Consider the following 56510-nt stretch of genomic DNA (forward strand, 5'->3'; position numbering starts at 1 on the left):
GGATCCCCGGAGACATGACTCCCGGGCTACGGACCTCGGGTTCGACACCCAGCCGGCCACGAGCCCCCAGCCCGGATCCTCCTTCGGTGAAGGCCTGCTTGCCGCGTGCTCCGCCACCGGGAGGCGCCGTCTCACGGACAGCACCACCAGGCCTGGCCAAGGATCCACCGACCTGCTTGGCGTCGGGCGCCCTACGGCCCCCTGCCCCGATGCCCGGATAGACCTCACCGCCACCACCGACGCTAGCGGCTCTACCTCCACCACCCGAACCCTCCAGTGGCGTCGAGCTACCGGGGAACTCCTTACCGCCGAATCCGGTCTTGCCTTGCCCAAAGCCGGGCCCGACCGGGGCACTCTGCGCGGTCGGCCCCACAGGGCTCACGGTCGGCTGTCCACCGCCACCGGCGATCGGTCCGCTCGCTGGCCCCGTGGGCGACGTCGTGCTCAGGCCTGACGTCTGGGTCCCTGAGGTGACAGGGCTCGGGACGCTTCCGCTCGGACGTGAGACCGGCGTACCCGAGATACCCGCATCGGGGCTGCTGCTCGCTGCGGTCGACGGCTTTGACGGTGCCTGCGCCCTACCTCCCTTAATCCCCGGGTCGGTCGGAGTGGACGCGCTCCTTGGCGGAGGGCCGGACACCACCGATGGCGCAGAAGACCGAGACCGCTGCGGCGTGCTGACAGTCGCCGACCTCGCCGAAGTGCCCCCAGCTCCGAAAGAGGTCCCCGACACCACCGCCGCGACCGCTGCGGCCGCCCCACTCGGGTCGTCCTGTGACGTCTTGTCAGGATCGCTCCGTTTCGCCGGTTTGAGGTCCAAAGCCGGAGCCTTCAGGGCCGGCGTAGCGATGCGGTAGTGCATCGCCAGCGTCTGCATGACCGCCGCCGCTTCGGCCTTCTTCTGGTCGGCGACCGGGATGTGCTCGTCGTCCGTACTGAAGACGTCGCCGACGGTGTCCTTGAGCTTGTCCCAGTTGCCGGGTTCCTCAGGCATGTCGCGCTTGGCCTTGGCCATCGCCTCGGACATGTTGTGGAGGGTGTTGGCCGCGTCGTTGGCGTAGGCGGCGGCCTCGTTGACGTTGGCGGCGAGGGTGAGCATGGAGGTGTGGAAGGAGTCGCTGGTCGTTCCTTCCCAGGTGGTGGCCGCCTCGGTGCTGGCCTTCGTCAGGGTCTTGCGGATCTCCTTGAGGGTGGTCGCCGCCTTGCGCCAGGGGTCGCCGGCGGCCATCACCGCGCCGGGGTCGAGGGCCTGTGCCATCTTGCGGAGATCGGCATGACTGTACTTGGTGAAGTCGGTGTAGACCACGGGTGGTTCACCTCCGGTCGGATGGTGGGCTAGATGGTGGCGTTGCCGCGCTGGGACGGGACCTGGTTCGCCTGGTACGCGACCTCGCTGTCCGCCGAAGGCTGGGCCACGGACCAGCCGTCGTCGGAGAGCTTGAGCTTCGTGGCCACGTGCTGGTCGTGTTCCTCGTAGTTGGTCGCGGTCAGCTCGGCGTGGTGCTGGGCGTCATTGATGGCGCTCTGGAGCTGGTTGAGCACGTCGCGCAGCGCGTCCCGCATCGTGCCGTAGCGGTCGTGGATCTCGGTGGCCTCGGCGAAGGTGCCGAAGGCGTCCTTGCCGATTCCGCTGAGCCCGTGGGTGCTGTCGCCGTTGGCGTCCTTCTCGAACGCCTTGAGCAGCAGCCGCACTTGGCCCGCGAAGGTGCGGAGCTGCTCGATCTCGACGCGGTAGCCCTGTCCGTTCCCGCCGGTCGAGCCGGTCCCTGATCCCACTTCGGCGCCTCCCCCGTTGCGTCCGTCCCCTGCGGTCGGGGCAGGGCCCCGGAGTGTCATGTCTAACACACCGGGTCCGAATTCCGCCCGGGGCGGGGTCAGTTCGAGGGCGTCCGGGCGCGCTGGGCCTCGGCCAGGGCGCGGCGGCAGAGGGAGTCGGCGTGCCGGGTGGTCTCGGGCAGCCGGTAGCGGCGGGCGAGATCGAGGGTGGTGGTGACGGCCGTGTCGAGGCCGATGCGGTGGCCGACCGAGACGTAGACGGGTTTCACGCCGGGGCGGGTGCGGACCGCGCGGCCGACCTCCTCGCCGGTGGCGGGGTCGGTGAGCGGGGTCCAGGAGCCGCGTTCGGCGTCGGGTTCGCTGTGGTCGAAGGTGAAGGGGGTCTTGGCGACGCCGAGGGTGCGCAGCCCGGTGATGACACCGAGGTGGCTGGCGAGGCCGAGGCGTCGGGGGTGGGCGAGGCCGTAGCCGTCGCAGACGACGGTGTCGGGGGTGCGGGTGAGGGCGGCCAAGGCGTCGAGGACGGCGGGGAGTTCGCGGAAGGCGAGCAGTCCGGGGATGTAGGGGAAGGCGATCCGTCCGACGGCGGTGGCCTCCTCGACGACGTCCAGGGTGTCCCGGTCGAGCAGGACGGCCGCGGCGACGACGAGGTCGTGGTCGTCGTCGTACGCGACGTCGACCCCGGCGATGAGCCGGTCCTCGGATCCGTCGTCGTCGACGGCCCGGACGAGCGGCCGGAGCCGTTCCTGTTCGGCGAGCGCCTGGGCCTCGGTGGTCGGCCAGTCGGCGGGGATGGGCACGGTCGGTTCCCCCGGTCTGCGCGGTGTGGACGGGTTCCACCGTACCGAGGGGCTCGGACGACCCCGGGGTGAGCCCGTGCGCCCCCTGTGCCCCCGACCCCGCGGGTTAGCCTGGACTTACCGAACTCCCCTGCCGGGCAAGCTCCTTGGACCGGCACCATTCCCGCCCGTTTCCCCCGACGTGCGAAGGACCCCCGCCATGCCGCGTCCGTCCGCTGCCCAGTTCTGCCTCGGCTCGTTCACCGTCGTCGCCACCACGGTGGCACTGCTGGCCGTCTCGGGCGCCTCGGGCGTCCTGGAGGTTGCGGTGCTGGTGGCCTTCGCGCTGGCGCTCGGCACCGTGGTGACGGTGCTCTCGCTGTCCGTCTCCGCCCGCTCGGCCGCCCTCGCCGAGGAGGCCGGGGCCTCCCCCGCCGCGGCCGGACGCGAGTACGCCCGGCAGCGCTGATCCGCCGCCGGGCGCCGTCCGCCGCCGCGCTCAGACCTGGGTGGTGACCACCACGGTCTTCGCGGCCTTGTCGTGGATGCACTGCCGGAAGGGCTTGTCGAAGACGCCGAACATCCCGTCGATGAGCCACCACAGGCCGGCGCAGCAGATCACGGCCGGGAGGATGTAGACGGCGGCCCGGGTCCAGGCTGCGGACTGGGTGGGCGGGTTCCCGTCGACCAGCATGGCGACGCGGACCTTCATCGCCTTCTTGCCGAGGGTCTGACCGTCCCGGCTGAGCATCAGGCCCTCGTAGATGAGGTAGATGGCGCAGCCGAGCCAGAACGCGCTGGTGGAGCCTTCGCGCGTGCCGAGGTCGACGAAGGGCCCCACGATGACCACGCCGACGGCCTGCATGATGACGTAGTCGATGAGCCGGGCGATGATCCGCTTGGGCCAGGTGCCGATCGGCGGCATCCCGGGGACGGGGCCGGGGGTGCCGTACATGCCGGGGCCGGCACCGTAGCCGGGCGGGGGCTGGTCGTACGGGTTCTGACCGTACGCGCCCTGGCCGTGGCCCGATCCGCCGTAGGTGCCCTGGTAGGCGCCGGGGCCCTCGGGCGGGGTGCCGGGCGGGGTGTCGGACGGGCCCTCGGGCGGGGTCGGGCGCGGCGGTTCGCCTTCCGGCGTGCCGCCGCCGGGGTGCGGGGGCTGCTTGTCGAAGGAGGGCTTACCGCCCCCCTCCGGCTGGGGGCCTGAGGGGTCGTGGGTACTCATTCCCCGAGTAGAACATCGCATATTCTCGACATTTGGGACATTTTGTCCGTTTTGCCGTTCAGGGCGGAAGGCCCGGCCCGATGACTCACGGCACGGGACCCCGTGGCCTCAGCCGCGAACCACCCGGGTCCGGGCCGCCCGGTCCTGCCAGCCGCGCCGCGCCGGACGGTCGAACACCGGCCACACCAGGCCGAGCAGCAGCACCAGCCCGAGCTGCCTGACGACCCATCGCAGCAGCGAGCGGCCGAGGCTCAGGCGGGTCCTGCCGGGCTCAGCGGCGTCCACCACCCGGATCCGGGCCAGCCGCTTGCCGAAGGTCTGGCCGGTCCGGGCGGTCGGCAGCACCTCGTAGAGCAGGCTGACGAACACCAGGATGCCGAGCAGCACGGCCAGCTTGCCCACCACCACGTCGTCCACCAGCCAGACCTGGACCTGGCGGCGGGTGAGGAAGCTGGCCATCTTGGCCTGGTCGAGCTTCTGCTGGAGGTGGTCGGCCACTGAGCGCCCGAGCGGGATCCCGGCGGCGACGGCGACCACCAGCAGCACCCCGGTGTCCACCGCCCTCGCCGCCAGCCGCCGCCCCAGCCCGGCGGGCGCGGCGGGGGCGCGCCGACGACGGACGGCGGCCTCCCGGGCCGGCCGTACGGCGGGCGGCGCAGCGGCGGAAGCGGGCGCCGAGGCGGTTCCGGACCGTACGGGCGCGGACGCGGCCTTCATCCCAGCCGCCTGCGCCTCAGCCCCCGACACCTCGGCCGCCGCTCCAGCCGAGGCCTCGACCGCCGACTCGACCTCCGCCCTCGCCTCCGCCGCCGTCTCCGGCTCCGCCTCGACCACCGGCACCGCCACGGCGGCCGCGACCGGCGTCGGCGCCTCGCGCACCGCCACCGCCATGGCGGGCGCGGCCGCGGCGGCAACCTCCACGGCAACCGGAGCGAGCTCAGCCTCCGCGCGCCCCTCCTCCGTCTCGGGCGCCCCCGGGAGCACCCCCCAGGAGACCCAGCGCGGCGCTCCGCCCGTCTCCATCAGGCCCCGCTGCGCCTGCGGATCAGCCTGCCAGCCGGATGCCCCGGGGGCCTCCTCCGCGGCGGGCTCGACGGTCCGGAACACCGGCCCGCCGATCACCTCCGCCACCCGCGGCCCGACCACGAAGGACGCCCCGCCGGTGGTCTGGTCGAGGTAGACCGGCCCGGTGTCACCGGAGGCGGGCGACGGTGGGGGTGAGGGCGACGGTGAGGACGGAGGCGCGGGCAGGTCCGAGGGCTGCGGCGAGGGCGAGTGCGACCGCGCCTGCGGCACCACCGGGGGCGGCACCGCCCGCGCCGCGGCCAGGTCGGGGGCGGGCCGCCGGGCGGCGAACCGGGGCGGCTCCAGCACCTCGCCCTCGGCGGGCGCGGGGCGGGTGGTACCCGGCACCCAGGCCGAGCCGCCCCAGTACCGGACGAAGCCGGGGATGGAGGGGTCGGGGTAGTAGCCCGGCCCGGGTGCGACGGCCGGGTCGCCGTCGGCGGCGAAGGGACGGTCCGCCATGGGGGTCTTCTCTCCTGCCAGGTCCTGACGAGGGCCGATGGGGGTCGGAACGGTCGGAACGGTCGGAACAGGTCTCAACACGGGTCTCAGCGCATGCCACTGCGGCGCGCCCGCGCACGCCCCGGGGCGCTCGGCGCGCACGTGGGGGGGCGCCCACCGATGGGCGGAAAGTCGCCGAGTAGTCACAAAGGGTAGTACCTCGCCGGGGCGCCGACGGGAAGTTGGCGAATACCCGGACAGCGGAGGGCTGCCCAGGGTAAGGAAACCGGCGCGCGACAGGTGCCTGCGCGCCGCGACCCGGGCCGTTCACCACCCCTCGCGAAACTTCCCGGAGAAAACCCGGAAACGTGTGTAAGAGCCGGTGTGGACCGCCCTCTCAAAGGTCACAGGGCCCGGAACCGGGCACGAACCGAAGACAGAGAGGAAGACGATCATGGACCGCCCCGTCAGCGTCGTGGAGCACGAGCTGGAACTCAACCTGGTGCTCTCCCCCGAGCACAGCGTCCCCGTCCCGGCCCGGCTGACCTACGGCAGCCACGACCCGTACGCGGTGTACATCACCTTCCACCTGGACACCGGTTCCCCGGTCACCTGGGTGTTCGCCCGCGAGCTGCTGGTGGAGGGCACCTTCCGCCCGTGCGGCCAGGGCGACGTGCGGATCTGGCCGACCCGCTCGGGCCGGCGCAGCGTGCTCTGCCTGGCGCTCAGCTCGCCCGCCGGGGACGCGCTGCTGGAGGCGCCGCTGCCCGCCGTCGCGGCCTGGCTGGAGCGGGCGCACCGGCTGGTCCCGCCGGGCAGCGAGCTGGCCGCGCTGGACATGGACGGCTCGCTCGCCGAGCTGCTCGCGTAGGCGTGCGCCGCAGCGTGCACCGGCACGTCCACGACGCACACCGACACGTACGGGTGCGGCGGGATCAGGAGAAGGGGATCGGCGCCCCCGCCGGCTCAGCGGGCCGCGGGGGCCTGCTGACGACCGCGGGTGGCGTCCGGGCCGCCGTCGCCGCTGCGCTGTCCGGGCAGCCGGACGAGCGGCGCGCCGGCGGACCGCCGCCGAGCCCTTATCCGGATCGCGGCGGCGAGCAGGAAGCAGAGCCCGACCCACGGATAGATCGAGGTGGGCACCTGGCGCAGCGGTGACATGTGGAGGACGGCCGGGCCGAGCGGCTTGGCGGCCCACATCGCGAAGGACACGAAGGCGAGCGCGGCGGCCCAGAACGCGGCCCGCCAGCGCAGCCTGCGCACCCCGGCCGGGCGGGCGCGCTCGACGGAGGCCTCGGCGGCGAGCAGGACGAGCATCGGCACGCACCAGATCCAGTGGTGGGTCCAGCTGATCGGCGAGATCAGCACGGCCGTGACGGCGGCGCAGCAGACGCCCCAGGCCTCGGACCGGGGCAGCCAGCGGCCGCTGCGGGCGGCCCAGGCGGCGACGGCGAGGCCGGCCAGCGCGACCGTGCCCGCGCCGAGGGTGGCCAGGGTGCCGGGGTCGGCGGTGTGCAGCAGGCGGGCGAAGGCGCCGCGCAGCGACTGGTTGTCGACGATCTCGGTCTTGCCGACCCGGGAGGAGTCGTAGAGGTACTTGGTCCAGAAGCCCCAGGTGGCGTCGGGCAGGAAGAGCGCGCCGATCAGGAAGGTGCCGAGGAAAGTGAGGGCGGCCGTGAAGGCGGCCCGGACCCGGCCGGTGATCAGCAGGTAGACGGCGAACAGGCCGGGGGTGAGCTTGATGCCGGCCGCGATGCCGATCGCCACGCCCTTGCTGCGGTGCCCGTCCGAACGGGTGAGGTCCCAGAGGATCAGGCAGGCGAGTGCGAGGTTGATCTGACCGTACCGGAGCGTGGTGAAGACGGGTTCGAGCCAGACGCCGAGGCCGGTCACCAGGACCACGCCGATCGGCCGCAGCTCGCGGCGCGGCCAGCCGACCAGCTTGAAGGACAGGTGGGCCAGCAGGGCCAGCAGTCCGAGGTTGCCGAGAGTGATCGCGATCCGGAGGAAGGGGACCGGGAACCAGGTGGTCGGGACGAACAGCATCGCCGCGAACGGCGGGTACGTCGCGGGCAGGTTCCACTCGGTGACGCGCAGCGCGTACAGGTCGGTGCCGTTGGCGACGGCGGCGCCCTCGGCCCGGTAGACGATCATGTCCACCATCGAGGTGTGGACGAAGTGGCGGACCACTGCGTACACGACCAGCGACAGCAGGGCCACGGCCGAGGCGGCCAGCAGCGGGCGGCGGGGCGCCTCGCGCAGCGCGCGCACGGGGGCGTCGAGCGCGAGCCGCAGCCGGCCGGACAGGGGGGCGGGCGAGGGGTCGGGTGCGGTCCGCACCGGGCTGCGCTCGTCTTGCACCGCTGTCACTGTCCACTCCGTCCACCGCTCGGCCAACCAGCGACGATACCGGATGGCGCCGAACCCGGCCTGGGCACGATCGACTACGCAGCGTCACAAGTGCGGCTCGAGCTGCGGAACGGCCGACGGGGTTGGGTACAGGACACCACCCGGCATCCCGCCCACTTCCGGCACCCTCACCTCCGGCACCCTCACTTCGGGAACGGCGCGCCCCGCGACCACTTCGAGAACGGCGTGCCCCGCGACCGCCGCCGCCCGGCCCGCGCGGGGGGCGCGTCCTCCGCCCGCGTGCGCAGCCGCAGCCGGGTCTCCGCGCCGCCGAGGACGGCGCAGCGGCCGAGTGCCAGGTCCCCGCCGGTGGACTCGGCCAGCTTGCGGACGATGTCCAGGCCGAGGCCGGTGGAGCCCTCGCCGCCGTGGCCCTCGCCGCGTCTGAGGGCGGCGGCCGGGTCGCTGTAGCCCGGCCCGGCGTCGCCGACCAGGACGATCACCGAGCAGTCGGTGGCCAGCACGTCCAACGAGAAGGCGGTGCCCACGGCGGTGTGCCGGAAGACGTTGCCGAGCAGCGCGTCGACGGCGGCGGCCAGGTCCGCGCGCTGGACGGGGACCGGCGCGGCCTGCTCGGCGCCGGCCAGCTGCCAGCGGCGGCCCTCGTCCTCGGCCAGCGCGGACCAGAAGCCGACCCGCTCGCGGATCACCTCGGCGGCGTCGCAGCCGACCGCGACGGCGGGCGCGTCCTCGGGGGCGCGACGGGCGGAGCGGATGATCTGGTCGACCTCGCGCTCCAGTTGGGCCACCGCGTGCCGGGTGGCGTCGGCCGCGTCGCCGTCGCCGAGCGAGGCGGCGTTGAGCCGCAGCACGGTCAGCGGGGTGCGTAGCCGGTGCGACAGGTCGGCGGCCAACTCGCGTTCGGCGGCGACGAGTTTGACCACCCGGTCGGCCATGGTGTTGAACGCCTGGGCCGCCTCGCGCAGTTCCTCGGGGCTGCCGTCGACCTGCTTGCCCGCCACCGGGACCCGGACCGCGAGGTTCCCGGCGCCGAGCGAGCGGGCGGCGGCGGCGAGCCGCCGGGCGGAGGCGACGATCCGGCCGCCCATCCGGTCGGCGACCAGCACCGAGATGGCGACCAGGCCGAGCGCGACCGCGGAGAGCACCAGCCAGGCGGTGGAGACACCCCGGGTGAGATCGCTCTCGGCCACGAACACCTCGACCACGGCGGTCCGCCCGGTGTCCACCGCGACCGGCTGGAGCAGGGCGTACCCGCCGGGCACCGAGACGGTGAAGGAGCGGCCCTGCCCGCCGGCGGTGGCCACGTCGCCGAGGGCCGCGCGCCCCTCTCCGATGGTGGGGCCGTCAGCTCCGCCGCCGGTCGACACCCCGGCGGGGGCCGGCAGGTGCACCGCCATCCGCCCCTGCGCGCCCGCGTCGGTGCTGGCCAGCGCCCGGTTGACGGCGTCCTGGTCGGTGGTGATGGCGAGCGCCGGACCGAGCGCGGCGGCCTGCCGCTCGGCGGCGGTGAACGCCCGGTCCCGGGCGGTCTGTTGGACCATCAGGCCGAGCGGGATGAGGAAGGCCAGCGCGACCATGGTGGTCCCGGCGACCGCGGCCTTGATCAGGGCCCAGCGCAGCGAGTGCGCGAACCGCTTCACGTCCGGTGCTCCCCGGGGGCCCCGACGGCTTCCAGTCGGACCCCGACGCCCCGGACGGTGTGCAGGTAGCGGGGGTTGGAGGCGGTCTCGCCGAGTTTGCGGCGTAGCCAGGAGAGGTGGACGTCGATGGTCTGGTCGCCGCCGTAGGTCTGCCGCCAGACCTCGGCAAGGATCTCCTTGCGGGGCACCACCACCCCGGGCCGGGCGGCCAGGAAGGCCAGCAGGTCGAACTCCCGTCGGGTCAGGTCGAGCGCTCGCCCGTCCAGGACGGCCTCGCGCCGCTGCGTGTCGATGGCGAGTCCGCCGACCCGCAGCACCTGGGCGACGGGCGCGGCGCCGCTGCCGAGCCGGCGCAGTACGGCGGCCATCCGGGCGCTCAGGTGCTCTCCGGAGAAAGGTTTCACCAGGTAGTCGTCGGCCCCGTCGTTGAGCAGCCGGACGATCTCGGCCTCGTCGTCCCGGGCAGTGGAGATGATCACCGGGACGTTGGTCAGCCCCCGGATCATCTTGAGCGCCTCGCCGCCGTCCAGATCGGGTAGTCCCAGGTCCAGGATCACCAGGTCGCAGCCGACCTGGGCGACCTCCCGCAGCGCCTCCAGGGCCGTGCCCACACTGCGCACCGCGTGACCGGTGTCGGTCAGGTGGCGGATCAGGGCGGAACGTACGAAGGGGTCGTCCTCGACCACGAGCACTGTTGCCATGGGCCTGCACGGTACGCCATCGACGGGCAGTGGTCTGTACCTCGGGGGTGGCGCCGAGCCCGCTCCGGACATTGTTCAACTGCCCTGCGGAACACCGGGGGTGCCGCTCTCGGCTGCCCGGAAATACGGCAGGATGTGCGGACGATGCGGAACGGACTGGTACAGCTCGGCGCCTGGGCGGCGGCCACCGGGGCGGCGGTGGCGCTGTCCTGGCTCGGCGTGCACGCGGTGCTCACCGGCGCCGCGTTCGAGCAGCCCACGGCGCTGCCGCTGCCCTCCCCGAAGGCCGACGGCACGCCGTACACCGCGACCGTCACCCCCGAGCAGCCGCGCTCAGCCGCCCAGGGCGGGACCCCGTCGGCCTCCCCGACCGCCACCGCCACCCGCCCGCCGGCCGTCACCGCGGCCACCCCGGCGCCCACCCGGCGGCCCACGGCGACCGCCACCACGACGTCCACGGTGAAGAGCTACCCGATCCCCGGCGGCCGGGTGGCCCTGGACATCGGCGCCGACAAGGCCTCGCTGGTCTCCGCCACCCCGGACCCGGGCTGGCAGATGCAGGTGTGGAACGGCGACCAGTGGATGCGGGTGGACTTCACCAAGGGCGACCAGGCCAACTCGGTCTTCGTCTACTGGAACGGCCACCCGCCGGTCGTCGAGACGGCGATCCGCTGAGCCGGCGTCACCGGCCTCACCAGCTCTCGAAGGGCACGTACCCCGGCAGGTACGGCCCCGCGTACCCGGCCCGGTCGACCAGGGTGTGCCTGGTGCCGCCCGGCACCCCGATGGTGGCCAGCACGACCGAGCCGAACCGGTCCCGCACCTCGTACGGCTCGGCCAGCGACAGCGCGCCCCGGTCCACCGCGTAGTCGTACGCGTAGTAGACGTCCGGCACGCTCACCGCGAGGTCCAGCAAGGACGGCCCGGTCATAGCCTGCTGCGCGTCCGTATGCGCTTACGCCGCCCTGCCGAACGGGGCTTGTGCGCAGAGTTACTGGTCAAGCTGCGCCCCGGGGCGGGAGAATCGGCGACGCCGCTGTACAGAATGCCCACCGGAGGACGGTGCCGCGATGCCCCCCGCCCACTCCCCGAGCTCCCCCGGCTCGCCCGGCTCGCCCGGCTCCCCCACCCCCCAGGGCGTTTCCACTCCCCCGTCGGGCGGCGGGAACGACGCCATCGACGCCCTGGACGGCCGGCTGATCCGGCTGCTGGCGGAGGAGCCGCGGATCGGCGTGCTGGAGTGCTCGCGGCGGCTGCAGGTCGCCCGGGGCACCGTGCAGGCCCGGCTGGACCGGCTGCAGGCCAAGGGCGTGATCAGCGGGTTCGGCCCGGAGGTGGACCCGGCGGCGATCGGCTACCCGGTGACGGCCTTCGCGACCCTGGAGATCTCCCAGGGCCAGGGCGCGGACGTGCGGGCGCACCTGGCGGGTGTGCCCGAGGTGCTGGAGCTGCACACCATCACCGGCATCGGGGACATGCTGGTGCGGATCGTGGCCCGCTCCAACGCCGATCTGCAGCGGGTGATCGACCGGGTGGTGGGCTTCGACGGGATCGTCCGCTCCTCCACCGCGATCGTGCTGGAGAACCCGGTGCCGTACCGGATCCTGCCGCTGGTCGACCAGGCAGCCGCCGAGTAGGCGACCCGAGCCGCCGCAGGGGATCGACGGCCGGTCAGCAGCTGGGGACGCTGCCGCCGCTCTTGAGCGCCTCCAGCGCCGAGACCGACTCGGCGAGCGTGCCGACCGGCACCAGCCGCAGCGACTTGGGCGTGTGCACCTTGGCGTCCGCGCACTCGTCCCGGGGCAGCAGGAACACCGTCGCGCCGTCCCGGGCGGCCGCCTGGGTCTTCAGCGGCACGCCGCCGACCGGGCCGACGGTGCCGTCCTTCTCGATGGTGCCGGTGCCCGCGATCTTGAGCCCACCGGTCAGGTCACCGCCCTTTCCGTCGCCGGCCAGCTTGTCGACGATGCCCAGCGCCAGCATCTGGCCGGCGCTCGGGCCGCCCACGTCGCCCAGGTCGACCTTGACCTTCACCTGGTCCGGCGAGAGGTGGAGGTAGTCGAGCGCGGCCGCGGTGGCGCTGTCCTGCGACTCGGCCATCTGCTGGGCCGTCACCTCCTCGGCCTTGGCCGGGTTGCCCTGCGGGTACACCGTCTCGGTCGGGCGGACCGCCTCGTCGGGGTTGAACCACGCCTCCAGCGCACGCCAGAACCTGGTCTCCTGCCCCGGGTTGGTGGCCGAGATGGTGACCATCCGCAGCTCTCCCTCGGTGGTGCGCAGCGGCGCCCCGGTGATGGTGAGCACCGGGCGGTCCTGGTAGGCACCCAGGGTGTCCGCGGTCAGGCCCGGCCACGTGAGGGTGTACGGCAGCGGGACGAAGGCGGCCACGCCGAACAGGGCGGCGACCAGCACCCCGCAGAGCGCGAGCGCGCGGGTCCGCGGGGCGGAGAGGGCCTTGGGCAGCTTGGTGTCGGACACAAGGGGAATCCAAACACACTCTGTCATTCGCCCGCTCGCCTCCGGGGCGAGGCGCTACCGCTCGCCGAAGGCGCTACCTCAGGGCGTCGGCCACCTCGGTGGCCGCCTCCACCACCCGGGGCCCGACCCGCTCGGGCACCAGCCCGTTCAGCATCACCACGCCGACGCTGCCCTCGATGCCGCTCAGCCCCAGCAGCGCGGCGGCGGCCCCGCTGGCGCCGGACTGTTCCTCCGCACGGGTGATGACGAAGCCCTGCTCGGGTCGGCGCTGGCTGGGGAAGCCGCGGGCCTCCAGGATCGCCCGGCCTGCCGCGCTCTCGGTGAGCGGGTGGCGCAGCCCGGTGCGGTAGGCGACGTGGAAGTCGGTCCAGCTCGGCTCGACCACGGCGACGGCCAGCGCCTCGTTGCCGTCCACCAGGGTCAGGTGGGCGGTGGCGCCGAGGTCCTCGGCGAGGCTGCGCAGGGCCGGCAGCGCGGCCTCGCGCAGCAGCGGGTGCACCCGGTGCGCCAGCCGCAGCACGCCCAGGCCCACCCGGGCGCGGCCGCCGATGTCGCGGCGGACCAGGCCGTGCTGTTCCAGGGTGGCGAGCAGCCGGTAGACCACGGTGCGGTTGACGGCCAGCCGGGCGGCCAGCTCGGTGACGGTGAGCCCGCGCTCAGAGTCGGCGAGGAGCTTGAGGACGCGGACGCCGCGGTCCAGCGTCTGGGAGGTCTCGGCAGTCACGACGGACAATCCTTTCCGCGGCGCTCGTGGGGCGGGCGGCGCCGGTCCGAAGGTCGGTGTCGCGCGCAGGTGGGGGTGGCCGCGCTCGGGCCGCGTGGCGTCGTCCTTGACGGCCACGCGGTCCTGCGGAGCCCGTGCCGCGGGGGTTGCCCGGCGGAAGAGCGTGGGGGAAAGGTAGTGAAGGAAATGTCGCGGCGGAAGTGGTTGTCCAAAATTCGGGCGTGATCGTCACCAACGCCGTCGGAAATTCCGGACAAACACCCCCAAGTCACCCGGCGCGCCGGGGCGCGAGCCCGCCCCCGGTCCGATGTCCGGACACACCGGGGCAGACGGGCCCGTCCAGGACACGCCCGTCCGCACCCGCCGGACCGCTACTTCGCCCACTCCCGGATGCGGGCGATCCGCGCCTTCAGCTGGTTGGCGGTGGCCTGCGCGGTGAGCGGCCCGCCGCACTGGCGGCGCAGCTCGTTGTGGATGGTGCCGTGCGGCTGGCTGGTGCGGTGGTGCCAGGCGGCCACCAGCGCGTTCAGCTCCTTGCGCAGCTCGCGCAGTTCCTGGTGGGTGACGACCGGCCGCTGCTCGGCTGGCAGCTCCAGCAGGTCGGCCTCCTCGGCGGGCTTGGTCTTGCTGCGCTGGATCTGGCGGTGCTGGCGCTTCTGCAGCAGCATCTGCACCTGGTCCGGCTCCAGCAGGCCCGGGATGCCGAGGTAGTCGTCCTCCTCCTCGCTGCCCGGGTGGGCCTGCATGCCGAATTCCATGGCGTTGTACAGCACCCGGTCGAAGACCGCGTCGGAGCCGAGCGCCTCGTAGGAGAACTCCTCGCCGCCCGCGCCGTCCGGCCCGTCGTTGGCCCGCTCGGCCTCGGCGAGCAGCCGGTCCTCCTCGTCGAAGAGGCCGTCGCCCTCCTTCTTGGGCCGGTCCAGCACATGGTCGCGCTGGAGCTCCATCTCGTTGGCGAAGCCCAGCAGCATCGGGATGGTCGGCAGGAACACCGAGGCCGTCTCGCCGCGCTTGCGGGCGCGCACGAAGCGGCCGACGGCCTGGGCGAAGAACAGCGGGGTGGAGATCGAGGTCGCGTACACCCCGACGCACAGCCGGGGCACGTCGACGCCCTCGGACACCATGCGGACCGCGACCATCCAGCGCGAGGTCCCCTCCGAGTAGTCGGAGATCCGCTTCGAGGCCTCGGTCTCGTCGGAGAGCACCAGGGTGACCTTCTCGCCGCTGATCTCGCGCAGCATCTTGGCGTAGGCCCGGGCCACCGTCTGGTCGGTGGCGATCACCAGCCCGCCGGCGTCCGGGATCGCCTTGCGGACCTCGGTCAGTCGGCGGTCGGCGGCCTGCAGCACGGCCGGGATCCACTCGCCCTGCGGGGACAGCGCGGTGCGCCAGGCCTGGGCGATCAGGTCCTTGGTCATCGGCTCGCCGAGCCGGGCCTCCAGCTCGTCGCCGGACTTGGTGCGCCAGCGCATGTTGCCGCTGTAGCTGAGGAAGATCACCGGGCGGACGACGTGGTCGGCGAGCGCGTGCCCGTACCCGTAGGTGTAGTCGGCGACGGACTTGCGGATGCCGTCGCCGCCCGCCTCGTACGAGACGAACGGGATCGGGTTGGTGTCCGAACGGAACGGCGTCCCGGTCAGCGCCAGCCGGCGGGTGGCCGGCTCGAAGGCCTCGAAGCAGGCCTCGCCCCAGGACTTGGAGTCACCGGCGTGGTGGATCTCGTCCATGATCACGAGGGTCTTGCGGGCCTCGGTCCGGTTGCGGTGCAGCATCGGGTTGACCCCGACGCCCGCGTAGGTGACCACGATGCCGTGGTACTCCCGGGACAGCGGCCCGGAGGAGTACGCCGGGTCCAGCTTGATGCCTATCCGCGCGGCGGCCTCGGCCCACTGCTTCTTCAGGTGCTCGGTCGGCGCGACGACCGTCACCTGCTGCACCAGGTGGTTGTGCAGCAGGTACGAGGCCAGGGTGAGCGCGAAGGTGGTCTTGCCTGCGCCGGGGGTGGCGACCGCGAGGAAGTCGCGCGGCTGGGTCTCGATGTACTTGTCCAGCGCACCCTGCTGCCAGGCCCGCAGCCTGCCGGCGGTGCCCCAGGGGGCGCGGCCGGGGAAGGCCGGGGAGAGGTGGTGCGAGGCGGCGGGCGCGGCATGGCCGACGGCCCGGACGGGCGCCTCCGTCTCCGGTACGTCGGAGAACAGCGGCATCGAGGAGGCGGCGGCAGTACTCACGGTCTCCGAGGGGGGATCATCGCAGGTCAGAGGCGGTTTTGCGGCCCCGTCCCGCGGTCGGGCGGCGATCGGACAACCCGCCCAGCCTACCGGCCCCGCCACCGTTCGACCGCTTCGACCCGAGCCCGCGGGCGGGCGGGACGGCCGGAATTCGACGTGATACAGGTCACATCGAAGCTCTGTTGAAAGCGCGTAATCGGAGGCCGCCCCACCACTCTCACTGGTGCAAGGCCGCCCCACCCCCACAGCCCGAAGGGACCCCCGCCATGCAGCACAACGGCGTCGAAGAGACCGTCCAGGCCCGCCTGATCCTCTCCCCGCACCGCTCCGCCCGATTGCGCGTGGTGCTGTCCTACCTGCCGGAGGACCCGTTCGCGGTCCGGACGGCCTTCCCCGCCGAGTTCTCGCTGGACGACCTCCCGGACGGCGAGAGCACCGAGGACATCGTCTGGGTCTTCGCCCGCCAGCTGCTCTCGGCCGGCCTGGAGTTGCCGGCCGGAGTCGGCGACGTCCACGTCCGGCCCGCGCCCGGCCGGCGCACCATGGTCGAGCTGCGGGCCCCGGAGGGCACCGCGCTGCTCCAGTTCGACACCACCGACCTGCGGCGCTTCCTGTGGCGCAGCCGACTGCTCGTCCCCGAGGGCGAGGAGCACCTGCACCTGGACGCCGACCGCGCGCTCGCCCAGCTGCTCGGCTGAGTGCCCGGCGTCGTCCGGGAGCGCCCCCGCGCTTCCGGCCGTCAGAGCCGGTCACCGGCCGGCCGGCAGCCGGTCACCGCAGGTCCACTGCCGCCCGGGTCCGGGCCCGGGAAGGCCGACGGTCACCCGCCCACCCGCCTCCGGGCGGTTCAGCCCGACAGCTTGCGCATCAGCCGCACGCCCTGCGCCGCCGTCAGGTGCGGTAGGTAGGCCTTGCCGATCGCCCGGGTGATGCCGGGCAGCGCGGCCGGGTCCGGGTAGGCCATGTACATCGGCCGGTACTCCGGCTGGAACTTCGCCTTGAACGCGAGCAGCGAGCGGAAGCCGTACACCGGCTCCAGCACCTTGCCCATCCAGTCCAGCATCCGCTGCAGCCCGTTGGGCTCCTCGTCCTGCCCGGTGCGGGCCAGCGGCGCGCCCGACAGCGACAGGAAGCGCGCGCCCTCGCCCTTGAAGCCGAGCGCGGCCGAGGCGATCAGGAACTCGTTGACGCCGCGGAAGCCGTCCGAGCGCCGGCGCATGAAGTCCAGCGTCCAGCCGACCGGCACGCCGTTCTCGTACACCGGCATCCAGCTGGTCAGCCCGTGCACCGTCCGCTCCTCGTCCACCGCGATCAGCACCCGCACGTCCGGGTCGTCCAGCTCCTCCAGCCCGCCGAGCGTGAAGCCCATCTCGGGCAGGCCCTTCTCGGAGACCCACTCCTCGGAGATAGCCCGGATCTGCTCGCGCAGCTCGATCGGCGCCTCGTGGTACGCCCACCACTCCGCGGTGATGCCCTGCTTGCCGGCCTTGTTGAGGGCGGTGCGGATGTCCTGCCACTTGCGGCCGGTGAAGGCCAGCTCGGGCAGCGGCACCACGGTGTCCTCGGCGACCTGCACCGAGCGCCAGCCCAGCTGGGCGGCGGCGGCCCTGGTCTCGGCGGACACGCTGTAGAAACAGGGCGTCCAGCCGCGGGCGTCGCAGTACCGGGCGAAGCCCGCCACCGCCCGCCCCCGCGCGTCCGGGGCGCCGAACGGATCGCCCGTGGTCAGCGCCACGGTGCCGACCAGCCGGTAGGCGACGGCGGCGCGGCCGTGCTCGTCGAGCCAGTAGTGGTTGCCTTCCCAGGTGGTGATGAAGGACAGCGTCCCGCCGCCGTGCGCGGTGAGCAGCTCCCGGGCCCGGGCGGCCGCCGTCGCGTCGGCGTGCAGCACCGGGCGGCGGAAGACGGACAGCAACGCGCCCAGCGTGACCACCCAGAACGCCAGACCGCAGTACGTCTCCAGGAACAGCGCCACCGGGCCGACCGCGATCGGGTAGTCCGGCGTCAGGTCGTTGTAGGCGGGCGGCAGGAACTGGGCCGGCAGTCCGTGCATCAGCCGTCGGGCGGTCGCCCCCGGCTCGAACTGGTCGGCCACCAGCCGCCCCAGCCCCACGTACGCCGCCGAGGAGAGCACCGCGGCCCCGCCGACCACCCAGGCCAGTCGGCGCACCGCCCGGCCGGCCAGCCGCACCCGGAACCTCTGCCGGGTGGCCAGCAGCAGGCCGGTGGTCAGCAGCGGCAGCGCCATCGCCTCGACGAAGTACTGCACCACGTCCCCGCTGACCGGCCCGGCGTCCAGGTACAGCCAGGCCAGCAGGCCCACCCAGAGCAGTTCGGCGGCGACGGTGATCCGCCAGGCGAACCGCAGGCCCCGGCGCAGTCCCTCGGCGAGCACCAGCAGCAGCCCCGGGAACAGCGCGGCCATCAGCCGCCCCGGGGTGTCGAAGATCCGCTCGACGGCGTGCGCCCGGGCGCAGTCGTGCGCCGACATCGCGCAGAAGTCGGCCACCTCCTCCGGGCTGAGCCGGTGCGAGAAGTACAGCTCGGAGAAGGTGTTGAACGGCCCGCTGGCGTTGTCGTACAGCGAGGCGAGCAGCGGCCCGCAGGCGGCCGCGACCAGGCAGAGCGCGACCAGCACCCGGGTCTCGGCGTGCGAGGAGCGGTGGGCGCGCAGGTACGGCCGACCCCGGCTGAGCAGCGCGCCGACGCCCAGGCCGACCAGCGCGGCGGCGCACCGCTGGACGCTCTGCAGGTGGCCGACGTACAGCGTCATGACCAGCGGGACGAGCAGCACCAGCACGTGCAGCCGGCGGCGCCAGAGCACGGTGAGCCGGTAGCCGAGCACCCCGGCCAGGGCGAACAGGCCGACGCCGGGCCCGACCGAGATCTGGTCGGCCACCGAGGCGGTCCACTGCTCCCCCGCCGAGGAGCCGAACTCGACCAGTCCGGCGCCCAGCAGGGTGCCGACCACCTGCCCGCCGACCAGCACCGCGAGGGTGTGCAGCCGGCCGAGCCGCCGTTCGGCGGCCGGGCCGACCAGGAGCAGCAGCAGGCTGGTGAAGACGTACGCGCCGATGCCCGAGCACCACAGCATCGAGGTGACCGGCGTCCACCAGCGGCCGTCGGCGAGCGTGGGCAGGCCGACGCCCGCACGGGCGAGCAGCCGCTGGTGCGGCCCGCCGGACAGGCTCCCGGTGGCCGCGCCGAGCGTCCAGAGGCCGGCCAGCAGCGCGAGGGTCAGCGGCGCCGCGCGCAGCCGGCCGCCGAGCATCCGGGCCGCCAGCCGCACCCGCTGCGGGCGCGGTTCCGCCGTCCGGGTGACCGGGGCGAGGTCGGCGCCCGGGTCGGCCGCGCGCCCCGCGCCCGGCCCCGCTCCCCGCTCGCGCTCGACCGCGGGCGCGAGCCCGACCCCGATCACCTGGTCAGTCCGGTCTGTCGGGCCAGCCACGGGATCTGCCGGACGATGCCGGGGCGGAACACGACCCAGCCGTGGTCGCCCGGCATGAGCTCGAACCTGGCCTTCATCCCGGCTTCCTGCACGGCCTGGTAGACCTTCTCCATCTGCGGGCGGAACTCCCCGTCGGTCTCGCCGACCACCATGGCGACGTTGGTGTCCGGGAACTTCCTGCGGGCCATCACATGGAGCGGATCGACCGCGTCGAACTTCTCCTCGTCACCGCCGAAGGCGGCCTTCACGGTCTCCTCCCGGGTGCCCAGGGTCGGTTCCGTCTGCCCTGACATGTCGAGGACGCTGCCGTACACGTCGGGCGCGTTGACGCCGAGCTGGAGCGCGCAGGTGCCGCCCATCGAGGCGCCGCCGATCGCCCAGGCCTTGCGGCCGGTGGCGGTCTGCAGGTTCTGGTGGATCCAGTCGGGGACGTCCGCGGCCAGGTAGGTCTGCACCTTGGCGATCTTCGAGTCCAGGCAGAGCGTGTTGGCCCAGGTCGAGCCGAGCTGATCGGGCATCACCACGATCGGCGCGAGGCCGCCGTGCTCGGCCGCGAACGCGTCCAGCGCCTCGTTGATCTGCCCGGAGAGCACCCAGTCCCCCGGGATCCCCGGCTGGCCACTGATCATGACGACCACCGGCAGCAGCGGCCGCGGGGTGGCCTGGTAGGCGGGCGGGAGGTAGACGTACGCATCGCGGGCCTTGAAGCCCGACTTGGTGCCCGGAATCGGTACCACCGAGACGGTGCCCTTCTCCGGCAGGTTCGCCGGTGCGTGCCAGACCTCGTCGAGCACCTTGTCCTGCGGGGCTGCCACGGTCTGAGCGGTCTTGTCGACGATCAGCGAATCGGTCCTGGTCAGCCACGGCGCGAGCATCACCCGGCCGCTCGGGAACTGCCCGAAGCCGATGTTGACCTGGGAGGCGGCCATCAGCAGCACCAGCAGGCTCAGGCCGAACGTGAGCGCCCGGCGCCGCCAGGGCAGTCGGCGCATCCGGTAGCCCGCCAGGCAGAAGCCCAGCAGGGCGACGGCTATCCACCAGGTGACGTACCGGGGCGTGCCCTCGGGGAACGGGTGCCACCAGCCGTCCACCAGGACGTCGAGCAGCAGGCTGAGCGCGCCCGCGGTGACCAGGGCGGCGGGCAGGCGGAACCGCCACCAGGCCCGGCCGCGGCGGACGGCCAGCAGGACGAGCGCCGCCCAGCCGGCGGCGAGCACGGCGTACGGGATCGGGCCGTGGGTGAGCGGCCAGTCGATCGGGTTCCAGCGGGTGGCGAGAGTGAGCGTGGTCATGCGGCTTTCCCCGGCGGGGTGGTGTCGGCCAGGAATCCGCAAGCCACGACGTTGCCCTCGTAGCCGTGATCCTCGCTGTACGCGTCGCCGCAGGTGATGACCCGCAGCTGAGCGTCGGCGGCCTGGCGGTAGACCCGGTCGTCCGGGAAGTCCTTTCGGTCGTGCACTTCGATGGCGTACAGCTGATGGACGGCGGTGGCGCCGTCCGCCCGGGCTGTCTCGACCCGGTCCCCCCGGCGGAGCGCTCCGAGACGGTAGAAGACGGCCGGCCCGGCGTTGTTGTCGACGTGCCCCGCCAGGACGGCGGTGCCGCGCTGGCCCGGGGTGGCGCCGCCGCGGTACCAGCCCGCGAGGTTGCGGTCGGCCTCGGGCGGGACCTGCAGGTGGCCGTCGGGGCTCTGCTGGACGCCCACGGACACTCCCCTCTGCCGACCGGAATCCCGCTTCCTGGGAGTTTCCTGAGAACTCATTCAACCGGATCGGAACCTTAAGGCACGTCCCCACGACGGCCGTATCCGCACCCGCCGATCGGCAGGGATGCGGGCCCCGCCCGTACGGCGGGCGAAGGTCCGGACACCGAGTGTGACGAATCCGTTCCGCGTACGAGCGTGGCGGAACCACTCGTCGAACAGCTCCGACGACCTGACCCACCGGTTCGGTTGCGTCAATCGAGCGATCGATTACGACCGTCCGCTGCGCCTCTTCGACCGTTCTTGCCCTCATGCCATGCTGACCCGATCACGGGTTCTATCGCTCCTCACAGTCCGAGCGGACTTCCGCACGCCGTACTCCTGCTGAACGCCTCATGAACGGAGTGACCATGGACGCTCTCTCCCGCCGCGCCCTGTTGGCCGCCGGGGCGGCCACCGCCGCCACCCTCGCGGCCGGCTGCGGCAGCGACCGGGCCGTCGGCGGCGGGGAGTACGCGACGGGCGGCGAGCACGCGGCGGGCGGCGCGGCCCCGGCCACCCCGTCGGAAGGCGGGCAGAGCGCCGTCCCGGCCCCGGTCCCGCAGAAGCCGCAGGTCGTGCTGATCGGCGACGGCTCCACCTCCGACACCGGCACCCAGCCGCACCAGCCCGTCCCCGAGAGGCTCCGGCCCGGCCAGCGCCCGCCGCAGTTCGTGGTCTTCTCCTGGGACGGCGCCGGCGAGCTCGACAACGGCCTGTTCGGCCGCTTCCGCCGGCTGGCCCAGGAGCACAACGCCTCGATGACCTTCTTCCTCAGCGGCCTCTACCTGCTGCCGGAGTCCAGGAAGGAGCAGTACCTCCCGCCGCAGCACCAGGCCGGAGCCTCCGAGATCGGCTACCTGAGCGACCAGCACATCCGCGACACCCTGGAGAACGTGCACGCCGCCTGGCTGGAGGGCCACGAGATCGGCACCCACTTCAACGGCCACTTCTGCGGCTCCACCGGCGTCGGCCAGTGGTCCCCGGAGGAGTGGGACAGCGAGATCCAGCAGGCGATGGACTTCGTGACGAACTGGCGCACCAACACCGGCTTCACCGACCTGCCGGCGCTGCCCTTCGACTACCGAAAGGAGCTGATCGGCAGCCGCACCCCCTGTTTGGAGGGCCAGCGCAACCTGTTGCCCACCGCGGTCAAGCGCGGCTGGCGCTACGACAGCAGCGGCAACGGCACCCAGGTGTGGCCGCAGAAGATCCAGGGCGGCGCGCTGTGGGACCTCCCGCTGCAGTCCATCCCCTTCCCCGGACACACCTTCCAGGTGCTGTCGATGGACTACAACATCATGTACAACCAGTGCGGCCCCAACACCAAGGCCGACCCGGCGCTCTACCAGGGCTTCCAGGCCCAGGCCCGGGACTCCTACCTGATGGGCTTCGACCGCACCTACAACAGCAACCGGGCGCCGTACATCATCGGCAACCACTTCGAGGAGTGGAACGGCGGCATCTACATGAACGCCGTCGAGGACGTGCTCAAGACCATCGCGGACAAGCCGGAGGTCCGGCTGGTCTCCTTCCGCCAGCTGGTGGACTGGCTGGACGCCCAGGACCCGGCGGTGCTGCGCAAGCTGCAGAGCCTCGCCCCGGGCCAGTCCCCGGCCGGCGGCTGGGAGGGCCTCCTCGGCACCCCGGCGGCACCGCCGCCGGTCCCCTCCCCCACCGCCACCGCCACCGCGGGCTGAGCGTCAGGACCGGGTGCGGACCCGGCCGGCGAGCAGCGCCCCCAGCAGCGCCACCCCGGCCATCACCAGCAGGATCACCGCGAAGGCCCCGGGCGAGCCGGCGGCCTCGGCGCCCTCGTGGGCGACGGCGAGCGAGCCGCCGCCCAGCGCCGCGAACAGCACCCCGGCCAGGCCCGTCAGCAGCACGTTGCCCAGCGCGTCGCTCATCTGCAGGGCGGCCGAGTTGGCCCCGGCGTCCTCCGGCGCGGAGAGCTTCATCATCAGCACGCTGACGCTCGCGACCGCCAGGCCCATCCCGATGCCGCCGACGCCCCAGGCCACCGAGGCCGCCCAGGCCGGCACCCCCGGGACCAGCACCAGCGCGGCGCCCGCGATCGCCACCGCGGTCAGCACGAATCCGCACCGGATCATCGCCTCGCGGTAGCGCTCGGCCCCGGGCCGCCCCTGCAACCAGGAGCCGAGCGCCCAGGAGAGCCCGCCGCTGGTCAGGGTCAGCCCGGCCAGCGTCGGCGAGAGGTCCCGTTGGGTGGTCATCATCAGCGGGATGAAGGCCTCGGCCGCGAAGAACGCCCCGGCCGCCACCCCGCGCAGCAGGATCACCGTCGGCAGCCCGCGCCCGGCCCGCAGGGTCCGCTTCGGCAGCAGCCCGAGGACTGCCGGCGCCAGCAGCGCCGCCCCGGCGATCCCGGGGATCAGCCCGATCAGGTCGCGGCGCTGGCCCGCGTACTGCAGCAGTCCGGCGCCGACCGCGGCCATCGCGGCCAGCAGGGTACGCCGGCGGTCGAAGTCCGCGCCCTTGGGCACCGGGTGCTCCCGCTCCGAGCGGGCCAGCGCCGGGCCCATCACGGACAGCGGCAGCAGGATCAGCACCGGCACCGCCAGGAACACCCAGCGCCAGCCCAGGTGCTGGGTGACGGCCCCGGAGACCAGCGGCCCGACGATCGAGGGCAGCACCCAGGCCGAGGAGAAGGCCGCGAACACCGCCGGCCGCAGCCGCTCCGGGTAGGCCCGGCCGACCACCACGTACAGCGCGACGATCACCAGCCCGCCGCCCAGGCCCTGGATCGCCCGCCCAGCCACGAACACCCACATGCCGGGCGCCGTGCCGGCCACCACCAAGCCGGCGCCGAACACCGCGATGCCGGTGAACAGCGGCCGCAGCGGCCCGCGCCGGTCGCACCACTGCCCGGAGACGACGAGCGCGAACAGCGTGGTGGTGAAGTAGCCGGAGAAGGCGAAGGCGTACAGCCCGAGGCCGTTCAGCCGGCGGGCCGCGGTCGGCATCGCGGTGTTGACGGCGGTCGCCTCGAAGGCGATCACCAGGACCACCGACACGATTCCCAGCGTCAGCGCCCGGTAACGGCCGCTGAGGACCCCGCCGCCGGAGTCGGTGCCGTCGGGTATCGGGGTGGAGTCGACCGAGGTGGGGGAGGCAGTGGTCATACGTATCATCGTAAGAGCCGTCCGCTTCGATGGCCCCTGACCCGAGTCGGTGATCGGCTCGGTCCGCAGGCGTAGGACCGGCGCGGCGGGCCGGGGCTCAGTACAGCGCCTTGAGCCCCACCACGCCGGAGACGATCAGCAGCAGACAGCCGATCCGGGCCGTGGTCACCGGGTCCCCCAGGGCGGCCATGCCGTAGAGCGCGGTGCCGACCGCGCCGATGCCGACCCAGACCGCGTACCCGGTGCCGATCGGGATGGTGCGCATCGCGTACGCCAGCCCGCCCAGGCTGAGCAGCAGGGCGACGCCGAACACGAGGCTGGGGACGAGGCGGGAGAAACCCTTGGACGATTCCAGGGCCACCGCCCACGCGGTCTCCAGGAGACCCGAGACGATCAGAACGAGCCAAGCCATGACGGCCGTACCTCCGCAGTCCACAGCGGCCGGATTGCCGCCGAACTGCGTCGTCTTGTCGTCACCGGGTACGACGCGCTCGTCCGGGGTGGCGCGAAAACAGCCACCGCCTCCGACGGTAGCACACATTGCCATACAGAATTTACAAAACTTCGTTGACCCCATTCCCCGACTCCGCCATCCTGAATTCACTGGCCGTGTGCCCGAGTGGCTCAGGGGACCGTCTGCAAAGCGGTGAACGCGGGTTCAATTCCCGCCACGGCCTCGGAAAAGGGAATTGCCGGTCGACTCGGATGTCGACCGGCAATTCCCTTTGCGCTTTTCCTGCCAGGCTTTTCCGGTCAGGCCGTGACCGCGTCCTCCGCCCGGATCGGCAGCCGGCCGACCGGTAGGCCGGTGGCGGCCCGGACGGCGGCGGCGACGGCCGACGGGGCGACCACCGCGGGGACGGCGCTGACCGCCTTGGCGCCGAAGGTGGCCACCACGTCCCGCTCCTCCAGCAGGGCGGCGATCCGCACCTCCGGGGTGTCCAGCGAGGTGGGCAGCCGGTAGCCGGTCAGCGAGGGGTTGAGCAGCACCCCGCCCGAGGTCTGCAGGTCCTCCATCAACGCCAGGCCCACGCCCTGGGCCACGCCGGCCTCGATCCGGTCCTCGATCTGCCGCGGGTTCAACGCCCGGCCGACGTCCTGGGCGACGGTCATCTCGACCACCCGGACGGCGCCCAGCTCGATGTCCACGTCCACCACCGCGCGCATCGCGCAGAAGGAGATGGAGACGAAGGCGTCGCCCTGCCCGGACTCGTCCAGCGGCTCGGTCGGGTGCGGGCGGCACTGCGCGGTGGCCCAGAGCTCCTTGCCCTCCAGCGCCTCGGCGACCGGCATGCCGAGCACCCCGTCGTAGGAGGTGATCTTGCCGTCGGCGATCTGCAGCAGCTCCGCCGACATCCCGAAGTTGGCCGCGATCGGCTGCAGCAGCTGGTGGCGGACCATCAGTGCGGCCCGCTCGACCGCGCCGCCGGAGACCCAGGTGTGCCGGCCGCGGGCGGAGGGCCCGGCGATCGACTGGTCGCTGTCGGCCGGCGCGATGTAGACCTCGCTGACGCCCAGCACGGTCTGCACGATCTGCCGGGCCAGCGTGGCGAAGCCCTGCCCGGCGTCGACGGCCGCGCAGATCACCGTGGCGTGGTCGCCGCTGACCCGCACGGTGGCGGTGGAGACCTCGTCCTCGCCCTCCGCGCCCAGCATGTGCACCATGCCGACGGCGTAGCCGATGCCGCGGCGCACCGCCGCCGGGTCCCCGGCGCCGCCGGGCCCGCCCGGCAGCAGCCACTCGGCGTCCGGGTCGTCCACCGGCAGGGCCGGCAGCGGCTCGGCCGCCACCGCGTCCAGCAGCGCCTTCACCGGCGCCGGGCAGGTGACGGCCTGCCCGGTGGGCATCGGGTCGCCGGTGGACATCGCGTTGCGACGGCGGATCTCCACCGGGTCCACGCCCACCCGGGCGGCCAGCTGGTCCATCTGCGACTCGTACGCGAAGCAGGCCTGCAGCGCGCCCTCGCCGCGCATCCGCCCGGCCGGCGGGTTGTTGGTGCGCACCGCCCAGGCGTCCACGAACACGTTCGGGCAGACGTAGGGGCCGACCGAGAAGGCCGTCGCGGCGGCCAGCGCCTCGGCGGAGACGTCCGCGTAGGCGCCGCCGTCCAGCAGGATCTGCGCCTCGACCTTCACCAACGTGCCCTCGGCGTCGGCGTGGTGGCGGTAGCGCAGGAGCGCGGGGTGGCGCGAGCTGTGGGTGTGGAAGGACTCCTCGCGGGTCAGCGTCATCTTCACCGGACGGCCGGTGCGCAGCGCCAGCAGCGCCAGGGTGACCTGGAAGGCGAGGTCCTCGCGGTCGGTGGTGGCGCCGGGCACACCGGTGACCACCAGCCGGACCCGGTCCGGCTCCAGGCCCAGGCAGGCGGCGGTGCGGTCGCGGTCGCCGTGCGGGTCGGTGGAGGACAGGTGCAGTTCGACGCCGCCGTCCGGGCGCGGTACGGCCAGGCCGGCCTCGGCGCCGAGCGGGGCCGGGTCCTGCCGGCCGACCTGGTAGAGGCCCTCGACGACGATCTCGCCGACCGCCTCCGGGTCCCCGGTGCGCAGCGGCAGGTGGCGGAACAGGTTGCCGTCCGGGTGCAGCGGCGGCGCGGTGAAGGCCTGCTCGGGGTCGGTCACGGCCTCCATCGGCTCGTAGTCGACCGTGATCAGGCCGACCGCCAGCCGGGCGGTGTCCGGGTGGTCGGCCGCCACCGCGGCGATCGGCTCGCCGTGGTGGCGCACCACGCCGGAGGCCAGCACCGGCCGGTCGGCGACGATCGGGCCCGCCGGGGCGCCGTCGGGGGTGCCGTCCGGGCCCGGCGGCAGGTCGGCGGCGGTGACCACGGCGTGCACGCCGGGCAGGGCGAGCGCCGCCGAGGTGTCGATGCCGCGGATCCGGGCGTGCGGGTGCGGCGAGCGCAGCACCGCGCCCCACAGCAGCCCCTCGGCCCACAGGTCGGCCGCGTACGGGTAGATGCCGAGCGCCTTGGGCAGCGCGTCGCTGCGCAGCGGGGAGCTGCCCAGGCCGAACGGCTCCGGCGCGCCGCCCTCGCCGCCGTCCTGCTGGATTGCTGCGCCGATGTCGGTAGGCGACGTCATGATGCGTGGTCGTCCTCGGGAAGGCGGATGCCGTGGGCGGGGGTGGCGGTGTACGGGGCGCCGCCCTCGGGCGGGGCCCCGTGCGGGTCCACGTACGGGGTGCCGTGCGCGGGCGTGCCGTCGTAGACGGCGTCGGGCACCGGGGTGCCGTGCGCGGGGGTGGGCTCGTAGACCGGGGCGTCGTAGCCGGTGTCGTAGCCGTGCTGCGGCTGGTGGCCGTCCGGGAAGCCGGCCGGCACGTAGGTGCCGTGCGCGGGGGTGGCCTGGTAGGCCTGCTCGGGGTAGCCCTGCGGCGGGTAGTAGACGTGGTCGTCCGCGGCCTGCGCGGGGATGCCGGGCGGCATCCCGGCCAGCGCGGAGGTGTCGTACACGCCGGTGTCGTAGCCGCTCTCGCCGTACCCGGGGTCGGCCTGGGCCGGGACGGGGGCCGGCTCGGCGGTCGGCTGCGGGACGTGCTCGATCCAGGCCTCGGCGTCGGCGTAGACCGGCGGCTCGACGACCGGCTCCGGCTCGACGGCGGCGGGCTGCCCGACCGACGCCTCGGCCAGGGCCTCGCCGGCCGGCTGCTCGGCGACGGCCTCCTCGGCGGCGGCCGCGGCGGCCTCCTCCGCTTCCTCGGCCTCCAGCGCGCGGGCGTCCGCGACGGTCTGGACGGCGGCCAGCACCCCGCGGTAGCCGGTGCAGCGGCAGAGGTTGCCGCACAGCGCCTGCCGGGCCTCGACCTCGGTGGGCCGGTGGTTGCGCTGGAGCAGGTCGTGCACGGCCATCGCCATGCCGGGGGTGCAGTAGCCGCACTGGACGGCGCCGGAGGCGGCCAGCGCCTGCTGGACGTCGCTCGCGCCGCCGCCGGCGGACAGGCCCTCGACGGTGTTGATCTCGCTGTCGGCGGCCAGCGCGGCGGGCACCAGGCAGCCGGCCACCAGCTGGCCGTCCACCTGCACCGAGCAGGCGCCGCACTCGCCCTGCTCGCAGCCGTCCTTGGCGCCGGCCAGGCCGAGCCGCTCGCGCAGCACGTAGAGCAGGCTCTCACCGATCCAGGCGTCCGTGACGGGCCGTTCGAAACCGTTGACCCGCAGCGTGTAGGAGGCGCACGGGCGCAGCTCGCGGGTGACCTGCGGGGTGAGGCCGAGCGGGTCGGCGTCGAGGGTCTCGATGGGGTCTGTGGTCACTTCAGCGCCCTTCCCAGTGCCCGTCGGGCCAGCACCGATACGGTACGCCGTAGCCGAACGGCGGCCGCGGTCGGCCCCTCGGTCACGGCCTCCCAGGAGCCCTCGGCACCGTAGTTGTCGGGGACGCAGGCGGCGGCCACGTACTCGCCGAAGGCGGCGGTGGCGGCCGGGTCGATCTCCCGGCTGCCGTCCCAGTCGATGCACCCGGCCACCCAGGCCTCGGCCTCCAGCGGGCGCAGCGGCACCGGGGCGACGGCCCCGACGGCGCAGCGCACGGCGCGCCGGGCCGGGTCGAGGACCAGCGCGACGGAGGCGGTGGCGCGGGCCGGGCCGCTGCGGCCGGTGGCCTTGAGGAAGACCTGCGGCGCGTGCAGCAGCGGGACCCGTACCCAGGTGAGCAGTTCGCCGGGGCGCACCGGGTCGAGGCCGGTGAGCAGGTGGCTGACCGGTACCTCGCGGCTGCCGCCGGCCCGGGCCAGGGTGACGACGGCCTCCAGCGCGGCGAGCACCGGGAGGGTGTCGCCGGCCGGGGCGGCGGTGACGATGTTGCCGCCGAGGGTACCGACGTTGCGGACCTGCGGCGGGCCGGCGGTGCGGGCGGCGTCGGCGAGCGCGGGAATGAGCGCGGCGAAGTCGGGGCGGTCCATCCGGGCGTGGGTGAGTCCGGCGCCCAGGACGGCGGTGCCGCCGTCCTCGTAGCGCCAGCCGCGCAGTTCGGTGATCCGGCCGAGGCCGACCAGGGCGGCCGGGCGCAGCCGTCCGGCGTTGACGGCCTCCATGAGGTCGGTGGCTCCGGCCACCGGTACCGCGGCCGGGGCGGCGGCCAGCGCGTCGACGGCCTCGTCGAGCGAGGCCGGCAGCATGATCGTCCGGTTCACCTGGGTCCCACCGTGCTCCACTTGCTCATCGATCGCCTGCCGCCCGCGGCCGTGGCCGTCCTGTCCGCGTCAGCAGCCCGGCCTGGCCCGTAGGGTACGGGCGATCGGGCCGGGTTGGGCAACTCTGGCACACAATGCTCGATGATCATTTCGGGACCGGTGAACGGGACTGCCCGATTGGGACGGATACCGGGCGGTATCTGCCCCGACCCGGGCCGGGCCAGGGCAGATGTTCATCTGTTCTTGACGTCAGATGACCACCCGTAAGTTCCCGGGAACCCCGTTTCGCAGCGGGAGTCGCGGTTCACCGCACCGGCGGCGGTCCGTCGATCGGCCGGCCGGCCACCCCGGGCCGGCGCTGCCAGGGGTGCGGGCCGTCGGCCGGGCGGTACTCGACGCCGAGCGCGTCCAGCACCCGCAGGTGCCCGGCCAGCCGCTGTTCGAAGCCCGCGAAGTCACGCTCGGCCGGCGCGGCGGGCAGGTCGGACCAGGCGACCTCGGCGAAGGCGACCAACCGGGGGAAGGCCCGGTAGTCGATGTCCCGGGCGCTGTCCGCGAACTCGCTCCACAGGTTGGCCTGGGTGCCGATGACGTGCCGGGCGGCGGCCCCGTCCAGCTGCTCCGGGACCGGCTCGAAGCGGTAGACGTCCTCCAGGGTGCGCACGAAGCCGACCGGGATCGGCTCGTCCGGCCCGTCGGCCTGCCGGTGGTCGAGGTAGACGTGCTGCTCGGGACACATCACCACGTCGTGCCCGGCCTTCGCGGCCGCGATCCCGCCGGCGAAGCCACGCCAGGACGAGACCGCCGCGTGGGGCGCCAGCCCGCCCTCCAGGATCTCGTCCCAGCCGATCAGCCGGCGGCCGCGCCCGGCCAGCCAGCGGTCGAAGTGCCGGATCAGGTGGCTCTGCAGCTCGTCCTCGTTGGCCAGGCCCAGCTCGCGGATCCGGGCCTGCGCGGCGGCGCTGTCCTTCCACTGCTCCTTGGGGCACTCGTCGCCGCCGAGGTGGATGAACTCGGACGGGAACAGCTCCAGGACCTCCTCCAGCACGCCCTCGAAGAAGCGCAGGGTCTCCTCGGAGGCGTTGAGCACGTGGTGGCTCACCCCCCAGTCCGTCCACACCCCGAGCGCGGCGGTGTCCACCACGTCGGTGTTGCCCAGCTCGGGGTAGGCGGCGACGGCGGCCTGGATGTGGCCGGGCAGGTCGATCTCCGGGACGACGGTGATCCCGCGCGCGACCGCGTAGGCGACGATCTCGCGCAGGTCGTCCTGGGTGTAGTAGCCGCCGTGCGGGCGGTCGTCGCGGCGCCCGCCGGCCCGGTAGCCGACCATCGAGCGCTCCCGCCAGGCGCCGCGTTCGGTCAGCCTCGGGTAGCGCTTGATCTCCACCCGCCAGCCCTGGTCGTCGGTCAGGTGCAGGTGGAGCACGTTGAGCTTGTGCGCCGCCAGCAGGTCGACGAAGCGCAGCACGTCGGACTTGGGCAGGAAGTGCCGGGCGACGTCCAGCAGCACGCCGCGCCAGCCGAACCGGGGGGCGTCCGCGATGTCGGCGCCGGGCAGCACCCAGCCCTCGCGGCGCAGCGGGGAGCGTCGGTAGGCGTCCGGCCCGAGCAGCTGCCGCAGGGTCTGGGCGGCCCACAGCGCGCCGGCCGGGCCGCCGGCGGCGAGCAGGGCGTGGCCGGGGCGCACCGTGATCCGGTACGCCTCGGCGGCCAGCGCGTCGTCCTGGACCAGTTCGATGCCCGCGCCCGCCCGGCCCGGGCCGAACGGCAGCCCGGTCGCGGCGGACAGCGCGCCGCGCAGCCAGCGCTCGGCGTCGGCCAGCCCTGGCGGCGCGGTCAGCGTGGTGGCGGCGTCCAGCGGGAAGTCCTCGTCCGGGTGGCGGACGGCACTCGAAGGCGCGGGAATGAGGTCCATTCCGACATCCTGCCCACACCCGGAACGATTGGCATAGACCACTGCGGAAGCCCGGCGCTATGCGGAACGGCGTTCCACGGCGTTCGTCGGAAGCCGGGGCCGCCGGGGACTACTTGTCGTCGCCGTCGCCGCCCTGCGGCTTGCCGATGCCGTCGTAGATCTCCTTGCACATCGGGCAGACCGGGTACTTCTTCGGGTCGCGACCGGGCACCCACACCTTGCCGCACAGCGCGACCACCGGGGATCCGGAGAGCGCGCTCTCCATGATCTTGTCCTTCTGGACGTAGTGCGCGAAGCGCTCGTGGTCGCCGTCCCCGTGGGACACCTGCGGGACGGGCTCGACCAGGGTTCCGGTGCCGAGGCCGCGCTCGGGCTCAAGAGTGCTCATAGGTGACAAGTCTATGGGCGCCCCCGGAAACCGGGCCAGTGTCGCGCGAGCGGCCCGGACAACCGGGCAGGATTCAGTTCAGCGTCGGGTCGTCCGGGTAGGTCGCCAGCAGCGCCAGCGGCCCGCGCTGGCGGCGCAGCACCGAGCGCCACAGCCGCTCCGGCTCGGGGCTGGAGATGTCCCCGGGCTCGCAGTCCACCAGGTACCAGGCGCCGCTCTCCAGCTCGGCCTCCAGCTGGCCCGGCGACCAGCCGGCGTACCCGGCGAAGATCCGCAGGCTCCCCAGCTCGCCGGCCAGCACCTCCGGCGGCGCCTCCAGGTCGACCAGGCCGATCGCGCCGTGCACCCGCCGCCAGCCCAGCGGGTCGCCGGTGCCCGGCTCCCCCGGCGCGACGGCCAGGCCCAGCGCCGAGTCCAGCGCCACCGGTCCGCCCTGGAACACCACCGCCGGCTGCCCGACGAGTCTGCCCCAGCCGTCCAGCACACTGCCCACCTCGACCGGCGTCGGCCGGTTGAGGACCACACCGAGCGCCCCCTCGGCGTCGTGGTCGAGGAGGAGCACCACCGCCCGCGCGAAGTTCGGATCGGTGAGCATGGGCGTCGCGACGAGCAGACGGCCGGTGTGGGACCGGCCTCCGTGCGAATGGGCCGCCGTCATGCCACACATGATCCCGCAGAACGGCACCGGTCGGACACCGCAACACTCGAAACCCCGCCACGCCGAAAGAACACCCGTTCGGCCGCACCGGGCGGGCGGGAGCGGCTCCGCGGAGAGCACCATCACGGGAGAGGCTCACGGGAACCATCGGGACGCCTACTACCATCTACGGATGGTGGACGCCCTTCTACGGTGCCGACTCGGATTCTCCGGGGGCCCGAACGCGCCCGTACGCCGTACCACCGGTCCACCGGCGGCTCCGGACCGGAGCCCGTCCCACCCCTCTGGCACCCCGGATTGCGAGAACGATGACCGACGACGTCCTGCTGGTCCACGGCGGAAACCCGCTCGAAGGCGAGATCCGCGTCCGCGGTGCGAAGAACCTGGTCCCCAAGGCCATGGTCGCCGCCCTCCTCGGCCAGGGCCCCAGCAGACTGCGCAACGTCCCGGACATCCGCGACGTCAAGGTGGTCCGCGGCCTGCTGCAGCTGCACGGCGTGACCGTGCGCACCGGTGACGAGGACGGCGAGCTGATCCTCGACCCCTCGCACGTCGAGAGCGCCAATGTGGCGGACATCGACGCGCACGCCGGCTCCTCGCGGATCCCGATCCTGTTCTGCGGCCCGTTGCTGCACCGCCTCGGCCACGCCTTCATCCCCGGCCTCGGCGGCTGCGACATCGGCGGCCGCCCGGTCGACTTCCACTTCGAGGTGCTGCGCCAGTTCGGCGCCACCATCGAGAAGCACCCGCAGGGCACCTACCTGGTCGCCCCGCAGCGGCTGCGCGGCACCAAGATCGAGCTGCCCTACCCCTCGGTCGGTGCGACCGAGCAGGTGCTGCTCACCGCCGTCCTCGCCGAGGGCGTCACCGAGCTGCGCAACGCGGCCATCGAGCCGGAGATCGTCGACCTGATCTGCGTGCTGCAGAAGATGGGCGCGATCATCACGCTGGGCACCGACCGCACCATCCTGATCACCGGCGTGGACGAGCTGGGCGGCTACACCCACCGGGCCCTGCCGGACCGGCTGGAGGCCGCCTCCTGGGCCTGCGCGGCGCTCGCCACCAAGGGCGACATCTACGTCCGCGGCGCCCGCCAGCTGGAGATGATGACCTTCCTCAACACCTTCCGGAAGGTCGGCGGCGCCTTCGAGGTCGACGACGAGGGCATCCGCTTCTGGCACCCGGGCGGCGAGCTCAAGGCCATCGCCCTGGAGACCGACGTGCACCCGGGCTTCCAGACCGACTGGCAGCAGCCGCTGGTGGTCGCCCTGACCCAGGCCACCGGGCTGTCCATCGTGCACGAGACGGTGTACGAGTCGCGCCTCGGCTTCACCGGCGCGCTCAACCAGATGGGCGCGCACATCCAGCTCTACCGCGAGTGCCTGGGTGCCACCCCGTGCCGCTTCGGCGCGCGCAACTTCCTGCACTCCGCGGTGGTCTCCGGCCCGTCCAAGCTGATGGGCGCCGAGCTGGTCATCCCGGACCTGCGCGGCGGCTTCTCGTACCTGATCGCGGCGCTGGCGGCCGAGGGCACCTCGACCGTGCACGGCATCGACCTGATCAACCGCGGCTACGAGAACTTCATGGAGAAGCTGCGCGACCTGGGCGCCCACGTGGAGCTGCCCAGCGAGCAGCTGGTCGACGCCTGACGAGCGGGCCACACGGCGAGAGGCCGGGCTCCCCAGCGGGGAGCCCGGCCTCTCGGGCGTTCAAGGGGTGACTCAGATGCCCTTGGCGGCTTCCTTCAGCTTGGAGCCGGCGCTCACCTTGGCGCTGTAGCCGGCCGCGATCTGGATCGGCTCGCCGGTCTGCGGGTTGCGGGCGGTGCGGGCAGCGCGGTGGGTGCGCTCGAAGGTCAGGAAACCGGGGATGGTGACCTTCTCGTCGCCCTTGGCGACGACCTCGCCGACGATCTCGGCGAAGGCGGCCAGAACGGCGTCGGCGTCCTTGCGGGTCACCTCGGCGCGCTCGGACAGCGCGGCCACCAGCTCACTGCGGTTCATGTGTACTCCTGTGGTCTGTTCGCTTGCGGTGTGCGGGGGCCCATCGGTGCTCCCACCGGGGGGCACCCGGATAGGCCGCAGGTCCGCACACTGTGCTCATGCAGGCAATGCGTGGTCGCAGGCCGGGTCCGTACCCGATGCCGCGCGCCGGAGCCGTCGAAGGCCCGCCCGCCCGCCTGGGAACGAATCCTGCCCCGACCGGCCCCGAGAAAGCCAATCGGGCCCCGGCCGGGCCACCCGAACATCGCCCGCCCGTCGGAGGTGTGACGCTCCGTCGGCTCCGGCGGACCGGGCGCGAGCGGCGGTCGGGACGACTCGCCGGAAGACCAGGGGGACGTTCCGTACTTGTCGGACACGCCTGCCCCGTGCAGGGCTACCGTACGCCCTAGGCACGACAAGCCCAAACACGCCCCTCGCCCTTGTGTCGCAAGGGTTCGGGGCGGGCTTGGGCGAGTATGGCCGCTAATCGGACATTTGACCGATCGGCAACACGTCGCCGGGCGGACCGTCAGAGCTTGACGGCGACTCTCAGAGCTTGACGGTGGGGAAGGCGGCGGTGTCGAGGGTGCCGACGATGCCCGGGGTCGGACGGGCCGGGGCGGGGGCCTCCTGGGCGTCGGCCAGGGCCGCCTCGCGCACGGCGGCGGCGACGGTCTTGGCGACGTCCTTGTTGAAGACGCTCGGGATGATGTAGTTGGCGTTCAGCTCGTCGTCGGCGACGGTGGTGGCCAGCGCCCGGGCGGCGGCGATCATCATCTCGGTGTTGACCGTGCGGCTCTGGGCGTCCAGCAGGCCGCGGAAGACGCCCGGGAAGACCAGCACGTTGTTGATCTGGTTCGGGAAGTCGCTGCGGCCGGTGGCGACCACGGCGGCGGTCTGGCGGGCGACGTTCGGGTCGACCTCCGGGTCCGGGTTGGCCAGCGCGAAGACGATCGCGTCCTCGGCCATGGTGGCCAGGTCGTCGCCGTCCAGCACGTTCGGGGCCGAGACGCCGATGAACACGTCGGCGCCCGCCACGGCCTCCTTGAGGCTGCCGGTGCGGCCCGAGCGGTTGGTGTGCTCGGCGATCCAGCGCAGGCTGTCGTTGAGGTCCTCACGGCCCTGGTGGACCACACCGTGCACGTCCGCCACGGTGGCGTGCTCGACACCGGCCGACAGCAGCAGCTTGAGGATCGCGGTACCGGCGGCGCCGGCGCCCGACATCACCACGCGGATGTCGCCGATCTCCTTGCCGACCACCTTCAGCGCGTTGGTGAGGGCGGCCAGCACCACGATCGCGGTGCCGTGCTGGTCGTCGTGGAAGACCGGGATGTCCAGGGCCTCGCGCAGCCGGGCCTCGATCTCGAAGCAGCGCGGCGCGGAGATGTCTTCCAGGTTGATGCCGGCGAAGCCGGGGGCGATCGCCTTGACGATGGCGACGATCTCGTCGCTGTCCTGGGTGTCCAGGCAGATCGGCCAGGCGTCGATCCCGGCGAAGCGCTTGAACAGGGCCGCCTTGCCCTCCATGACGGGCAGCGCGGCAGCCGGGCCGATGTTGCCCAGGCCCAGCACCGCCGAGCCGTCGGTGACCACCGCGACGCTGTTGCGCTTGATGGTGAGGCGGCGGGCGTCCTCGGGGTTCTCGGCGATCGCCATGCAGACCCGGGCGACACCCGGGGTGTAGATCATGGAAAGGTCGTCACGGTTGCGGATCGGCAGCTTCGAGGACATCTCGATCTTGCCGCCGAGGTGCATCAGGAAGGTGCGGTCCGAGACCTTGCCGATCGACACGCCGTCGATCGCCCGCAGCTTCTCGACGATCTCCTCGCCGTGCGCGACCGAGCTGGCCGCCACGGTCACGTCGATCCGCAGCGCCTCAAGGCCGGACGCGGTGACGTCGAGACCGGTCACCGATCCGCCGGAGGACTCCACGGCCGTGGTGATCGCGCTGACCGCGTTGCCGCGGGCCGGGACCTCCAGTCGCACCGTGATCGAGTTGGAGACACTGGGCACCGTCGCCATCGACGCATCCTTCTTCCGTCTGTCCCGCAGGCTCAACATTTTGTTGAAGGCATCGCCTGCGCATGCTAGACCTCGATCGTCGCACCTACCAAGGGGTACCCAGAAATAACGTTCATTGAGTGTGCGGATCCGACAACCCGGACCCGCCGTCCGAGGTCTCCCGCCGCCGGCTCCTTGCCTCTCCGGGCCGATGCGTTACATTGGACGGGACACCGGCTCGATCCAAGCCCCCGGGCCCAACCTTCGTCCCTTAGAGGGACCACTTGCCGCGAGGCGAGCATGGCGGGTCGGTGTCGTAAACGTCTGAAGGCCCCTCACCGTCGGTGAGGGGCCTTCGTGCTGGTCCGGGTCAGTCCCGCAGCAGCGCGGGCACGCCGGCCGCGTCCGGCAGGTCGTCCGGGCCGGACAGCACGGTCAACCGCTGGGTCGCCCGGGTCAGCGCCACGTACAGGACCCGCAGCCCGGCCTCCGACTCGCCGGCGATGCCGGTCGGGTCGGCGACCACCGTCGCGTCGTACTCCAGGCCCTTGGCCTCCAGGCTGCCCAGCGCCACCACGCGCTCGCCCAGGCCCTCGGTCCAGCCCGCCGCCTCGGCCCGGCGGTCCATCGGCACCACGATCGCCACGGTGCCGTCCACCTCGCCCAGCAGCCGCTCCAGCTCGGCCCGGGCGCCCTTGCCGAAGGCCTCCGGCGAGGGGTCGGTGACGGCCGCGAAACGCGGCTCCACACCGACGCGGCGCACCGCGCTCGGTGAGGGCGTGCCCGGCGCGGCCAGCGCCAGCACCTTGGCCGCGACCTCGGCGATCTCGGCCGGGTTGCGGTAGTTGACGGTCAGCGTGAAGCGGCGGCGCGGCTTGCCGGAGAGCACCTCGTCCAACGCCGCCTGGGCCTCCTGCGGGAACGGCCAGGAGGACTGCGCCGGGTCGCCGACGATCGTCCAGGTGGCCATCCGGGACCGGCGGCCGATCATCCGCCACTGCATCGGGGTGAGGTCCTGCGCCTCGTCCACGATGACGTGCGCGTACTCCTTGCGCTCGACCGGCTGTCGGTCGCGCTGACGGGCGCTGCGGTCGGCGAAGGTGGTGACCTCCTCCAGGCCACTCAGCAGGTCCACCGCGTCCACCTCGCGGACCTTGGGCCGGGCCGCCTCGCCGAGCAGCACCTGCAGCTCGTCCACCAGCGCCACGTCGTGCGCGGACAGCGCTCCCTCGCCCGCCGGGGACAGGTGGCGCCAGGAGGCGGCCAGCAGCTTCGCCTCGTCCGGGGTGACGGCGCGGCGGGCGATCCGGTTGGTGTGCCGGCCCTGCTTGAGGGTGCCGAGCACCCCGCGCGGGGTCAGGGCCGGCCACCAGGCGTCCAGGAAGTCCAGGAACGGCGCCTCGTCCGAGACGTACTCGTCGAAGGACTCCTTCTCCTCCTGGCGCTGCTCCCGGGCGTAGTGGTCGGCGGGCTTGGGCAGGTGCCTGGTCGCCTCCTGCCACAGCGCGTCCAGCAGCAGCCGGCGGGCGCGCGGGCGCAGCAGGTTCAGCGGGGTGCCGCCGGAGCCCACGACGTTGCCGCGGACGGCCTTCAGCCGGCCCGCGTCCAGCTTCAGCACCTCGCCGCGGGCGACCACCTTGAGCTCCTGCGGGGCGCCCAGTTCCAGGGCCGCCCGGGCGGCCCTGCGCAGCAGCTGCGTCATCCGGGCCGAACCCTTGACCCGGGCCGCCTCCGGGGTGTCGTAGGTGCCGGCCTCGATGCCGTCCACCAGCGAGCCGACCGCGCGGATCGCGACCTGCCCCTCCTCGCCGAGCGAGGGCAGCACGCCCTCGGTGTAGGAGACCAGCAGAGGGGTCGGCGAGACCACCAGGATGCCCCCGGCGTAGCGGCGGCGGTCCTGGTAGAGCAGGTAGGCGGCGCGGTGCAGGGCGACGGCGGTCTTGCCGGTGCCGGGGCCGCCGGTGACGAGGGTGGCGCCGGCCGCGGCGGCGCGGATCACCTCGTCCTGCTCCTTCTGGATCGAGGAGACGATGTCGCGCATCGAGTGGCTGCGGGCGCGGCCGAGCGAGGCCATCAGCGCGCCGTCGCCGACCACGGCCAGCTCCCGGCCGTTCAGGGTGGGGGTGAGGTCGGGGCGCAGCAGGTCGTCCTCGACGCCGATCACCTTGCGGCCCTTGGAGCGGATCACCCGGCGCCGGATCACCCGGCCCGGCTCGACCGGGGTGGCCCGGTAGAACGGCGCGGCGGCGGGGGCCCGCCAGTCGATCACCAGCGGGCCGTACTCGGCGTCCAGCACGCCCAGGCGCCCGATGTGGAGGGTCTCGGCGACGGCCGGGTCGGCCGGGTCGAGCGGGGTGTCGGACGGGATGCCGTGCTCCTCCGGGGCGTCCGCCCGCTGGAGGTCGATCCGGCCGAACAGGAAGTCCTCGAACTCGTTGTTGAGCCGCTGGAGGTGGGCGCCGGCCCGGTAGACCTGGGCGTCGCGCTCGGCGAGCGCGCCGGGGGTGCCGACCTGGACCCGCTTGGCGGCGTCCTCGAGGATGTACTCGGCCTCGGCGAGCTTCTCCTCCAGCCGGTGGTAGACGGTGTCGAGGTGCTGCTGCTCACCGGCGATCTCGCGCTCGCGGACGGTCTCGTGGTCGGTGGCGGGGGTGGTGTCCGTGTTGCTCTGCATGGCCTCGGGGGTTACGACGGAATCCGGCTCCGGAAAACGAGCGGACGGATGATCCTACGCCGGGACGGGCGGCCGCGCCGCACCGGGACGGTAAAAAATTTCGAAGGCCGCCCCCCGCGCGGAGCGGTGGACGGCCTTCGGTGTGAACATGGGGTGGTGGAGATGCCGGGAATCGAACCCGGGTCCAGTGGAGTTAATTCAGGGCTTCTCCGAGCGCAGTCCGCTGTGCTTTTCTCGGCCCTGGCGGTCACACGGACAAGCCGCCAACAGGCCCAGCTGCTGTTTGATTTCCCATCCACCCTCGCAGCCCGGGCGGACGGTTGAGTTCCCTAGATTATGCCAGGGTCCGGGTCGGGAACTCCCCGGTCTGACACCCAAGCGCTATCGGTGCTTATTAGGCAGCGAGAGCGAACTGCTGGGAATCGCGCTTAGAGTTGGCGATTATTTTTTTGCGACACGTGGTTAACGAGATCATTGCCGCGTTCCTCGGCTCGCTTCCCCTGTTTCAACATCCCCTGTCGAAACCGATCATCCCCATGTTTTTTTGAGAAACAGCTCGGACGGTGACCGTCCGTGTTGCTTGCGCCATAGTACGCGAGGCGACGGGCGAGGGTCCAGCGGATTAACGCTGGCGCCGTCGGGCCGCCGCCACCGCGCGGGCCGCCTCGCGGGTGTCCTGCTTCTCGCGGAGCGTCTGGCGCTTGTCGTACAACTTCTTGCCGACCGCGAGCGCGAGCTCCAGCTTGACCCGGCCGTCCTTGAAGTACAGCGACAGCGGGACCAGGGTGTGGCCGGCGTCGCGGACCTTGGTCTCGATCTTGCGGATCTCCAGCTTGTGCAGCAGCAGCTTGCGCTTGCGCCGGGCCGCGTGGTTGGTCCACGTCCCCTGGGTGTACTCGGGGATGAAGACGTTGTCGATCCACGCCTCGTGGTTCTGGATGTAGGCGTAGCCGTCGACCAGGTTGGCCCGCCCCTCCCGCAGTGACTTCACCTCGGTGCCGGTGAGCACGAGGCCGCACTCGTAGGTGTCGAGGATCGTGTACTCGTGTCGCGCCTTCTTGTTCTGCGCGATCAGCTTCTGTCCGGTTTCCTTTGCCATAACGCGGTCATTCTCGCACTTCGGGGCCCGGTCGGGCAGCTGCTTTAGGCACGGGGCGGCCGCGTCCTAGGCCCGGGTGCCGAGCCCGGCGAGGACGCGCAGGGCGAGCGCGTCGGCGTCCTGGCCGACGGCGGCCGGGACGTCCGGGGTGAGGCCGGTGCCGTCCAGCGAGTGGCCGGCCGGGGTGTAGTAGCGGCCGACGGTCATCTCCAGCACGGCGCCGTCGGCGAGCCTGCTGGGCTGCTGGACGGTGCCCTTGCCGAAGGTGCGGGAGCCCACCACCACAGCGCGGCTGCGGTCCTGCAGAGCGCCGGCGAGCAGCTCGGCGGCGCTCATCGTGCCGCCGTCCACCAGCACCACCAGCGGGGTGCGCTGGTCTCCGCCCGGCAGGGCGGTCAACTCCCGCTTCTCGCCGCGCTCCTGGTACGAGCCGACCGCCCCGCCGTCCAGGAAGACCCCGGCGGTGCCGACCGCCTCGTCCACCAACCCCCCGGAGTTGCCGCGCAGATCGAGCACCACGCCGGTGTGCGGGGCGCGCAGCGCGGCCCGCACCTGCTCGGCCACGCCGCTGGTGAAGGCCCGTACGGTGATCCGCAGGTCCCCCTTGTCCAGCCGCTCGGCGGTGACCTGCTGGCTGTCCAGCAGCACCCGCCGCAGCCGCAGTTCGCGCACCTGGCCGTCGCCGCGCTGGACGGCCAGGGTGACCTCGGAGCCGACCCTGCGCTCGCCGCCCTGTCCGCGCAGCCGGGCGACCACCTCGGTGACCGGCAGGTGGTCGGCCTGGTCCCGGTCGATCCGCAGCAGCCGGTCGCCGGGGGCGATCCCGGCCTCGGCGGCCGGTCCGGACGGGGTGACCTGGGAGACCGCCGTGACGCCGTCCTCGCCCCGGCCCACCGAGAGGCCGACGCCCAGGTAGCGGCCGTCCAGGCCCTGGCTGAACTCGGCGTACTCCTGGGCGCTGTAGTACGCGCCCCAGCGGTCGCCGCCGGCCGCGAGCAGGTGCTCGGCCTGCTGCTCGGACAGCGCGGTGCCCGCCGGGTCCACCGGGAGCCCGGCGGCGGCCGGGGCGAGGTCGGCGGAGGCGCGGTGCGGGGGCGGCCCGCTCGGGTCGCCCCAGGCGCCGGTGGCGGCACCGGCGATCAGCACGGCGCCGAACACCAGGCTGAGGGCGGCCACCTGACGTGCCCTGCGCGGAGTTTGCAGCATGGCACCGGAGTGTAGACACCGCATCGCGCGCGGGGACCGGAACGGCGGACCGCGGAACGGCGACGGCCCCGGACGGCGCAGTGCCGTCCGGGGCCGAAGCATCCGGTGGGATCAGACCTTGAGGTACTTGCGCAGCGTGAAGAACGCCGCGATGCCGGCCATGCCCATACCCACCACGATCAGCAGCGGGATCACCGCGAGCACCGAGCTCAGGCCGATGAAGTGGATGAACTGCACCCGGTCGGCCAGCCAGTGCTGGACGAAGAAGTGCCCGCCGAGCAGCAGGCCCGAGGCCATCACCGCACCGAGCAGCGCGGCGAACGCGGCCTCGGCGATGAACGGCATCTGGACGTAGAAGTTCGAAGCACCGACCAGGCGCATGATGCCGGTCTCGCGCCGCCTGCTGAACGCCGACACCCGGACGGTGTTGACGATCAGCAGCAAGGCGACGAAGAGCATCAGCACCATGATCACGAAGGCCGCCGTCTGAAGCCCGTTGAGCAGGCCGAAGAGGTTCTCCAGGATCTTCCGCTGGTCCTCGACCGACTTGACGCCGGGCTTGCCGGCGAAGGCGCTCTGGATGACGTCGTACTTGGTCGGGTCGTTGAGCTTGACCCGCCAGGACTGCGGCATGGCGTCCGCGCCCAGGACGGAGATGAGCGGGTTGTCCGGGTTCATCTCCTTCCAGTGCTTGTACGCGTCGGCGGAGCTCTCGTAGGTGGAGGACTGCACCACCGAACTCATCTTGTCCAGCTGGTCCTTGATGTCCTGGACCTGCTGGTCGGTGGCCGCGCCCTTGTCGCACTGCGGCGAGTTGCGGGCGTCCGCCTTGGTGCAGAAGTAGATGCTCACCTCGACCTTGTCGTACCAGTACCCCTTCATGGAGTTCACCTGGTCGCGGACCAGGAGCGAGGAACCGGCGAGGGCGAGGGAGAGCGCGACACTGACCACGACCGCGATGGTCATGGTCAGGTTGCGTCGGAGACCCACACCGATCTCCGACAGGACGAACTGGGCACGCATGCGGAAACAACTCCAGGGTCGGTACTGCTCGGTCTGGCGGTTCGGGCCGGCGGGCCCTACGGGTCAGCGCTGGTGGGTCAGTGCTGGTATCCGTAGACGCCGCGGGCCTGGTCGCGGACGAGCAGCCCCTTGTCGAGTTCGATGACTCGCTTGCGCATCTGGTCGACGATGGCCTGGTCGTGGGTGGCCATCAGCACCGTGGTGCCGGTGCGGTTGATCCGGTCGAGCAGCTTCATGATGCCGACCGAGTTCTGCGGGTCGAGGTTACCGGTGGGCTCGTCCGCGATGAGCAGCATCGGGCGGTTCACGAAGGCGCGGGCGATCGCCACGCGCTGCTGCTCACCACCGGACAGCTCGCCCGGCATGCGGTCCTCCTTGCCGCCCAGGCCGACCAGCTCGAGCACCTCGGGCACCACCTTGTTGATGGCGCTCTTGGGCTTGCCGATCACCTCGAGGGCGAAGGCGACGTTCTGCGAGACCGTCTTGTTCGGCAGCAGGCGGAAGTCCTGGAAGACGGTGCCCAGCTGGCGGCGCATGTGCGGCACCTTCCAGTTGGACAGCTTGCCGAGGTCCTTGCCCAGCACGTGCACCGCACCGGTGCTGGGGCGCTCCTCGCGCAGGCACAAGCGCAGGAAGGTGGACTTTCCCGAGCCGGACGAGCCGACCAGGAAGACGAACTCACCCTTCTCGATCTCCAGCGAGACGTTGTCCAGGGCGGGACGGTTCTGCTTGGGATAGGTCTTGGAGACGTTGTCGAATCTGATCACGGCTGCATCACGGAGGCCATCCTAGGCGGCGCCAGTCCTCGGTCGGTCCGCCCCGGAGGCCCGGTCCTGGGGCGGGCGATGGGAGCGCGGAGGGCCACTCCCGGTCTGGGACCATACGCGAATCGGCGACCGGCCTGCAGGGGCGGCCCAGGACAGCGGTCGGATTCTGGGGAAGAATGTCCGGTTATGCCGTGAATATTGCGAGCCATCTCACAGCCCGGGAGCCGGAACCGCCAGAACCTGGCAGAGTGGAGGTGGCGACCGTGTTCGGCCGCTCCCCCGTACAGGGCAGGAAGAGGAACCAAAGCCCCGTCCGGTGCGTTGGCTGTAGCAGCGAGGAGGAGATCGCATGACCTGCGACCATCTGGTGTGCGCCAACTGCAACGGCCGCGTCAGCGACGGGCGTTGCCCGGTGTGCCGCGCCAACCGGGCCCGACTGCAGGAGCAGCAGGGGCCGTTCGCCGCGCTCTCCCCCGCGATGCTGCTGGCCCTGCTGGCCGGCCTGCTCGCGGTGGCGCTGATCGCACGGCAGGCGCTGGCCTGAGGACCGACGAGGCATACGGGAAGGCCCCCGACCGCTGGTCGGGGGCCTTCTCCGTGTCCGGGTGGTGTCCGGTGCTCACTCCGCGCCGGTCTCGCGCTGCTTGCGCCGGCGGATGCCGGCCTCGATGCTGTGCTCGATTTTCATCGAGGCCGAAATCCTCACGCCTCGTTCGAGGTCTCGCGCTGCTTGCGCCAGCGGATGCCGGCCTCGATGAAGCCGTCGATGTCGCCGTCCAGCACGGCCTGCGGGTTGCCGGCCTCGAACGCGGTGCGGACGTCCTTGACCATCTGGTACGGGTGCAGCACGTAGGAACGCATCTGGTTGCCCCAGGAGCTGCCGCTGTCCTTGAGCGCGTCCATCGCCGCCTTCTCCTCCTGGCGGCGCCGCTCCAGCAGCTTGGCCTGGAGGACGTTCATCGCGGACGCCTTGTTCTGGATCTGCGAGCGCTCGTTCTGGCAGGAGACCACGATGCCGGTCGGGAGGTGGGTGATGCGCACCGCCGAGTCGGTGGTGTTGACGCCCTGGCCGCCGGGGCCGGAGGCACGGTAGACGTCCACCCGCAGGTCGCCCTCGTCGATGTCGACGTGGTCGGACTGCTCGACGACCGGGAGCACCTCGACACCGGCGAAGGAGGTCTGCCGGCGGCCCTGGTTGTCGAACGGCGAGATGCGGACCAGGCGGTGGGTGCCCTGCTCGACCGAGAGGGTGCCGTAGGCGTACGGCGCCTTCACGGTGAAGGTCGCGGACTTGATGCCGGCCTCTTCGGCGTACGAGGTGTCGTACACCTCGGTGGGGTACCCGTGCCGCTCGGCCCAGCGCAGGTACATGCGCATCAGCTGCTCGGCGAAGTCGGCGGCGTCCACGCCGCCGGCCTCGGCACGGATGTTGATCAGCGCCTCGCGGGCGTCGTACTCGCCCGACAGGAGGGTGCGGACCTCCAGCTCCTCGACCGCCTTCTGGAGCGAGACGAGCTCGGCCTCGGCTTCGGCGCGGGTGTCCGCGTCGTCCTCGGCCTCGGCCAGCTCGAACAGCACGCCCAGGTCGTCGATTCGGCTGCGCAGGCCCTCGACCCGGCGCAGTTCGCCCTGGAGGAAGGAGAGCCGGCTGGTCACCTTCTGCGCGTTCGCGACGTCGTCCCACAGGGTGGGGGCGGCTGCCTCCTCCTCCAGGACCGCGATGTCGGCCCGGATCTTGTCCAGGTCGAGGACGGCCTCGATCGACCCCATGGTCGTATCGAGGTTCTTGAGCTCTTCGGAAGGATCGACGGCTGCCACGCCCCCCAGGGTAATGGTTCCGGGGGTGGTCATGACGACACCCCCGTCCGGGGCCGCGCTACGGCGCCCGCGGGGCGGTGCTGTGCACGGCCGGGCGGGCCGGGTGGCCGCGGTCCGGTTCGGTGGCCGCGAAGGCCGTCCAGGCCGCGGCGGCGCCCGCCAGCAGCAGGACGGTGGCCAGCAGCACGGCCAGCAGCCGGCGGCGGCGCAGCAGGGCCTGGCGGTCCCGGCGGTGGCCTGGGGCGGCGCGCTGGGCGCGGGACTCGGCGGCGTACGCGGCCAGCTCCTCGGCCGAGGGGCGGCGCAGGCTGGTGTGGGTGTCCCGGGTGGAGTCCGGGGCGGCGCCGGGCACCAGCGGGACGGCCGGGCCGCGGCGGCGCTTGTGGATGCCCGGGCCGGCGTCGACCTCGGCGTAGACGGCCTCGCCGGGGCTCAGCTGCTCCTCGGCCGGGGCGCGGCCCTGGGAGGGCACCGCCAGCACCGGAAGGCCGGCCAGCGAGGGCAGCTGCTCGCGCAGCCTGGCCGCCAGCTCGGCGGCGCGCAGCCGGGAGGCCGGGGCCTTGGCCAGGCACTCGGAGATGATCCGCCACAGGCCGTCCGGCAGGCCGGGGATCGGCGGCACCTGCTCGGTGACGTGCCGGCGCAGCACCGCGCCGGTGTGGCCGCCGCCGAACGGGGTGAAGCCGGCCAGCAGCTCGTACAGCACGGTGGCGAGGGCGTAGATGTCGACGGCGGCGCGCGGCTCCAGGCCCTCGATGATCTCGGGGGCGAGGTAGTCGGGGGTGCCGATGATCCGGGTGGCCCGGGTGCGGCGCGGGGCGTCGACCAGGCGGGCCACGCCGAAGTCGGTGAGCTTGGCGCGCGGGGCGCCGCCGGGGCCGGGGGCGGCCGCGAGGTCGAGCAGGACGTTCTCCGGCTTGACGTCGCGGTGGACGATCCCGGCCGCGTGCGCGGCGGCCAGGCCGTCGGCGACGTCGGCGATGATCGAGGCGGCGGTCTGCGGCGGGAGGGCGCCGTCGCGCTCCAGCCGGGAGCGCAGGTCGGTGCCCTGGACCAGCTCCATCACCAGGGCGAGGTCGCTGCCGTCCACCACCATGTCGCGCACGCCGACCACCCGGGGGTGGTCGAGGCTGGTCAGCGCGGTGCGCTCCTGGACGAAGCGGCCGACCAGCACCTGGTCCGCGGCGAGGTCCTCGCGCAGCAGCTTGACCGCTACCGGGCCGTCCGGCCCCTCGCCGAGCCAGACCGTCCCGGCCGAACCCCGGCCGATCACCTGGTGGACGGTGTACCGGCTGCCGATCTTGCGTGCCAATGCTGCTCCGTGGGCGGCGCGGGAGCGCTCCGGGGGTCCGGGCGCGCTCGGTGGGGCGGGACAACAGCGACCAACCTACGCGCCCCGACCCCCTGCGCGGGCCGCCTGACCGCCCCTGGGCGGGACTCCGGGGCGAGAAATCTCGTGAATTGTCGACAAAGCGTCAATCCTGCCGCCCCGGAGGCGATCCGCGCCTATTTGCCGAAGACGCTGCTCACCCAGTCCCGCGCCGAGTCCCACCAGCCCACGACGTTGTCCCAGTAGTGCGGCAGCGGGGTGAAGCTCCACAACGCCACGCCGGCCAGGCCCAGCACCAGCAGCACCATCAGGCAGCCCTTGAGGCAGCCGAGCCCCGGGATGTACATCCGGTTGCGGCTGCGCGGGCGCCGCTCGCGCGGCGGGGCCGGCTCACGGCGGGGCGGCGCGGGCGGCTCCTCGCGGCGCTGCGGGGGCTCCCGGTACTGCGGCGCGGGCGGCTCGGCCCGGCGCGGCACCGGGGTGGGCGGGGGCGGCGGCGGGTAGGCGCCCTGCGGCTGGCCGTAGCCCGCCGGGGGCTGCCGGTAGCCGCCCTGCGCGCCCGGGGCGCCCTGACCCCGCTGGCCGCCCTGGCCGCCCTGGCCGGCCTGGTAGGGCGGCGGGGCGACCGACGGGCGCTGGGAGTAGCCGGGCGGCGGGCCCTGACGGCGCTGGTCCGGGCGGTAGCCGGCCGGCGGCTGCGGCTGGTAGCCGGGCGCGCCCTGGCCGGCCTGGTAGGGCGGCGGGGCGACCTGCGGGTCCTCGAAGTCCTCCGGACCGAAGTAGCCGACCTGGGTCTGCTGGTTGCGGTCGCGCGCCGCGCGCAGCTGGGTCTGCCACGGGTGCGGCGTCTCTTCCTGCGCCCCTGCGGGCGCCCCGGGCGGGGGCGGGGGCACGGCGGTGGGCGGCATCACCTGGGTGCGGTCCTGGCCGCCGTACGGGGGTGCGGGCGGCGGCTGGGTGCCCATCACCCGGGTCGCCGCGGCCGGGTCGTACTGCGGGCCGCCCGGGGGCGGCGGCAGCACCTGGGTGCGGTCCTCGGCCCCCGTCCCGCCCGGTCCGGTCGGGACGGCCGACACGGTGCCGGGGACGGTGGTCGGCTGCGGGTCGGGCAGCAGCAGGGCGGCGACCGCCAGCGCCTCGTCCACCGCCGCCGGGGAGGCGTGCACGCCGACCCCGGCCGCGACCACCCGCAGCGCGCGGGCCAGCGAGGTGGCGCTCGGCCGCTGGGCCGGGTCCTTGCGCAGGCAGCGCTCGATCACCGTCCAGAGCGGCTCGGGCATGGTGCTGGGCCGCTGCGGCTCCTGCGCCAGGTGGGCCTGGAGGACGGCCAGGGCGCTGTCGCCCTGGAACGGCTGGCGGCCGGTGACCAGCTCGTACAGCATGATCCCGGCGCCGTAGACGTCCACCGCGGAGGTCTGCGCGCGGCCCTCGGCGGACTCCGGTGCCACGTACGCGGGGGTCCCGACGAACTCGTGGGTGCGGGTGACGGCCGGGGAGTCGGCGAGCCGGGCGATGCCGAAGTCGGTCAGCATCGGGTGCATCTGTTCGGTGCCGTCCACCAGGACGGAGGCGAGCAGCACGTTGGCCGGCTTGAGGTCGCGGTGAACGATCCCGTCCGCGTGGCTGGCCGCCAGCGCGTCCGCGACCTGGGCCATCAGCAGGGCGCCCGCGATCGGGCTGAACGGGCCGTTGGCGCGCAGGTAGCGGGCCAGGTCGGGGCCCTCCACCAGGTCCATCACCAGGGCCAGCAGCTCGCCCTCGACCACCAGGTCGCGGACCCGGACGATGTTCGGGTGGGTCAGCCGCAGCAGCAGCGAGCGCTCGCGCAGGAAGCGCATCACGACGTCCGGGTCGGCGGCCAGCTCCTCGCGCAGCACCTTGATCGCCACCTGCTGCCCGGGCTCACTGCCGGGCACCTGGACGTCCGGTCGCACCAGGCCGCGCCAGACGGTCCCGGTGGCACCCCGCCCCAGGGTCTCCTCAAGCAGATACTTGCTGCCGACTGGCCGCACCTGTCGCACTCCTCGCCGTGCCGCCCGCGCGGGGCGCTCCTCCGCCGGTGCGGTGAGCCTGCCGGGCCCGTGTTTGCGGCCACTCTAACGGTGTCCGTTCAGGTTTCTGAGGTGACCGGCGAGCCATCCGAGCAGGGTTGGGGGACATCCCCTAGGGGACTGCCCTGACGCATCTCGGGGGACTGGCCGGAGCCGCTCGCCCGGGCCCGCCACGGGGCCGTCACGGCGGCGGTTGACCTGACTCCCCGTCGCCTCCACCATGGCGATGATCGCAAGATCGTCAAATCCGGTACGGTGCGCGGACTGTCCACGCCGGATGGCAGGATGGACACTCGCCACTCGTGTGGCCCAAAGGGTCGCCGCGACCGCCCGGTGCGACCGCGACGACACCGGGCAGCGGTACCAGGCATCACACCAGCAGAAGGGACCCGCGGGCGAGATGCAGATCCGGCTGACCGTCCTCCGACCGCGCAGCGGCCCGACCGCCGCCGGCGCCGCCATCCCCTACGTGGACGTGCTGGTCACCGCGCCCGTCGGCACCGCGCTCGGCGCCATCGCGGGCGCGCTCGCGGGCGCCGTGGGCGTCCGCGGCCCACGCGCCGCGACCCATGTGCACCTGTACGCCGGGGCGCACCGGGTGGACGAACACACCCTGCTCGGCCACCCCCCGCTGCTCGACGGTGCCGTCCTCAGCCTCAACGAGCCCGACCCGACCGCCGACGACCCCGACGACACCACCGCCGCCGCCGCCGAGCTGCGGATCGTCGGCGGCCCCGACGCCGGCGGCGTCCACCGGCTGCACGGCCGGGAGATCCGGATCGGCCGCTCCGGCGAGGTCGACGTCCCGCTCGACGACCCGGACGTCTCCCGGCTGCACCTCGCCCTGCACCTCGGCGAGGACGGCCGGATCGCCGTCCGCGACCTCGGCTCCACCAACGGCACCACCCTGGACGGCCGGCTCGTCCCGCCCGGCCCGGCCGAGGCCGCCGTCCCGCTGGAGAGCGGCGCCCTGCTGCGGATCGGCGAATCCACCCTGCAGGTCTTCGAACCGGCCGGGGAGCCCGCCCGCGCCGCCCTGCCCGACGGCAACGGCCACCTCCAGCTCGCCGCCCCCGGCCCGGTACGGCCCGCGCCGCCCGTCATCGAACCGCCCGCCGCCCCCGAGCCCACCCACGGGCGCGGCCTCGGCCTGCTCTCACTGCTGTCCGGCCGCACTGCCGAACCGCCCGAGGAGAGCGCCGAGCGCCACCACGCCGCGGTGCGGCTGCGCCAGGCCGCCGCCCAACGCGAGCGCTGGCCCGACCTCGCCACCGTGCTGCTCAACGCCGTCGGCCCCGGCCCCCGGCTCTGGGAGCGCGGCCCCGGCCACCCCGACGCGCTCACCCTGCGGCTGGGCACCGCCGATCGCCCCGGCGGCCCCGGCACCACGCCCGGCACCATGCTGCCCGCCGTCCCGGTCACCCTCGACCTGCAGACCGCCGGCAGCCTCGGCCTCAGCGGCCCACGCGAACGCCTGGACGCGCTCACCCGCGCCGTCGTCGCCCAGCTCGCCGCACTGCACCCGCCGACCGGGCTGAGCCTGGTCGTGGTCGACGCCGACCCGGCCCGCAGCCCCGAGGACCGCGTCGACACCTGGGCCTGGGCACTGTGGCTGCCCCACCTGCGCCCCTCCGACGGCCAGGACTGCCGGCTGCTGCTCGGCCTCGACGACGAACAGGCCACCGCCCGGCTGACCGAACTCACCGCCCGGCTCAGCGGCCCCACCGGCCTCGGCGGCCACCCGGCCACCGTGGTCGTGGTGGACGGCCGCCCGGCCACCGAGGACGCCCGGCACGCGCTCGACCTGCTGCTGCGCCAGGGCCCGGCGGTCGGCATCTTCCCGATCTGCCTCGCCGAGCAGCCCGAGCTGCTCCCCCGCGGCCTCGGCGCCACCACGCTGATCACCGGCGAGGTCGGCACCCACCTGTCCATCGACCGCCCGGTCGCCCGCGGCCGGGAGACCCTGCACGAGGTCTCGCTGGACGCCGTCTCCGACGCCTGGGCCGAACGGCTGGCCCGCGTCCTCGCCCCGCTGCGCGAGGCCGCCCCTGCCGCCCGCGGGCCGCTGCCGGACGCGCTGCGGCTGCTCGACCTGCTCCAGCTCGACACCGTCACCCCGGCCAAGCTGTCCGCCCGTTGGGCCGCCCACGCCGGCGGCATCGGCGCGGCCACCGCGCTGCTCGGCACCACCCGGGACGAGCTGTGCACCCTCGACCTGGCCGACCCCGAACTCGCCCTCCCCTCCCCCGACCCGGGCGGCCCGCACCTGCTGATCGGCGGTGCGCGCGGCTCCGGCAAGACCGAGCTGCTGCGCACCCTGGTCGCCTCGCTCGCCGTCTCCGAGCGGCCCGAGCGACTGACCGTCACCATCATCGAGGGCCGGGCCGACTCGGACGGGCAGGACGGCCTGGACGGCTGCACCGAGCTGCCGCACGTCACCGGGCGGGTCAACGCCGCCGCCGACCCGCGCGCCGCACTGCTCGCGGCCGAGGCCCTGGAGGACGAACTCGCCCTGCGGGAGCGGCTGTTCGACGGGCTGGACTTCGCCTCCTGGCACGCGGCGCGCATCTTGGACGGGCACAGCCTGGACGGGCACGGCCTGGACGGGCACGGCCTGGACGGCCAGGGCCTGGGCGCGGACCGCCCGCAGGTCCCGGTGCCCGCCACGGTCGGCGCCACCTCGACCGGCGGCCCGCGGATCATCCAGCCGCGCAGCTCCTCCGACGCCCGGCCGGCCGCCTCCCCCGCCGACCCGGCCCCGGCCCGGCTGGTGGTAGTCGTCGACGACTACGAGGCCCTGCTCTCCCCCACCTCCCCGGCCGGCCGCCCGCTGGCCCGCGCGCTCGCCGCCGTCGCCCGGCGCGGCGGCCCGCTCGGCATCCACCTCGCGGTCGCCACCGGCCGTCCGGAGGAGAGCGCCGGCACCGAGGTCGACGAGGCCGCCCTGCTCCGGATCGCCCTGCGCACCGAGGACCCGGCCGACTCCGACCTGCTGATCCACCTCGGCGACGCGGCCGCCCTCCCGGAGGACACCCCCGGCCGCGGTTACCTGCGCCGCCCCGACGGCGGAGTCACCGCCTTCCAGACCGCCCGGATCAGCGGTCGCATCCCCCGCACGGCGACCCTGCGGCCCACCGTCGTCGCGATAGACCCCCTCCAACTCGGTGCCCCACCGGCCCGCCGCCCGGTCCGCGAACTCGGCAACGGCCCCACCGACCTGGCCCTCCTCGCCAGCGCACTCCAGCGCGCCGCCTCGCGGTAGGCCCTGCGACAGGCCCGGAAGCCGCGGGGTGGGGGGGTGTTTCCCGCACCCCGCCTCCCCCCCCCCCCTGTGGTGCCCCCCCCCTCCGCCGTACTCGTCCCGCGGGAGCGGCTACTTCGCCGGCTCCTCCTCGTCGTCGTCCAGCTGCGCCTTGATCGGCGGCGGCGCCTTCAGCAGGATCTGCCAGGTCACGTACATCGCCAGCAACAGCGGCGGGATGCCGAGGGCGACCTTCAGCCAGCCGAGCAGGTTGACGTTGTGGGTGAAGTACAGCGGGAAGAGGATCACCGGCTTGAGGCCCATGATCACCACCCAGGCCCAGGTCGCCTTGGTGTAGGCGGCCAGGCGGCCCGGGTTCTCCTTGCGCCAGGTGAACATCTCACCGGTGATCGGGCCGAGCATCACCCCGATCATCGGCCAGCGCGCCAGCGCGGAGGCCGCCAGGGCGATGCAGTAGCCGACGTTCCAGAGCAGGCCGGGCAGGTAGAAGTCCTCGGCCTTGCCGCTCTTCATCGCGATCCAGGCGCCGAGGGCGACGCCGAACACGCCGCTGAAGGCGTGCTGGATGGTCTCCCGCTTCGCCAGCCGGACCACCACGAACAGGCCGCTCAGGCCGAGCGCGGCCCAGGCGGCGGCGCTCACCTGGTGGGTGATGTTGTAGGTGATGATGAAGACCAGGCCGGGCAGCGTCATGTCGATCATGCCGCGCACGCCGCCGAAGGCCTGCAGCACGGTGTCGGCGGCCTCCTTGGAGGCGGCCTTGCGGGCGGCCTCGACGGCCGCCGGGTCGAGGGGCTGCTCGACGGCCGGTGCCGTGACCTCGATCGACCGCGTCACGCCGTCCACCGCCTCCTCGGCAGCGGCAGCCTGCCAGGCGGCCACATCGGCGGCGTCCAGATCGAGCCGGGGGGCGGCTTCGCCGCCGGGGTGGTTGCTCACGCTTCGCTCCCGTGTCCGACCGGACGCAGCTCATAGCGGGGGTTGAACAGCACGCGGCGCCCGCGTGCGTGGCTGATCCGGCCGCTGGCGACCAGCCGGCGGCCCGGCTCTATGCCCGCGATCGAGCGACGACCGAGCCAGACGACCTCCAGCGCCTCGGTGCCGTCGAAGAGTTCGGCCTCCAGGGCAGGAACCCCGGCCCGGGGCCGGAGCGTCACCGTGCGCAGCGTGCCCGCGACCGTGACGAGCTCGCGGTCCGCGCAGCCGGCGATCGGCCGGCAGCCGGACTCGGCGGCGCTCTCCTGGCGCAGGTCCTCGGCGTCCAACTCCTCGGCCGAGGAGGTCAGCCGGCTGAGCATGCGGCGGAATCGCCCCGGCGGCTGGCCACTGCTGTTGTCACCACTCATGTCGGCAGGGTACCGGTTTCCGGACCCCCGGCGGCAGGCCGCGCAGCCGCCGGCAGGCTCCTCGGTCAGCTCTCGAAGCGGTAGCCCATGCCCGGTTCGGTGATGAAATGGCGCGGGTGCGAGGGGTCGCGCTCCAGCTTGCGACGCAGCTGGGCGAGGTAGACCCGCAGGTAGTTGGTCTCGGTGCGGTAGGCCGGACCCCACACCTCCTGGAGCAGCTGGGTCTGGCTGACCAGTCGGCCGGCGTTGCGGACCAGCACTTCCAGCAGGTGCCATTCGGTGGGCGTGAGGCGTACGTCGGTGCCGTCCCGGTTGACCTTCTTGGCGGCGAGGTCGACGGTGAAGCTCTCGGTGACGACCAGCGAGTCGTCCTCCCCCGCCACCGGCTCGGCCCGGCGCACGGCGGCGCGCATCCGGGCGAGCAGCTCGTCCATCCCGAAGGGCTTCGTGACGTAGTCGTCGGCGCCGGCGTCCAGGGCCTCGACCTTCTCGTCCGAGGCGTGCCGGGCCGACAGCACGATGATCGGCACCCGGGTCCAGCCGCGCAGGCCGCGGATCACCTCGACGCCGTCCATGTCGGGCAGGCCCAGGTCGAGGACGACCACGTCCGGATGGCGGGCGGCGGCCAGCTCCAGCGCGCTCGCGCCGTCATGGGCCGCGTCGACCTCGTACTTACGGGCCTTGAGGTTGATCACCAGCGCGCGGACGATCTGCGGTTCGTCGTCCACGACGAGGACCCGGGTCATTTACGGGCTCCGCCTTTCAGGGCTGTCGGATCTTACGGACTGTGTGACTCAGCTGAAGGTACGACGCGCGCCACCGGGCAGCCACGGGTGCGGCCGGTGCGCCGCCGGGCCTCACGTGATCAGCTGCGAGAGCGGATCGTGGCCGTCCCCGGTCGGCTCCTCCGGTTCGGGCGGCCGTTCGACGGCGGGCAGGCTGACCACCATGGTGAGGCCGCCGCCCGGGGTGTCCTCGGCGGTGACGGTCCCGTCCATCGCCTCGACGAAGCCGCGCGCCACCGCGAGCCCGAGGCCCACCCCGGCGCCGCGCGGGGCGTCCCCGTACCGCTGGAACGGCGCGAAGATCTTCTCCTTGGCGTCCTCGGGCACGCCCGGGCCGCGGTCCACGATCCGCAGCTCGACCCGACCCGGCCCGCCCGGCTGCTCCAGCGCGTCCGCCTTGACCAGCACCCTGACGCCGTCCGGGCTGTACTTGACGGCGTTCTCGACCAGGTTGGCCAGCGAGCGCTCCAGCAGCCCGCCGTCGGCCCGGATCATCGGCAGCGTCTCCGGGACCTCCAGCCGCACCGACTCCGGCGGCACCCCGCCCAGCGCGTACGGCACCACCTCGTCCAGGTCGGTCTCCTGGATCAGCGGGGTGACGGTCCCGGTCTGCAGCCGGCTCATGTCGAGCAGGTTGTTGATCAGGTGGTCCAGCCGGTCGGCCCCGGCCTCGATCCCGGCCAGCAGCTCGGCCTCGTCCTCCGGGTCCCAGTCCACGTCGGCCGAGCGCAGCGAGCTCACCGAGGCCTTGATGCCCGCCAGCGGGGTGCGCAGGTCGTGCGAGACGGCGGCCAGGAGAGCGGTGCGGATCCGGTTCCCCTCGGCCTCCCGGCGGGCCGCGGCGGCCTCCCGGGCCAGTCGGCGGCGCTCCAGCACCACGGCCGCCTGCGCGGCGAAGGCCCCGAGCAGCCGCCGGTCCGCCCCGGGCAGCACCCGGCCGCGCAGTACCAGCGCCAGGCTCTCCCCCACCGGCACGTCCACGTCGGCTTCCTCGGGCCGCTCCGGCGGGCGCGGCCCGGCGGTGGCCACCGGCACCCAGCCACCCATCGGCTCCGGGCGCTCCAGCAGCGCGGCACTCTCCTGCCCGAAGGTCTCCCGGACCTGCTCCATCAGCGCGGTCAGCACCCCGTCCCCGTTCGGCGCGCCGCGCAGCACCGTGCCCGCGAGCGCGCTGAGCGTCTGCGCCTCGGCCTGGGCGCGGGCCGCCTGGTGGGTGCGCCGGGCCGCCAGGTCCACCACGGACGCGACCGAGCAGCCGACGATGGTGAATATCGCCACCGCCATGATGTTCTGCGGCTCGTTGATGGTGAAGGTGTGCAGCGGCGGGGTGAAGTAGTAGTTCAGCACCGAGGAGCCGACCAGCGCCGAGCCGATCGACGGCAGCAGCCCGCCGACCAGCGCCGCGCACACCGTCAGCGACAGGAACAGCAGCATGTCGGTGGACAGGCCCAGCCCACCGATCGCGGTCAGCACGAGCGCCAGCAGCGGCGGGCCGGCCAGTCCGATCAACCACCCCGCGATCGTCCGGGTCCGGCCCAGGTCGGTGATCCGGCGCACGGGTATCTTGTTGCGCCGCCCGTGTCCGGCGTGCTCGTGGGTGACCATGTGGACGTCGATGTCCCCGGCCTTCTGCGTCACCGTGGTGCCGACGCCCGGCCCGTACAGGTACTGCCACCCCGGCCGACGGCTGGTGCCCAGCACGATCTGGGTCGCGTTCACGCCGCGTGCGAAGTCCAGCAGCCCGGCAGCAGGGTCGTCGCCCAGGACGTTGTGGAAGGAGCCGCCCAGGCTCTCCACCAGTACACGCTGCTCGATCAGCGTCTGCGGCGAGCCCGAGCCCGCGAGCCCGTCCGAGCGGGAGATGTGGACGGCGAGCAGCTCACCGCCGGAGACGCGGGCCGCGATCCGCGCCGCCCGCCGGATCAGCGTCGCCCCCTCGGGACCGCCGGTCAGGCCGACCACGATCCGCTCCCGGGCCTGCCAGGTGCCCTCGATCCCCTGCTCGGCGCGGTACTTCTGCAGGTACTCGTCCACCCGGTCGGCGGTCCACAGCAGCGCCAGCTCGCGCAGCGCGGTCAGGTTGCCCGGACGGAAGTAGTTGGCGAGCGCGGCGTCTATCTTCTCCGGCGCGTACACGTTGCCGTGCGCCAGCCGCCGCCGCAGCGCCTGCGGGGACATGTCCACCAGCTCGATCTGGTCCGCCCGGCGGACCACCTCGTCCGGCACGGTCTCGCGCTGGCGCACCCCGGTGATGCCCATGACGGCGTCGCCGAGCGACTCCAGGTGCTGGACGTTGACGGTGGAGATCACGTCGATCCCGGCCGCCAGCAGCTCCTCGACGTCCTGCCAGCGCTTCTCGTTGCGGCAGCCGGGGACGTTCGTGTGGGCCAGCTCGTCCACCAGCGCCACCTGCGGGCGGCGGGCGAGGACGGCGTCCAGGTCCATCTCGGAGAACCTGGCACCCCGGTGCACCACCTGCTTCCGCAGCACGACCTCGAGCCCGGCGACCTGGTCCGCGGTACGCCGCCGGCCGTGGTCCTCCACGAAGGCCACCACGACGTCCGTGCCACGCTCCCGCCGCCGGTGTGCCTCGGCGAGCATGGCGTACGTCTTGCCGACCCCGGGGGCCGCCCCGAGGTAGATGCGCAGCCTGCCTCGTCCCATGAGCACCATTCTTGATCCGGCCCGGCCCGGGAGCCACCCCCGGACACCTGTTCCCCTCCCTTTGAGACTACGGCGTGAGAGGCGAAATTCCGCTGATCAGTGCACTGATCATGTGGTTTTAGCGGCATATTGACGGAGCTCCAGCCACTCGGCGGGGGTCACTCGGGAGGTGTCCGCGGGCCCGGGTCTCCGCCGCCGGGCCTTCGTCCGGCTATCGTCCGGTTTCCGGAAACGCGAAAAGGCCCCACCCGGAAACCGGGTGGGGCCTTCTCTGAATGATTGTTCGGCGGCGTCCTACTCTCCCACAGGGTCCCCCCTGCAGTACCATCGGCGCTGTGAGGCTTAGCTTCCGGGTTCGGAATGTAACCGGGCGTTTCCCTCACGCTATGACCACCGAAACACTATGAAACTGTCAACCGCACCAACCACAATCGGGTTGGGGTCGTTGTTTCAGAACAACACAGTGGACGCGAGCAACTGAGGACAAGCCCTCGGCCTATTAGTACCGGTCAACTCCACCCCTCACAGGGCTTCCATATCCGGCCTATCAACCCAGTCGTCTACTGGGAGCCTTACCCTCTCAAGGAGGTGGGAGTGCTCATCTCGAAGCAGGCTTCCCGCTTAGATGCTTTCAGCGGTTATCCCTCCCGAACG

The 56510-nt window shown here is 73.2% G+C and carries 45 protein-coding genes, 1 tRNA gene, 2 rRNA genes, 1 other RNA gene, 1 pseudogene and 1 riboswitch (1 of these 51 only partly in view); of the genes and pseudogenes, 10 read left to right on the forward strand and 40 right to left on the reverse strand.

The genetic code is table 11. From position 1 onward, the window contains the following. The 3 genes from ACFQ87_RS16525 to ACFQ87_RS16535 all read right to left on the reverse strand — a co-directional run. Positions 1 to 1306, reverse strand: the 5' portion of a protein-coding gene (locus tag ACFQ87_RS16525; protein ID WP_380611474.1) for a hypothetical protein. Its footprint begins 125 nt before the window's first position; the window shows 1306 of its 1431 coding nt (coding positions 1-1306); its start codon is at positions 1304 to 1306; the stop codon falls past the left edge of the window. Positions 1307 to 1335: 29 nt separating this feature from the next. Continuing rightward, on the reverse strand, positions 1336 to 1776 hold the full coding sequence (locus ACFQ87_RS16530; RefSeq protein WP_380611475.1) for a hypothetical protein: 441 nt from the start codon (positions 1774 to 1776) through the stop codon (positions 1336 to 1338). Positions 1777 to 1874: 98 nt separating this feature from the next. Further along, complete coding sequence (locus tag ACFQ87_RS16535) at positions 1875 to 2576, reverse strand: endonuclease V (RefSeq protein ID WP_380611476.1); 702 nt, start codon at positions 2574 to 2576, stop codon at positions 1875 to 1877. Between the two features lie 199 nt (positions 2577 to 2775). On the opposite strand from ACFQ87_RS16535, the gene ACFQ87_RS16540 reads away from it, so the two are divergent. Further along, a complete protein-coding gene (locus ACFQ87_RS16540; RefSeq protein WP_380611477.1) occupies positions 2776 to 3024 on the forward strand; it encodes a hypothetical protein in 249 nt (82 codons plus the stop codon). 30 nt (positions 3025 to 3054) lie between these two features. On the opposite strand, the gene ACFQ87_RS16545 is transcribed toward ACFQ87_RS16540, so the two are convergent. Continuing rightward, positions 3055 to 3780 (reverse strand): RDD family protein, encoded by a 726-nt coding sequence (locus ACFQ87_RS16545; protein ID WP_380611478.1) that lies wholly within the window; start codon positions 3778 to 3780, stop codon positions 3055 to 3057. A gap of 108 nt (positions 3781 to 3888) precedes the next feature. Further along, complete coding sequence (locus ACFQ87_RS16550; protein WP_380611479.1) at positions 3889 to 5307, reverse strand: RDD family protein; 1419 nt, start codon at positions 5305 to 5307, stop codon at positions 3889 to 3891. 433 nt (positions 5308 to 5740) lie between these two features. Here ACFQ87_RS16550 and ACFQ87_RS16555 point away from each other — a divergent pair, with 433 nt between their 5' ends. Beyond that, positions 5741 to 6157 carry an SsgA family sporulation/cell division regulator gene (locus ACFQ87_RS16555; protein WP_355671848.1) on the forward strand — a complete coding sequence of 139 codons (417 nt, stop codon included), beginning with the start codon at positions 5741 to 5743 and terminating at the stop codon, positions 6155 to 6157. A 95-nt stretch (positions 6158 to 6252) separates the two neighbouring features. Here the strand turns inward: ACFQ87_RS16555 and ACFQ87_RS16560 are convergent, their stop codons facing one another. The 3 genes from ACFQ87_RS16560 to ACFQ87_RS16570 form a co-directional block, all read right to left on the reverse strand. Next, a complete protein-coding gene (locus tag ACFQ87_RS16560) occupies positions 6253 to 7656 on the reverse strand; it encodes a glycosyltransferase 87 family protein (protein ID WP_380611480.1) in 1404 nt (467 codons plus the stop codon). Positions 7657 to 7838: 182 nt separating this feature from the next. Further along, a complete protein-coding gene (locus ACFQ87_RS16565) occupies positions 7839 to 9275 on the reverse strand; it encodes a sensor histidine kinase (protein WP_380611509.1) in 1437 nt (478 codons plus the stop codon). A gap of 17 nt (positions 9276 to 9292) precedes the next feature. Continuing rightward, positions 9293 to 9997 (reverse strand): response regulator transcription factor, encoded by a 705-nt coding sequence (locus ACFQ87_RS16570; protein ID WP_380611481.1) that lies wholly within the window; start codon positions 9995 to 9997, stop codon positions 9293 to 9295. 144 nt (positions 9998 to 10141) lie between these two features. Between ACFQ87_RS16570 and ACFQ87_RS16575 the strand changes: the two genes are divergently transcribed. After that, positions 10142 to 10672 (forward strand): hypothetical protein, encoded by a 531-nt coding sequence (locus ACFQ87_RS16575; protein WP_380611482.1) that lies wholly within the window; start codon positions 10142 to 10144, stop codon positions 10670 to 10672. A 16-nt stretch (positions 10673 to 10688) separates the two neighbouring features. On the opposite strand, the gene ACFQ87_RS16580 is transcribed toward ACFQ87_RS16575, so the two are convergent. Continuing rightward, positions 10689 to 10928, reverse strand: coding sequence for a VOC family protein (locus ACFQ87_RS16580; protein WP_380611483.1), 240 nt, complete (start codon positions 10926 to 10928; stop codon positions 10689 to 10691). A gap of 139 nt (positions 10929 to 11067) precedes the next feature. Here ACFQ87_RS16580 and ACFQ87_RS16585 point away from each other — a divergent pair, with 139 nt between their 5' ends. Continuing rightward, positions 11068 to 11634 (forward strand): Lrp/AsnC family transcriptional regulator, encoded by a 567-nt coding sequence (locus tag ACFQ87_RS16585; protein WP_380611484.1) that lies wholly within the window; start codon positions 11068 to 11070, stop codon positions 11632 to 11634. A 34-nt stretch (positions 11635 to 11668) separates the two neighbouring features. On the opposite strand, the gene ACFQ87_RS16590 is transcribed toward ACFQ87_RS16585, so the two are convergent. From ACFQ87_RS16590 to ACFQ87_RS16600, 3 genes are all read right to left on the reverse strand, one after another. Next, positions 11669 to 12475, reverse strand: a complete 807-nt coding sequence (locus ACFQ87_RS16590) for a S16 family serine protease (RefSeq protein ID WP_380611485.1) — start codon at positions 12473 to 12475, stop codon at positions 11669 to 11671. A gap of 73 nt (positions 12476 to 12548) precedes the next feature. After that, positions 12549 to 13199: a helix-turn-helix domain-containing protein gene (locus ACFQ87_RS16595; RefSeq protein ID WP_350739323.1), complete on the reverse strand. Its 651-nt coding sequence runs from the start codon at positions 13197 to 13199 to the stop codon at positions 12549 to 12551. A 371-nt stretch (positions 13200 to 13570) separates the two neighbouring features. Then, positions 13571 to 15403, reverse strand: coding sequence for a DEAD/DEAH box helicase (locus tag ACFQ87_RS16600; protein ID WP_380611510.1), 1833 nt, complete (start codon positions 15401 to 15403; stop codon positions 13571 to 13573). Between the two features lie 290 nt (positions 15404 to 15693). Between ACFQ87_RS16600 and ACFQ87_RS16605 the strand changes: the two genes are divergently transcribed. Beyond that, positions 15694 to 16125 (forward strand): SsgA family sporulation/cell division regulator, encoded by a 432-nt coding sequence (locus tag ACFQ87_RS16605; RefSeq protein ID WP_380611486.1) that lies wholly within the window; start codon positions 15694 to 15696, stop codon positions 16123 to 16125. A 149-nt stretch (positions 16126 to 16274) separates the two neighbouring features. On the opposite strand, the gene ACFQ87_RS16610 is transcribed toward ACFQ87_RS16605, so the two are convergent. The 3 genes and pseudogenes from ACFQ87_RS16610 to ACFQ87_RS16620 form a co-directional block, all read right to left on the reverse strand. Then, positions 16275 to 18875: a rhomboid family intramembrane serine protease gene (locus tag ACFQ87_RS16610; RefSeq protein ID WP_380611487.1), complete on the reverse strand. Its 2601-nt coding sequence runs from the start codon at positions 18873 to 18875 to the stop codon at positions 16275 to 16277. After that, positions 18842 to 20167, reverse strand: coding sequence for an alpha/beta hydrolase (locus ACFQ87_RS16615; RefSeq protein ID WP_380611488.1), 1326 nt, complete (start codon positions 20165 to 20167; stop codon positions 18842 to 18844). The genes ACFQ87_RS16610 and ACFQ87_RS16615 overlap by 34 nt, the downstream gene beginning before the upstream one ends. Then, a pseudogene (locus ACFQ87_RS16620) lies at positions 20164 to 20559 on the reverse strand (sortase domain-bontaining protein); the annotation flags it as partial. The gene ACFQ87_RS16615 and the pseudogene ACFQ87_RS16620, both read right to left, overlap by 4 nt. A 428-nt stretch (positions 20560 to 20987) precedes the next feature. Here ACFQ87_RS16620 and ACFQ87_RS16625 point away from each other — a divergent pair. After that, positions 20988 to 22316, forward strand: coding sequence for a hypothetical protein (locus ACFQ87_RS16625; protein WP_380611489.1), 1329 nt, complete (start codon positions 20988 to 20990; stop codon positions 22314 to 22316). A gap of 3 nt (positions 22317 to 22319) precedes the next feature. Here the strand turns inward: ACFQ87_RS16625 and ACFQ87_RS16630 are convergent, their stop codons facing one another. Continuing rightward, a complete protein-coding gene (locus ACFQ87_RS16630) occupies positions 22320 to 23759 on the reverse strand; it encodes an MFS transporter (protein ID WP_380611490.1) in 1440 nt (479 codons plus the stop codon). A 97-nt stretch (positions 23760 to 23856) separates the two neighbouring features. Next, complete coding sequence (locus ACFQ87_RS16635) at positions 23857 to 24171, reverse strand: DMT family transporter (RefSeq protein WP_380611491.1); 315 nt, start codon at positions 24169 to 24171, stop codon at positions 23857 to 23859. 44 nt (positions 24172 to 24215) lie between these two features. Further along, a riboswitch (guanidine-III (ykkC-III) riboswitch) is annotated at positions 24216 to 24281 on the reverse strand. A gap of 83 nt (positions 24282 to 24364) precedes the next feature. Here ACFQ87_RS16635 and ACFQ87_RS16640 point away from each other — a divergent pair. Further along, a tRNA-Cys gene (locus ACFQ87_RS16640) sits at positions 24365 to 24436 on the forward strand. 76 nt (positions 24437 to 24512) lie between these two features. Here ACFQ87_RS16640 and ACFQ87_RS16645 read toward each other — a convergent pair. The 6 genes from ACFQ87_RS16645 to ACFQ87_RS16670 form a co-directional block, all read right to left on the reverse strand. Further along, entirely contained in the window at positions 24513 to 26840 is a 2328-nt protein-coding gene (locus ACFQ87_RS16645) for a xanthine dehydrogenase family protein molybdopterin-binding subunit (protein ID WP_380611492.1), read from the reverse strand. Beyond that, positions 26837 to 28009 carry a 2Fe-2S iron-sulfur cluster-binding protein gene (locus tag ACFQ87_RS16650; RefSeq protein WP_380611493.1) on the reverse strand — a complete coding sequence of 391 codons (1173 nt, stop codon included), beginning with the start codon at positions 28007 to 28009 and terminating at the stop codon, positions 26837 to 26839. Before ACFQ87_RS16650 ends, ACFQ87_RS16645 begins: the two co-directional genes overlap by 4 nt. After that, a complete protein-coding gene (locus tag ACFQ87_RS16655; protein WP_380611511.1) occupies positions 28006 to 28872 on the reverse strand; it encodes an FAD binding domain-containing protein in 867 nt (288 codons plus the stop codon). Before ACFQ87_RS16655 ends, ACFQ87_RS16650 begins: the two co-directional genes overlap by 4 nt. A 319-nt stretch (positions 28873 to 29191) precedes the next feature. Next, on the reverse strand, positions 29192 to 30802 hold the full coding sequence (locus tag ACFQ87_RS16660; protein WP_380611494.1) for a beta-N-acetylhexosaminidase: 1611 nt from the start codon (positions 30800 to 30802) through the stop codon (positions 29192 to 29194). A 109-nt stretch (positions 30803 to 30911) separates the two neighbouring features. Beyond that, positions 30912 to 31190: a DUF3039 domain-containing protein gene (locus tag ACFQ87_RS16665; RefSeq protein WP_196947467.1), complete on the reverse strand. Its 279-nt coding sequence runs from the start codon at positions 31188 to 31190 to the stop codon at positions 30912 to 30914. Between the two features lie 73 nt (positions 31191 to 31263). Then, positions 31264 to 31857, reverse strand: a complete 594-nt coding sequence (locus tag ACFQ87_RS16670; RefSeq protein ID WP_380611495.1) for a YqgE/AlgH family protein — start codon at positions 31855 to 31857, stop codon at positions 31264 to 31266. Between the two features lie 299 nt (positions 31858 to 32156). On the opposite strand from ACFQ87_RS16670, the gene murA reads away from it, so the two are divergent. Then, a complete protein-coding gene (murA, locus tag ACFQ87_RS16675; protein ID WP_380611496.1) occupies positions 32157 to 33497 on the forward strand; it encodes a UDP-N-acetylglucosamine 1-carboxyvinyltransferase in 1341 nt (446 codons plus the stop codon). A gap of 72 nt (positions 33498 to 33569) precedes the next feature. Here murA and ACFQ87_RS16680 read toward each other — a convergent pair whose 3' ends face one another. The 8 genes from ACFQ87_RS16680 to ftsE form a co-directional block, all read right to left on the reverse strand. After that, the gene (locus tag ACFQ87_RS16680; protein ID WP_270146674.1) at positions 33570 to 33851 is read right to left on the reverse strand and encodes an HU family DNA-binding protein; all 282 of its coding nucleotides are present in this window, start codon (positions 33849 to 33851) and stop codon (positions 33570 to 33572) included. A 528-nt stretch (positions 33852 to 34379) separates the two neighbouring features. Beyond that, positions 34380 to 35852: an NAD-dependent malic enzyme gene (locus tag ACFQ87_RS16685; protein ID WP_380611497.1), complete on the reverse strand. Its 1473-nt coding sequence runs from the start codon at positions 35850 to 35852 to the stop codon at positions 34380 to 34382. Positions 35853 to 36201: 349 nt separating this feature from the next. Further along, the gene (locus ACFQ87_RS16690; protein WP_380611498.1) at positions 36202 to 38505 is read right to left on the reverse strand and encodes a HelD family protein; all 2304 of its coding nucleotides are present in this window, start codon (positions 38503 to 38505) and stop codon (positions 36202 to 36204) included. Positions 38506 to 38659: 154 nt separating this feature from the next. Beyond that, positions 38660 to 39041: a transfer-messenger RNA gene (gene ssrA, locus ACFQ87_RS16695) on the reverse strand. Between the two features lie 86 nt (positions 39042 to 39127). Further along, entirely contained in the window at positions 39128 to 39604 is a 477-nt protein-coding gene (gene smpB / locus ACFQ87_RS16700) for an SsrA-binding protein SmpB (RefSeq protein ID WP_350741094.1), read from the reverse strand. A gap of 66 nt (positions 39605 to 39670) precedes the next feature. Next, a complete protein-coding gene (locus tag ACFQ87_RS16705; RefSeq protein ID WP_380611499.1) occupies positions 39671 to 40810 on the reverse strand; it encodes a S41 family peptidase in 1140 nt (379 codons plus the stop codon). Between the two features lie 111 nt (positions 40811 to 40921). After that, positions 40922 to 41833 (reverse strand): permease-like cell division protein FtsX, encoded by a 912-nt coding sequence (gene ftsX, locus ACFQ87_RS16710; protein WP_350741098.1) that lies wholly within the window; start codon positions 41831 to 41833, stop codon positions 40922 to 40924. 77 nt (positions 41834 to 41910) lie between these two features. Then, complete coding sequence (gene ftsE / locus ACFQ87_RS16715; protein WP_380611500.1) at positions 41911 to 42600, reverse strand: cell division ATP-binding protein FtsE; 690 nt, start codon at positions 42598 to 42600, stop codon at positions 41911 to 41913. Positions 42601 to 42949: 349 nt separating this feature from the next. Between ftsE and ACFQ87_RS16720 the strand changes: the two genes are divergently transcribed. Then, a complete protein-coding gene (locus ACFQ87_RS16720; protein ID WP_030059729.1) occupies positions 42950 to 43144 on the forward strand; it encodes a hypothetical protein in 195 nt (64 codons plus the stop codon). 158 nt (positions 43145 to 43302) lie between these two features. Here ACFQ87_RS16720 and prfB read toward each other — a convergent pair whose 3' ends face one another. From prfB to ACFQ87_RS16735, 3 genes are all read right to left on the reverse strand, one after another. After that, positions 43303 to 44418: a peptide chain release factor 2 gene (gene prfB, locus ACFQ87_RS16725; protein WP_380611501.1), complete on the reverse strand. Its 1116-nt coding sequence runs from the start codon at positions 44416 to 44418 to the stop codon at positions 43303 to 43305. A gap of 58 nt (positions 44419 to 44476) precedes the next feature. Next, the gene (locus ACFQ87_RS16730; protein ID WP_380611502.1) at positions 44477 to 45730 is read right to left on the reverse strand and encodes a serine/threonine-protein kinase; all 1254 of its coding nucleotides are present in this window, start codon (positions 45728 to 45730) and stop codon (positions 44477 to 44479) included. A gap of 194 nt (positions 45731 to 45924) precedes the next feature. After that, positions 45925 to 47760 (reverse strand): protein kinase, encoded by a 1836-nt coding sequence (locus ACFQ87_RS16735; RefSeq protein WP_380611503.1) that lies wholly within the window; start codon positions 47758 to 47760, stop codon positions 45925 to 45927. A gap of 343 nt (positions 47761 to 48103) precedes the next feature. Between ACFQ87_RS16735 and ACFQ87_RS16740 the strand changes: the two genes are divergently transcribed. After that, positions 48104 to 51061, forward strand: coding sequence for an FtsK/SpoIIIE domain-containing protein (locus ACFQ87_RS16740; protein ID WP_380611504.1), 2958 nt, complete (start codon positions 48104 to 48106; stop codon positions 51059 to 51061). A 111-nt stretch (positions 51062 to 51172) separates the two neighbouring features. Here ACFQ87_RS16740 and ACFQ87_RS16745 read toward each other — a convergent pair whose 3' ends face one another. The 6 genes from ACFQ87_RS16745 to ACFQ87_RS16770 all read right to left on the reverse strand — a co-directional run. Beyond that, on the reverse strand, positions 51173 to 52000 hold the full coding sequence (locus ACFQ87_RS16745) for a DUF3159 domain-containing protein (protein WP_380611505.1): 828 nt from the start codon (positions 51998 to 52000) through the stop codon (positions 51173 to 51175). Continuing rightward, complete coding sequence (locus ACFQ87_RS16750) at positions 51997 to 52407, reverse strand: OB-fold nucleic acid binding domain-containing protein (protein ID WP_380611506.1); 411 nt, start codon at positions 52405 to 52407, stop codon at positions 51997 to 51999. Before ACFQ87_RS16750 ends, ACFQ87_RS16745 begins: the two co-directional genes overlap by 4 nt. A gap of 65 nt (positions 52408 to 52472) precedes the next feature. Then, positions 52473 to 53153 carry a response regulator gene (locus ACFQ87_RS16755; RefSeq protein ID WP_033351413.1) on the reverse strand — a complete coding sequence of 227 codons (681 nt, stop codon included), beginning with the start codon at positions 53151 to 53153 and terminating at the stop codon, positions 52473 to 52475. Between the two features lie 111 nt (positions 53154 to 53264). Continuing rightward, positions 53265 to 55856 carry an ATP-binding protein gene (locus tag ACFQ87_RS16760; protein WP_380611507.1) on the reverse strand — a complete coding sequence of 864 codons (2592 nt, stop codon included), beginning with the start codon at positions 55854 to 55856 and terminating at the stop codon, positions 53265 to 53267. 281 nt (positions 55857 to 56137) lie between these two features. After that, positions 56138 to 56254, reverse strand: a 5S ribosomal RNA gene (gene rrf / locus ACFQ87_RS16765). Between the two features lie 81 nt (positions 56255 to 56335). Beyond that, positions 56336 to 56510: ribosomal RNA gene (locus ACFQ87_RS16770) — 23S ribosomal RNA — on the reverse strand; the annotation flags it as partial.

Origin of the sequence: Kitasatospora sp. NPDC056531 (assembly GCF_042794375.1) — a bacterium.
Taxonomy (GTDB): domain Bacteria; phylum Actinomycetota; class Actinomycetes; order Streptomycetales; family Streptomycetaceae; genus Kitasatospora.

Coding starts and splice junctions, on each gene's coding strand:
- ACFQ87_RS16540 (WP_380611477.1), top strand. CDS start 2,776: ATGCCGCGTCCGTCCGCTGCCCAGTTCTGCCTCGGCTCGTTCACCGTC.
- ACFQ87_RS16545 (WP_380611478.1), bottom strand. CDS start 3,780: ATGAGTACCCACGACCCCTCAGGCCCCCAGCCGGAGGGGGGCGGTAAG.
- ACFQ87_RS16550 (WP_380611479.1), bottom strand. CDS start 5,307: ATGGCGGACCGTCCCTTCGCCGCCGACGGCGACCCGGCCGTCGCACCC.
- ACFQ87_RS16555 (WP_355671848.1), top strand. CDS start 5,741: ATGGACCGCCCCGTCAGCGTCGTGGAGCACGAGCTGGAACTCAACCTG.
- ACFQ87_RS16570 (WP_380611481.1), bottom strand. CDS start 9,997: ATGGCAACAGTGCTCGTGGTCGAGGACGACCCCTTCGTACGTTCCGCC.
- ACFQ87_RS16575 (WP_380611482.1), top strand. CDS start 10,142: ATGCGGAACGGACTGGTACAGCTCGGCGCCTGGGCGGCGGCCACCGGG.
- ACFQ87_RS16580 (WP_380611483.1), bottom strand. CDS start 10,928: ATGACCGGGCCGTCCTTGCTGGACCTCGCGGTGAGCGTGCCGGACGTC.
- ACFQ87_RS16585 (WP_380611484.1), top strand. CDS start 11,068: ATGCCCCCCGCCCACTCCCCGAGCTCCCCCGGCTCGCCCGGCTCGCCC.
- ACFQ87_RS16600 (WP_380611510.1), bottom strand. CDS start 15,403: ATGCCGCTGTTCTCCGACGTACCGGAGACGGAGGCGCCCGTCCGGGCC.
- ACFQ87_RS16605 (WP_380611486.1), top strand. CDS start 15,694: ATGCAGCACAACGGCGTCGAAGAGACCGTCCAGGCCCGCCTGATCCTC.
- ACFQ87_RS16615 (WP_380611488.1), bottom strand. CDS start 20,167: ATGACCACGCTCACTCTCGCCACCCGCTGGAACCCGATCGACTGGCCG.
- ACFQ87_RS16625 (WP_380611489.1), top strand. CDS start 20,988: ATGGACGCTCTCTCCCGCCGCGCCCTGTTGGCCGCCGGGGCGGCCACC.
- ACFQ87_RS16630 (WP_380611490.1), bottom strand. CDS start 23,759: ATGACCACTGCCTCCCCCACCTCGGTCGACTCCACCCCGATACCCGAC.
- ACFQ87_RS16635 (WP_380611491.1), bottom strand. CDS start 24,171: ATGGCTTGGCTCGTTCTGATCGTCTCGGGTCTCCTGGAGACCGCGTGG.
- ACFQ87_RS16645 (WP_380611492.1), bottom strand. CDS start 26,840: ATGACGTCGCCTACCGACATCGGCGCAGCAATCCAGCAGGACGGCGGC.
- ACFQ87_RS16655 (WP_380611511.1), bottom strand. CDS start 28,872: ATGCTGCCGGCCTCGCTCGACGAGGCCGTCGACGCGCTGGCCGCCGCC.
- ACFQ87_RS16660 (WP_380611494.1), bottom strand. CDS start 30,802: ATGGACCTCATTCCCGCGCCTTCGAGTGCCGTCCGCCACCCGGACGAG.
- ACFQ87_RS16665 (WP_196947467.1), bottom strand. CDS start 31,190: ATGAGCACTCTTGAGCCCGAGCGCGGCCTCGGCACCGGAACCCTGGTC.
- ACFQ87_RS16670 (WP_380611495.1), bottom strand. CDS start 31,857: ATGTGTGGCATGACGGCGGCCCATTCGCACGGAGGCCGGTCCCACACC.
- murA (WP_380611496.1), top strand. CDS start 32,157: ATGACCGACGACGTCCTGCTGGTCCACGGCGGAAACCCGCTCGAAGGC.
- ACFQ87_RS16680 (WP_270146674.1), bottom strand. CDS start 33,851: ATGAACCGCAGTGAGCTGGTGGCCGCGCTGTCCGAGCGCGCCGAGGTG.
- ACFQ87_RS16685 (WP_380611497.1), bottom strand. CDS start 35,852: ATGGCGACGGTGCCCAGTGTCTCCAACTCGATCACGGTGCGACTGGAG.
- ACFQ87_RS16690 (WP_380611498.1), bottom strand. CDS start 38,505: ATGCAGAGCAACACGGACACCACCCCCGCCACCGACCACGAGACCGTC.
- smpB (WP_350741094.1), bottom strand. CDS start 39,604: ATGGCAAAGGAAACCGGACAGAAGCTGATCGCGCAGAACAAGAAGGCG.
- ACFQ87_RS16705 (WP_380611499.1), bottom strand. CDS start 40,810: ATGCTGCAAACTCCGCGCAGGGCACGTCAGGTGGCCGCCCTCAGCCTG.
- ftsX (WP_350741098.1), bottom strand. CDS start 41,833: ATGCGTGCCCAGTTCGTCCTGTCGGAGATCGGTGTGGGTCTCCGACGC.
- ACFQ87_RS16720 (WP_030059729.1), top strand. CDS start 42,950: ATGACCTGCGACCATCTGGTGTGCGCCAACTGCAACGGCCGCGTCAGC.
- ACFQ87_RS16750 (WP_380611506.1), bottom strand. CDS start 52,407: ATGAGTGGTGACAACAGCAGTGGCCAGCCGCCGGGGCGATTCCGCCGC.
- ACFQ87_RS16755 (WP_033351413.1), bottom strand. CDS start 53,153: ATGACCCGGGTCCTCGTCGTGGACGACGAACCGCAGATCGTCCGCGCG.
- ACFQ87_RS16760 (WP_380611507.1), bottom strand. CDS start 55,856: ATGGGACGAGGCAGGCTGCGCATCTACCTCGGGGCGGCCCCCGGGGTC.